The organism is Gardnerella sialicivorans subsp. sialicivorans (assembly GCF_056746795.1).
The window spans coordinates 1-57,671 of record NZ_JBWPXA010000002.1 but is presented as its reverse complement, the minus strand read 5'-3'; the positions used below and the strand labels follow the sequence as shown (position 1 = coordinate 57,671).

The following is a 57,671-nucleotide window of genomic DNA, read 5'->3' as shown; positions in this document are numbered from 1 at the left end:
CAAGAAGCAACAAACACGCTACTTGCGCAAAAATCGCGTCTGCCTCGCGTAGACCTTCCTCGCGTAGAAGAGTGGGGCGCAGAGATGCCAACCACAACGTTCTTAGACCCACAAACTGGCTTGTTGACTACAAAAACCGAGGGAAGCGCTCCGATAGACGAAGGCACAAGCATCTACGACTTGTATGCCGATAGAGCCGCACGCATGGGAGACGATCCGCTTTACACATACAAAGAAAACGATAAATGGGTTACAAAAACCGCAAATCAGTTCCTTAAAGAAGTGCGAGATGCAGCAAAAGGCTTGATTCACTACGGATTGCGCAAGGGCGATGCTGTTGCGTTAATGTGCAAAACCTCGTACGAGTGGGATATTGCAGACGCTGCTGTTATGGCTTGCGGAGGCGTGCTTGCTACGATTTACGACACTGATTCTGCCGAACAAATTCGCAACATTGTAAACAACTCCGATTCGCGCTTTTTGATTGTTGGAACAACCGACATGAAGGAGAAGGCAGATGGCGCAATCGAAGAGTGCCCAAGCCTTGAGCGTATTATTTGCATAGAAACAGGCGGATTGGCGGAACTTCAGGCTTTTGGCTACACTGTTAGCGACGAAGAGCTAGACGAGCGCATTGACTCTGTTAAAAAAACCGACTTGTGCTCAATCGTATACACTTCTGGCTCTACGGCTGCGCCAAAAGGCGTGGAAATGACGCATGAGCATTATTGCACAACCGCGTTAAACTTGCCGATTTATTTGCCAGATTTACTTAGCGAACCTAATGCTTCTGTGCTTTTATTCTTACCTCAAGCTCATTCATTTGCGCGCGCAATCAACTATATTGTTGTTGCTAGCACGCTTAGAATCTACATTGCGCAAGGCATTACAACGCTTATATCCGACCTTCAAGTTGCAAAACCAACAGTTATGATTGTTGTTCCGCGCGTGCTCGAAAAAGTGTATAACGCAGCTTCGCAAAAGGCAGGTCATGGCGCTAAGGGTCTTGCTTTCCAGGGTGCTGTTGTTACGGCTCAGCAATACATGAAGGAAGTACAAGATTATGGAGACGCTAAGGCGCTAACAAAGGCTCGCCGCGCTGCTTACGATCCACTGGTTTACCGCCCGATTCGCCAAGCGCTTGGCGGACGCGCGCGCTGGATTGTTGCTGGCGGGGCTCCACTTGACCCAGAGCTGCTTTCGTTCTTCCGCGGCGCAGGCGTGCCAGTTTACGAAGGCTACGGTCTTACGGAAACCACTGCCCCATGCGCGTTTACCCCTATTGGTGTTCCATTCCGCGAAGGCTCCGTTGGTATTGCTTTCCCAGCTTTCACTTTGCGAATTGCTAAAGATGGCGAAGTGCAAATTAAGGGCACTTGCGTGTTTAAGAAATATCACAAGAATGAAGAGGCCACAGAGACTTCGTTTACAGAAGACGGATGGTATGCTACTGGCGATTTGGGCAGAATTGACGACGATGGCATGATCTACATTACTGGCCGCAAGAAGGACTTAATCATTACTGCTGGCGGCAAGAATGTGGCTCCTGGCCCTATTGAAGAAGTGATTAAGCGTTGCGATCTTGTGTCTCAAGCGCTTGTTCTTGGAGATAAGAGGCCATTTATATCTGCTCTTGTTACTTTAGACGAGGAGATTTTGCGCAACTGGCTTAAGACCAAGGGCTTGGACGAGACTATGAGCATGGAAGATGCCGCAAATAACGCGGTTGTGCGCGCAGAAGTCCAAAAGTTTGTGGATATTGCAAATGAGGGCGTATCGCGCGCGGAATCTGTGCGAAAGTTCATTATTTTGCCAGAAGAATTTACTCAAGAAAACGGCTTGATGACGGCTTCTATGAAGATTATTCGCCCTCGAGTTATTAACCGATACGCTAATTTGCTTAACACGCAAATGTACACGATTCGCAAGAAGTAGCGCTTATGCGCGAATCAACTTGCATGGGCGCTTTGACTGAGCTTGCAATTGCATAACGCATTTCAAGCTCCTTCAAAGCGTGATTTGGCTCAAGCGTAAAGTCCAGTGGACTTTACGTGCCAAATCAGCCGAACGGCTACTAATAGCCGTGAGGAACAGTGAATGTTAGAACCCCAAGCGCTCAAGCTTCTTAGGGTCGCTCTGCCATCCCTTTGCAACCTTTACGTGCAAATCGAGCACAGCTTTAGCGCCCGTAATACGATTCACCGCAGTGCGCAAACGCTTCTTAACGCGCACAAGATGCTCCGCGCCGCGACCAATAATAATCGGCTTTTGCGAATCGCGCTCAACATACACCGACACAATCACATGCGCTTTATTATCGTCATATTGCGCATCGCCCCCATCGCCTGGGCACACAATGTCATCTACAACAACCGCCAGCGAATGTGGCAACTCGTCGTCAAGCTCCTCAAGAAAAGCCCCACGAATCAGCTCCGCAATCATGCTCGAAGGACTCTCCTCGCTAAGCTGATCGTCTGGATACATCTTTGGACCTTCTGGAAGATTGTCAATCAAAACCTTCTTAACTTCGTCAACATTGTCGCGTTCTAGCGCGCTAACTGGCACAATATCTGTAAAATCAGCAAACTGTTGAATCTCAATCAAATGAGACACCAACTCGTCGCGGCTTAGAGTATCAATTTTTGTTACGATTCCAATAAGCGGAACCTTCCACACCCAATTTCCAGACGCGTCTTTTTTGGCAAAATCGGAGCGAAGTCGGCTTAAGATTCTGCGATCTCCTGGCCCAATCTCTTGATCTGCTGGAAGCAAGAAAGCAATCGCATCCACATCTGCAAGCGATTCGTCTACAATATCGTTCAAGCGCTGGCCTAGCAAAGTGCGCGGTCTGTGGATTCCTGGCGTATCAACTAACACCATTTGCGCGTTTGGAGTTGTTAAGATTCCGCGAATCGCCTTGCGCGTTGTTTCTGGGCGAGAAGACGCGATTGCGATTTGCGTTCCAATTAGCGCGTTCATAAGCGTTGATTTTCCAACGTTTGGTCTGCCTACTACCGCAACAAATCCCGATTTATAGCCGTTAAAATCGGGCGCTTCTACGCTCGCTTTTAGGGAAGGATCTAAATTAGCAAACATTTCGTCATTCATATCGTCCATATCCTCATTCATTTCATCATTCATATCATCAACATCTTTCATACTATTCATAATTCAACGCTATTTATCGCCAGCAACTTGCGACGATTCGCTGTCTTTGCCACTATCTTTATCGCCATTCTTGCCATCAGTCTTTCCATCGCTCTTTCCGCTATTCTTGCCCCCACTCTTTTTACTATCGTCTTCTTCTTTAAGGCCTTGAATATCTTTAAGACCCTGAATATCTCGCTCAACTAGAATTGTGGAGACTTTCTTGCGCCGCCCAGCAGAATCAACCGCTGTCAACTTAAGGCCGCGAGTCACAGCACTAGACCCAACAATCGGCACATTTCCAAGCAGCTTAGTGAGCAACCCAAACACAGTGTCTACATCGTCTTCGTCTATATGCACTTCAAAAATATCTTCCAAATCGGCAATCGGCGTGCGCGCAGGCATTTTCCACACGCCCTTACTCACCTCTTGCGGATCCGCGTGCTGAGTGCGGTCGTGCTCGTCTTCTAGCTCGCCAACAATTTGCTCAATCGCGTCTTCAATCGTAACAAGCCCTGCAATTCCGCCATATTCGTCTACAACAACAGCAACATGCTGGCGGATTCGCTGCATTTCGTGGAATAAATCATCCACTGGCTTGGACTCTGGAACAAGCATCGGGCTTCTGCTAATCGTAGAAACCGCACGCTCAGATGCCGCTGGATTAAACACGGTTGCGCGCACAGCATCCTTCAAATACGCGATTCCTTCCAAATCGTCAACCGACTCGCCAATTATAGGCACACGAGAAAATCCAGATCTTGAGCATAACTTTAGGAAATTTTCCAGCGTTTCGTCATTTTTAACGCAAATCATATCGGTTCGCGGAACCATGATTTCGCGCGTTAAAGTGTCGGAAAGTGTAAGCACATTGCGCATCATCTCCGAAACTTCTGGGTCAAAATCGTTTGCTTCCACAAGCCTATCAATACTCGCTTTAGCTTGGTCTAATTGAATATTTTCCAACTCTTCGTCGTCAGAAAGCGCAACATTTTTCTTATGATTTTGACTTTGACTTTGCGAATCTCCACGGCTTGCGATTTTTGCAAAAGGATTCATAAAAACAGCAATCGAAATTATTCTAGACAAGCGCATTAGCTTAAAAACTGGCTGAGCTGCGCCCACTGACCTTGGCCGCACAAGAATTGAAACAATTGCAACAATCATTGCCACTATTAGTCCTATTAATAGCGTTAGCCAAAAAGACGCACCAAGAGCCGCCGCGATTGCTGCAAAAGCCACGCCGTCTAGCACATTACACACGATTCGCACAAACGCACACGCTCCGCTCGTAGCATATCTATCTGATATAAGCTTTTTTGCTCTGCGGATTCTAGCAAGCTTTCTCAAGCGAACGACCTGACTTTCGCTATCATTCGTTTGCTCTTCAATCATAAGATTATTAAGACTAGACCTTGTAACCCTTGGCACAGCTCCTTCCGCCGCCGCCATTGCAAGCGAAAGCCACACAAGCAAAACTGCGACTATTGCAATCGCACCCAAACAAGCCCACATATGCGCAGGCAAATCGGGAATCGGCGGAATTGTAATGTTATTTAGCATGATTTTTCTCGTATTCTTCCAGCTCATTTACAGCGCCCGATGGCAAAGTGGCGTCGTAAAGTTCGCCAGATCTAGCTGCAAAGAACGTTAGCAAAAGCTGTCTTTGCAAGCCAAACATCTGCTTTTCTTCTTGAGGCGTAGTGTGATCGTAGCCAAGCAAATGCAACATTCCGTGAATCGTAAGCAATAGCATCTCTTCCATTGTGCTATGCCCTGCCGCCGCCGCTTGCTGAGATGCTACCCATGGGCAAATCACAAGGTCTCCAAGCATTCCTTCGCTAACTTTGTCATCGCTTCCAGGAGTCAGCTCGTCCATTGGAAAGCTCATAACGTCTGTAGGGCCTTCTAAGTTCATCCACTTTTCGTGAAGACTAGCGATTGGCTCCGGATCCACAAAAGTAATCGACAAATCGGATTGAACGCTTACTCGCATTTGTTGCAAAACCCACATTCCAAGGTCAGAGAATATTTTTGGGTCGATTTGCCAAACGGTTTCGTTCATCACTTCAACACTCATGATTACTTGCTATTCCTCTCAAGATTTTGCGATTCAAGATTTTGCGATTCAAGATTTTGCGATTCGTTGCTTTCTAGCGATTCTTCGGTTGCTTGCGACTTTCCCCGCACATCCCTAGCACCACGCACACTACCCTTCTCGCGCCTAAAATCAGCCTCGCGCTTTTCCCACGCTTCGTACGCTTCTACGATTCGCCCAACAAGCTCCGCTCTAACAACGTCTTGCGCATTTAAGTGAACAAACGCAATACTTTTAACGTCTTTTAGCACGTTCTCAATCGAAGCTAAACCAGATTTTGGAACCGCTAAATCAACTTGCGTTCTATCTCCCGTAATCACCATTGTGGTGTTAAATCCAAGACGCGTCAAAAACATCTTAAGCTGCTGAACAGTAGCATTTTGTGCTTCGTCTAAAATAACAAAAGCGTCATTAAGCGTGCGCCCTCTCATGTATGCAAGAGGAGCCACTTCCACAACGTTCTCGTCCATATACCTCTTAAGTTGCGGCGCGCCCAACATGTCGGAAAGCGCGTCGTAAAGCGGCCTTAAATATGGGTCTACTTTGTCGTTTAGCGTTCCTGGCAAGAATCCAAGATTTTCCCCAGCTTCTACAGCAGGGCGCGTCAACACTATTCTTCTCACGCGGCCATCTTCTAAAGCTCTAACCGCCTTAGCAACCGCTAAATACGTTTTGCCAGTACCAGCAGGCCCAATACCAAACGTTACAGTATTTGATTCCATTGCTTGCACATAAGCCGTTTGACCCGCGGTTTTTGCGCGAACAGGATTCCCTCCTGCAAACGTTATCACACCTTTAGCCATTCGCGCTTTGCGGCTCATTGCGCGCCTTTTAGCATCTTCACTAGATGGCATTAAATCGGCAGAATCTCGCGCAAAATCGCTTTCCATTGAAGCAGAGCCAAAACCAGCACCATCTCCAGCCCCAGCACCAAAAGACTTTAATCCGCCAAAAACTCCGCCATTGTGCCCAATCCTATCGATTCGCACATTATGTTCAGCGCCTTTAAGCACATCTCTTTCTAACATACGTTTTACAGCATAGGAATCAACAGGAGCTTCGTAAGCGCAGTCAACTATTTTGCGCAACGCGTGTTCAGCTTTGCAAGCATCTTCCTCACTTCTTGCGCTTCTAGATACGATTTTCACACAATCCGCGTGAACGGAAATATCTACGCTTGGAAAAGCCTTCTCTAACTCTCTTAAGTTTGAATCTGCTGCTCCCAAAACAGCAACTGGGCTTAATTCGCTTGGAATTTGAACAATACGCGTTGTACTATTTGACACGATTTATAAACTACCTTCTTCAAGTTTTTCGCCTGTTAAAACATGAGCATGAACATGGAACACGGTTTGGCCAGCTTCCAAACCAGTGTTAAAAACAAGGCGATAATCTCCATTATAAAAGTCGTTTGCAATTTTTTGCGCAACGCATGCAATATGAGCCAAAACAGCAGAATCATTTTGCGCAAGCTCTGCAACATTCTTGTAATGATTGCGCGGAACAATCAAAACATGCACCTTGGCTTGCGGATTAATATCGTTAAAAGCCACTACCGCATCGTCTTCATACACTTTGCTGCTTGGAATTTGCCCATCAATTATCTTGCAAAAAATGCAATCGTCGTCAGTTTTGTATGTTTTGCATGCTTTATCCATTATTTTGCCCACTTTTCAATAATTCTTATTGCAATTCTTATTGCCAAATACCATTTACTATTTTACACAGAACACGCACAAAGCTAGCAAAGATTGCTAGCAAAGATTGCTCGCAAAATTGCTTACTATTCATACCTTCCAAGCGCTCTAGAAAGCAATGATAAGCATACTGGCCCTGCTGTAGATGCGCGTAAAATATTGCTTCCTAAAACGCAACTTTTAGCTCCAGCGTCTATAAAACTTTGCACTTCTTCTTCGCTAATTCCGCCTTCTGGCCCCACAATTACGTAAACAGTGCGCGTTTTGCCGTCTTTTAAGCATTTTTCTGTTAAGTCGTTTACGTAGTTTTCGATTTGACTAAAAGAATCCGTTGCGTCTTGATGCAAAACAACTACAAGACTTCCATAAACGCATGCACGCCTACAAATCGCTAGAATCTGCTTGCTTGTAACTGGCTCTAAAAGCTGTGGCATCCACGCTCTGCGCGATTGCTCCGTAGCAGCCTCAAGCACCTGATTCCAACGCTTATCTGTGCGCCCTGGCTTCCATTTTGAGATTGACCTATTTGCACACCAAGGAATCACTTCGTCTACTCCGATTTGCGTAGCCATGTCTATTGCTTGCTCATCATGGCCCGTTTTTGCAAGTGCCTGAATCAGCGCTAATCGGGTTGTTGGCGCTGCCTCTTTTATAAACGAATCTACTCTAACTAATCCGTTTTCACTGTCTGTAATCGTTGCGTGAATTCGCACTCCTTTTCCGTCCGAAAGGTCTAATGAATCGCCCTCAGAAAGTCGCATTGCGCTTATTGCATGCCTTTTAACGTGTTGAGGCAAGCTAAGAGTCCACCCTTCTTCAATACCGTTTGCAAGAACGGGCGCATCGTCCTTATTTGTATCCAGCAAAAACAAAGCATCTGTCATAATTTAAGCCTAACGTTAGGCGCAGCCAACATTTTTGCTACTTATTGCTACTTATTGCTACTTATGTAATTACTCAAGTATTTCTGTGCAAGTATTATGGCAAACTAGAATTGTATGAATTGGAGGTATGCGCAAATGGTTGACGATTTTAGACGCAACTTTGCGCATTCCATTAATCAAGATTGCACTTTACAAGATGAAGCTTTTGTGACTTTTCGCATATCTCGTTTTATACCAAATAATGGCTCTTGCGATTCAGCGGTTGCTGGCGATTCTTGCGATTCTTTCAATTCCGCGGTTGCTGGCGATTCAAGCACCAATTCAAGCACCAATTCAACCGATTCAACCCCAAGCGCTTCCGCCAACTCCCCTGGTTTAGTTAGAAGGCACAGGGAAAGTCCTTTTGCAAAAAAGCGCAAAAGTAGTCCATTCCAGACTCAAAATTCTGGTGATTTACAAGCTAAACCATTAAGCGGAAAACATTGGATTCAAGATTATACGATTCGTGCGCGCAAAAACGACACGATTTTAGACTGTTTGCTTAAAATTAAGCGCACACTAGACCCCACTTTGGCATTTAGATACTCTTGCGGTCACGGCGTTTGCGGATCGGATGCTGCAAATGTAAACGGCATGCCTACTTTGCTTTGCACAGCTACAATCGCCCAAAACGCTAGGCAAAATACGCAAACTCAAGGTGTTAGATCAAGCGGTTTTAGAAAAACTGGTGGCGTAAAATCGCAAGCAACCGCAACAACTACACCCACAACATCAACCACATCCGCAGAAAATCACAATCTGCAAGTGCAATCTAAAGAAATTCTTTCTTTAATCCAAAATGGAAGCTTTGGCATTATTGAGATTGCGCCACTTTCAGGCTTTGCTGTTCAAAGAGATCTTATTTGCGATCTTTCCCCAATGATTGCGCAGCTTAAAAGACTTGAGCCATATTTGCAAGCGCAAAATATTCAAACAAGAAACAGCAGCGGAAAGCTTGCGATTATTGAGTTTTTGCAAAACCCAGAGCAGCTTGCAAAGTTTGAGCTTTTAAGCAATTGCATAATGTGCGGAGTGTGTGAAGGAATTTGCCCAGTTTATGCAGGCGGAGAAGCGTTTATTGGGCCTGCAGCGCTTATAAATGCTGCGCGATTTATTAACGATTCTAGAGATAACGCCACTAATCGAAGATTAGAGTTGGCGGATTCTAGCGACGGCATAAGCGCGTGCCAATCCGTGCGCGCATGCTCTAGGCAATGCCCACGCGGAATCGACGTTGGAGAAGAGATTTGGCAACTTACAACGCTTATAAATGAGCGAAAAATAAGCCAAAATAAGCAAGAATAAGATAAGACTAGCCACAAGTATCTAAGATTAGATAAGACAGCTAAGACTAGCTAATAAACTTATCTCCGCTAGCAATTCGCACAGCTTCTAGAGGATCGTCTGTAATCGCAAGCAAACTAGGGTCAAAAGACGATATAAGTCCTCTTTCTTTAACCGTAGTTTCAATCCAATTCATAAGACCTTTCCAATATTCGCTGCCAAAAAGAACAACAGGAATTTTAGAAACCTTATGTGTTTGAACAAGCGTAAGCGACTCAAAAAGCTCGTCCATTGTGCCAAAACCGCCTGGGCACACAATAATTCCCGAGGAATATTTTAAGAACATTGTTTTGCGAACAAAAAAGTAGCGGAATCGCATTCCAAGATTTACCCATTTGTTTAAGCCCTGCTCGTGAGGCAATTCGATTCCAAGCCCAACGCTTGTTCCACCAGCTTCTGCAGCTCCGCGATTTGCTGCTTCCATAATTCCAGGGCCGCCGCCTGTAATCACCGCAAAACCGCGTTTTACAAGCTCTTTGCCCATTATGCGAGCGCTATTATATTCTGGCTCATCTGACTTTATTCGAGCAGAACCAAACACGCTAACAGCTAATCCAAGTTTTGCTAAAGCGTCGAAGCCATCCACGAATTCGGCTTGTATTCTAAGAACTCGCCAAGGGTCAAGACCTTGCCACGCGTAATTATTATGCGAATCGCCATTAGGCAAATCGTGTTGCAGCAGCGTTTCCGTTGTGCTTTCCTTAGGAATCATTGGCCCGCGCATCATTACGGCGCCGCTGTAATAAGTGTCTTTCCAAGGTGAGTTCTGTTCGCTTTGCGCGCGCAAGTCGCAAGAATTATCTAAATTATCTAAATTATTATTAGAAACCATAAGTCACCTTCTAAAACCTTCTAAAACCTTCTAGTCACTTTCTAGTCGTCTTATAATCGCGATTAAAAAACGCATTAAAGTCAATCTTAATCACTTTTAATTGCTCTTAATCACTCTTCAATATCGTCTAATTCTTCTTCCATATGATTCGATTGCTTTGCAAGCATAAATCCCGAAACAGCAGCCGCAATAATAGACGCCACTAGCACGCCGAATCTCGCTTCTCCCGAAAGATCCGCGTCGCTGTATGCAAGCGAAGCGATTAACAAAGACACAGTAAAGCCAATTCCGCACGCGCATGCTGTAGGCAAAAGATCGCGAACGCGCAAATCATCTGGAACGCGCAAGCCCATAACTTTCTTAGCAATCCAAGCTGTAATCATAATTCCAAGAGGCTTTCCAACAACTAGTGCAATCGTAATCGCAATTAATATTGGAGACAAGAACAGCTGCCAAGTCAAAGTTTCAAAATGAACTCCAGTTGCAAAAAGTGCAAAAACTGGAAGCGCAAACAAAGAAGACAAAGGCTGAATTTTTTGGCGATACCTTTCGGCTCTAAGCGACTTTTCGCCATGAACAAGATGCGCAGGAGTTAGCAAACCAACCATTACGCCTGCAAGAGTAGGGTGAACGCCAGCTTGATACATCATAACCCACGCAAGCAAGCCAACAAGCGCCACAACAGGCCATGGAACGCGCTTTAATCGCACAAGCATAGTCCACACTAATCCGCATAAAACAACTCCTACAAACCAATACCACGCGTTAAGCGAAGAGAAGAATAATGCGATTAATGCAATTCCAAGAAGATCGTCGACTGTAGCCAAAGTCATTAAAAATGCGCGCAATGCTTTAGGAAGCGTTTTAGCAAAAAGCGCAAGAACCGCTAGCGAGAACGCTATATCTGTTGCCGTAGGAATAGCCCAGCCAGCGCGAACCATATCTAAAGACGGAAGCGCTCCAGAAGTAAGTCGCATAATCTCTTGACCAGCGTGCAACTCCGAGAATATTGTAACAGTTCCAGCAAAAAGAATAGGCGGAACAATCATGCCACCAACCGCGCAAATCATTGGCATTGCTGCCGCGCGAGGGTCTCTAAGAGAACCTGCAATAAGCTCGTGCTTTAAATCTAAACCAACTGTAAGGAAGAAAATAGTTAACACGCCATCTTGAACCCAGTGGCTAATCGACATGTGAATATTTGTGTACGGAATTCCGATTTGCGTGTGAGAAACAGCTTCAAAAATCGCAGACGTAAATGGCAAATTTGCAAGCATTAATCCAGCTAAAGCGAATCCGAGCATAATCAACCCAGACGTACGCTCATTATTGGCTATTTTGCATGCCACTTTCCACGCGCGCTTTAACATGCTGAATTATCTCCTATGAGTTTTAAGTTAAGTTTTAAGTTTAGAATGTTTGTGCAAAATATGATTTACATGCACTAGGACTTACAAGTATATAAGATACGTATCGAAATATAACAAAAACGCCACTCCGATTAGAAGTGACGTTTCAAATTGTGGAGCTAGGGGGATTCGAACCCCCGACCCCCTCCATGCCATGGAGATGCGCTACCAGCTGCGCCATAGCCCCGTTTTTAATTGTGCGGCTCAAACGAACCTTTGATAGAATACAACAGATTTTGCTGCCAACCAAACTCGGCGTGTCGCATGCAGCGGTTTTAGCGACTATTACTATTCGCAGCTGCCTATTCTCCACTGCCTATTCTCCGCTGCTAGATTGCTGCGAGCCAGATTCACCTTGTTGTGCAGAAGATCCGCCACTCACTCCGTTAGTCGAAGTCGAAGGCGAAGACGGCGAAGAATCGCCAGAAACCGAGGAATCGCCTTTAGACCCGCGCGCGCCAGGATCCGCTCCAGAAACGCCAGAATCCACAGAGCTTTGCTCGCCAAAATCTGCCTTAGACTCATTTGAATCTAAAGAAGAGGAAGACCCTTCGTGAGTCTTTTTATCTTGCTTTTCGCTAGGATTCTTGCTCGAAGAATTTTCACCGTCTTTACTATCTTTGCTGTCTTTACTATCTTTCTCGTCTTGCGCATCTTGAGAGTCTTTTTGCGCGTCTTGAGAGTTCTTATCTTGATTTTGAACGCCATTATTTTGGCCATTTTGCCGCATTTGATTATTTGGATTCGCTCCATTATTCTGCTCGGTATTTTGGCCAGAAGGCACTAAATTATCTGTACCCTTTCCTTGAGTAAACAGCAACACAATGCCAGCAGTAAGAAGAACAGCAGCGAGCGCACTTAAAATAGCAATAACAATCGTAAGCTTCTTATACTTCGCTTCACTATTTTCGTAATCACTTCTGCCGCCTAATGCGCGTTTAGCGTCGTTAAGAGTAAGAATCGAGTCTTCGTCTCCTTCCGAAAGCGCATTATCTTCTTCTTTTAGTTTTCTTAAGGAAGACAATTCCATAACACTCGTGCTTTCGGCACTAAGTGCTGGCGACTTACCCAATTTTGCGTTTTGTGAGTTTGAAGAATCGCCATCTAGTGAAGAATCGCCAGCAAAATTTGCATTATTTGCATTAGAAGCCATTGCAACAACTCTTCTAGCTTGTTTTTCTTTACTCGAATCGCCCATATTATTGTAAACTTCGTATTCTTTAGGCATATCATCCTCTAGTGCAATAAAACGCGCATTATTTACCACTTTAGTGTCATCTTCTTCATAGCGGCTTGAACCCGACTTTAACGCAGAAGAAGACTGTATCTTTTTTGAAGACGCATGAATAACATTTTGATAAAGTTGCGATGCTACAGCAGACACAATAGAACCCATTGCAACGCCAATAACAGAGCCAGCTATGCCAATTTTTGACGAAAGCAAAAACGCAGTTACAGCTGCAAGAGAGCCAGCTAGAACTTGCGTAAATGATATTCCCTTAAAGAAGTTCTTCACAAGCACACCTTAAAAATCGTTATCTACCACTATTCACTAAGCAATATGCACCAATTAGTAATCGCCAAAAATATTCACTAATTAGTGTTCAAATTGAGTACTACTTAGATTGTAGATGCTGGCACAGATGCCACTTTTGCTTTAGATTTATAAGCGCCTTGCTTTTTTCTTGCGCGCATTAGCTCAATATGCTCTGCCAAACTTGCAAGCAAAATCGCAGCAAAAATCAATGCGAATCCAACAAAAGCCATGTTTGTTACACGCTCATTGTAAAGAATGCTAGAAAATAGCAATGTAAACAAGCATTCTGTGCACATAATCACAGAAGCATTAGCTGTAGAAAGATAAATCAGCGTGTAGTTTTGAATAATTTGCGCAAGAACAGTTACTATCACTATAAGATAGAACATGTTTGTAAACGTAATCCAATTATCTTCTGCACTAAAGTTAGGCAAAGGCTCGCTTATTGCAGCTCCAAACAAAAATAGAACTCCAGAAACACTAAACTGGCCGAATGTTAAAGCAACGGGATTGTATTGTCTAGAATAATACGCTAAGTATGTTAAGTTAAACGCAAAAACCGAAGCGCAAATAAGAGTTAAAACATCTCCGTGAGAAAGCGTAAGAACAAGAGATCCTGGCTTTAATGCAACGAATCCAACGCCAACAACGCATGTTAAAGCCGCAATAATTCCTAAAAGCGTTGGCTTTTTTCTAATAATCATCCACGCGGAAAATGGCGCTATAACGCAGTAGGCTGCTGTAAGAAAAGCGCTTCTGCCTGGATCAATCCACCTTAATCCTTCTGTTTGCGTAACTAAAGATGCGTAGTACGTAACGCCCGTTAAAAGAGAAGGAATTATTAGCTTTTTAGTAAAGTTTTTGCGAATCGTCTTAAAGAAGACTACGCCCATTATTATGCACGCTCCAAGCATGCGAACTCCCATAAGCCATTGCGGTGGGAATACCTCTAGAGCGTATTTAGATGAGACGTAGCTTCCGCCCCAAATCGCGGCGCATAAGAGCAACATGATTCGCGCGATGTTTACGTTAATTCGATTATTCTGCCTTGGTTGAACCGCGCTATTTATTTCACTCATGTCACTCCCCTCATTTTCTTGCAAATAACAAGTCTATAACATTAAATTTTTCTTTAAGTTAACTAAATTGCCTTATAAACTTTATAGAATAGCCACAAAAACAAGAAAAGTACAACACATCGGCGTTCCTTCGGAAAATTTCCTAATTGACAACTGAATTGATTGTACACACTGCGACTTTACCTTAATATTTACAATTCATGATTTACAACCCATGACTTTATAGTCGCTTCGACCTGCTTTTTCGCTACACTCTAAACGAAAAGGCAGGTCATGTCGTTAGCGCGGTCTAAGCGCGCTAACGTCTTCGCCACACAGAAGCAGTGCTTCTGCCTTGAGTGGCTCAGCGCTCCGAATTGCCTTTTCGCGCTACGCTTTAAACGAAAAGGCAGGTCGGAGCGCAAGCAAGGTAGAGATTCGAGATTTTTCGCCGCGAAAGAGGTGAGCCTCAGCGCCGAAGGTGGTGACTCGCCGAGAGAGCAAGAAAAATCGAGAATCTCGGCGATGAAAATCACGTAAAAGTTCTAGATATTCAGAAGGTTTGATGTATTTCTATACGAGCAATAAAAGAGGAGCGTAGCGACGGGACTTGCGAGGAGAGAAATACTCAAACCTCGCGCAATACCAAGTAAGGGAAATCGTTCGCGCAGTCAAAGCGCCCATGCAACTCGATTCGCGTACTTTGGTCAATTAGTGATTTATGTCACAAGCTTAGGTGTTTTTGCAAAAACTTGCCGAATTTTAAGCCTTTATATGCACGATTGCGCGTAATCTTAAAGGTGATTGAAACATAATCGTATGATTGCGCGATTGCACAATAATCAGTTGAAGAAAGGACTCAACATGGCAACTCTTAGTGAAGATATGAAGACTTTTATTGAGAACAATTTGGCTTGGATTGCAACGATTAGCAAAGATGGCGAGCTTGATCTTGGCCCAAAGATGTCGATGTTTGTTCTAGACGATAATCACCTTGCATACCACGAGCGCACTGCAGGTCAGCATTTTAAGAACTTGCAAGACGGCAGCCAGCTTGTTGTTGCCGTTGCAAATTTGGCAGAAAAGAAAGGCTATCGCTTCCGCGGAACAGTTACACTTCACACAGATGACGCGATTTACAACGAGCAGGTTCGCGTTGCAGAAGAAAAGGGCACAAAGAAGCCTGCTGCTGTTCCTGTTATGGAGATTAATGAGATTCAGGATTTGACTTCTGGAGCTAATGCTGGAAAGACGATTGCTAAAGATTAGTCAAAATACTAATTTTTAGCAAAAATCTAGCAAAACGCCGAATAAATTATGACCATTCTATGACGCGTTTTAGAATAGCGAGTGGCGTTCTTCTTCAAAGGCGAAGATGAACACCACTCAATTTTTATTTGATTATTTTATTTACTTAAATTTTTACTTAAATTATTTAATTGTCACTAATTTACTTGCTTTCTTTACGCAATACTTGCAATCTAGCGTTCATTTCTTCCGCTTTCTTCTTCTCGAAGTAATAAATTATTGCAGCAATTGCAATCGGGAAAATAACAGTGAACGCAATCCATCCGCAAATCACAGCTGGCTCATCTTTGAATGAAATCCACCCAACAATAACCGATACAATAAATTGAATAGCAATTGGTGGAACTAGTGCAAAAACGAACTTCGCAAGATTTGACATACGCTCATTCGACCAAAAAATAGCGAACACTCCATAGCCTATGCCAATAACAAACGACGCTACAGCATAAGATGCAATTCTGTTTCCAACTGCGGTATGCGCTAACAGGCTCGACACAAAACTAATTGCAGTAAAAATAGTGCACGCTATGCCAATGCCTTTAACAATGTTTTTTACCATTGTTTTGCCTATTGTTGTAACTTGCTTTTCCATAATAATCGCTTCCTTTTTAAGTATTAAAAAATTAGTATTAAAAATTTGTATTAAAATTTTGATAGTTTTATATTTGACTACGCTTAAAACTACATTCCCAAGCGCTTTTTGAACGAGCTCAAGCATCTGCGACTAATCCACTCAACGCTTCCGTCGTCCATTTTTACGCTCATACTTCCGCCGAATCCTGGATCAACTCGAACAATGCGATTTAAGTTCACGATTGCGGACTTAGATATGCGCACAAACGACGCGAATTGCGGATTGTCAAAATCCATTAGGCGCTTGTAAGACACGCACTCGCCTTTATCACTGTGAATGATTACGCGCGAATTTTCTACGCAAATCATAATCACATCTGGCTCGTGCATAACAATAATCGAATCATTAATATAACCGTATATAAATGAATTATTGTTGCTATTTGCCGCATTCTCAGTATTATTTTCGGCATTGCTTGATTTTGCATCTTTAGAATCAATGCTTTGCAAGCTGGCTATAATGCGTTTAAGATTATCGTCAATATTGTGAACTGACAATTGAGCGCACTGCTCTTCTTCTGGCGGCACAATAGCAATTGTTACTTTCATCAAGCCTCCCTTCCGTATACTACCGTTAGCTTTTGCTAGCTTTGTTAGCTTCTGCTAACTTTTCTTAGCGTTTGCTAGCTTTTTGTTTTGTAATTTTGACTATACGGCACTGTAAATAGTCTGTCTTTACAAAATCGCTAAACGGTAGTTTTCGAAATATAAGCGGTAAAAAGGAGAGATTACGAAGATTAAGCTGCTCCCCAAATGCGAATAAGACGCTGGCTTGTAGGATCTGCTGCAGGACCTTGATCGTAAGCATCCAAACGCCAATGAATCGAGCCATCTGAGTTTTGGCTTGGAATTAAGCGCGCCCAACGACCGTTTCCCATTCCGCCAATCGTCTTATAAGAAGGATCTACCTTGTCTAATCCAAGAAGCTTATGAACAGTTTGAGAAAGGCAAGATCCGTGCGAGAACACTAGTAAATCGCGGTCCGATCCAGTTTTGCGCGCCCAATCTTCTACAGCTTTCGCCGCGCGCTCGCCAACTTCTTGCTTAGTTTCTGCACCGTGATTAAGCTCGCCACCTTCGCCTTTTACCCAAGCATTAAAATCTTCAGGCCATTTTTCGCTAATTTGCTGGCGATTAAGGCCTTCCCACTCGCCAAAAAATCGCTCGCGCACGCCATCTTCAACATGCACATTAAGACCAATCTTATCTGCAAAAGCGTGAGCCGTTTGTTGTGCGCGAATAAGCGGCGAAACAATGGCAACAAAACTAGCGTCGGCTTCTTCTGGAGTAATGCGCACGTGCTCCTGGCTATTTGGATTCTTTGGGTCTTCTAAGTCGGAAGCTCCAAAAAGCACTCGCAAAGCCTTGCCAGAGCGAGTCACCTGGTCTATTCCAGACTCATCTAAAGCAATATCAATCATGCCTTGAAGTCTAAATTGTGCATTATAAGGCGTCTGACCATGGCGAACAAGCATCACAGAACGCGCAATGCCCTCGTGAGCGCTGTTTTTATTGGCATTATGTGCAATCTGCGTTGCGCTTTCAACAAAATCCACCATTATCTTGAGCTACCTTTCAGACTCTTGATCATCGCCATTTTGCGCATCATCGCCATCGCCACGCGCATCATCATCATGCCCTGGAAGTTGCAAATCAATTGCAGGGCAATCATTCCACAAGCGCTCAAGGCGATAAAACTCGCGCGCTTCCTCGTGCATAATATGAACCACAAAGTCGCCAAAATCAAGCAAAATCCACTGTGCTAGTTCTAAGCCTTCTCTAGATATTGGCTTGCGTTTGCTGTCTTTTAAGTACAAGTCTTTTTCGATTTCTTCGCTAACAGCTAAGACTTGACGCTCGTTAGATGCAGAAACAACCAGCATAGCGTCTGTAATTCCAAGCAGATTGCTAACGTCAAAAGCTTGGATATTAGTGGCTTTTAACCTATCGGCTGCAGCCGCAGCAATCCTAATCGCGTTAACAGAGCTTTCTAAAGCCGCCATATGTTTCTCCTAACTTACCGTGCTTACCGTGCCCGTACCTACCGTCAACCAACGAATCGTCTAATTTCGCTCCCAAGCTGGCTTCCAGCCTTCTACAACGTGCTGAGTATTTTCCGAATACACCATGGAATCCGCTGGAACATCGTGACGAACAACAGAGCCTGCACCCGTTGTAACTCCATCTCCAACAGTAACGGGAGCTACAAACAGGTTTCCTGCACCAACATGCGCGTTAGAGCCAATAGTCGTATGGTTTTTATGCACGCCATCGTAGTTTGCTGTAATCGTTCCACCGCCGATGTTCGTGTGCTCTCCCAAATCAGCGTCGCCCATGTAGCTCAAATGCGGAACCTTAGTGCCGTTTCCAATATGCGCTTTCTTCATCTCCACAAACGCGCCCGCTTTGCTCTCCTCGCCAAGCACATTTCCTGGTCGCAAGTACGTCCACGGACCAATGTTTGCAGCGCGGCAAATATGCGATTCTTGCACACGCGAGCGCTCTACAACCGCATCTTCATCTACCTGAGCATCAATAAGCGTAGTGTACGGCCCTACAACAGCACCGCTTTTAACAGTTGTATGCCCTTGCAAGAAGCACCCTGGAAGAACCGTAACATCTTCTTGCAAAACAACATCATCTTCAATCCACGTGTTTTCTGGGTCTAGAATCGCTACGCCTTCAAGCATCCACTTTTCGCAAACACGCTTGTTATATGCTTTTGCAAGCGCAGATAACTGAACGCGCGTATTTACGCCTTCCACGCTCAACGAGTCTGCTGCTGCCATTGCTCCAACTCGCCCCATTGTGCGAGCATGCTCCAGCGCATCCGTTAAGTAGAATTCACCTTGAGCGTTCTTGGAATCAAGGTTTTCTATAGCATCGCTAAGCACTTCAGCGTCGAACACGTATACAGACGTATTAACTTCCTTAATCGCAAGCTCTCCTGCATTGGCATCTTTGTGCTCAACAATGCGCAAAACATCGCCATTTTCGCCGCGCACAATTCGCCCATAGCCAGTGGCGTCGTCTAAAACAGCGGTTAAAACAGTTGCCGCGTTTCCTTGATTATTGTGAAAATCGATTAATGATTGCAATGTTTGCGTATCTAAAAGTGGCATATCACTTGCTGCAATTAACACAGAGCCACTAAGCGCACTGCCGCATTCTTGCTTTGAAGCCTCGTTAAGATCATGCATTGCGCATTGCACAGCCCTACCCGTTCCAGGCTTATCGTCTTGATTTACAATACGCACAGCACTGTCGTAGCTTTGCGCAGCTGCCGACACTCGTTGCGCTTGAGCGTGCACTACAACAGCAAGCTCCTTAGGATTTACGCCTGACATTGCGCTCATTACGCGATTTAGGAATGTTTTTCCAGCAAACTTATGCAATACCTTCGGCGTTGTTGAACGCATGCGCGTACCATCACCTGCTGCTAGAATTATTGATGCTGCTACATTATGGTTTTCCACTACACTATGATTTTCCACAAGTGCTCCTTATTTTTCACAATACGTGACAAACATTTTTCACATAACACAAGAGCAAAGCAAAGTGCCCCCGACGCGATTCGAACGCGCAACCAACGGATTAGAAGGCCGTTGCTCTATCCATTGAGCTACAGAGGCGCAAGTTGTAATTATACCAAAATTCTTACATCAACACACCCAGTCTTAAATAATTTGCAAATTAATATTTCTGTTTTGATTCTGTTTTGATTCTGTTTTGATTTATATTTATTTATTTTTATTTTACTTTGGGTTTTTAGCGCGCGTTTGCTGGCGATTTTTCCGCGCGTTTACAACTCGCTTTCTTACGCGCAACACGCGGTATATTTGATTACTCTACAAAATGTGGTATAGTCATCAAGTCGCGTTAAAACGCGGATAATTTAAGATGCCCCTGTATCCCAATTGGTAGAGGAAACAGCCTCAAAATCTGTGCAGTGTGAGTTCGAGTCTCACCGGGGGCACGTGCACAACGCCGCTTACATTCTAAGCGGCGTTTTTGTTATCTTCATTCCTGCGTTTGTTCCCTTTTTGGCTCAAATGATATTTGTTATCTTCTCCTCCCACACCCACGCGAGATTTTGCACAACATACAAACAACACACCAAACGACACACCTAATTCTCGTAGCGCTTTTCATTCCTGCATTTGCTCCCTTTTTGGCTCAAATGGTAAACAAACGCGGGAATCGACGACTTCAAACTTAAATCGTAACGTAAGAAATCACAAGATTCGCACTAAACAAAAACGCGCACCCAAAAGGATGCGCGTTTAAGAAACTAACGATTAACTAGCAATCAACTATCGATTAGCTAGCAATTAATCGCAAGCACCAACGGTATGAACGTAAATAGAGTCGGTACGACCAGCCTGACGCTCGCCCTGAGCAGTGCTCAAAACAACAATCTTGTCGCCGTCTTCAACCTTGCCAGCTTCACGAAGAACCTTGTCGGTAAAGATCATAAGATCGTGACGGTTCATATCGTGGTAGTCCTCGTTAATCAAGAAGCCTTCAGTGCCCCAGCTCAAAGCCAACCAGTGATAAGTGTGCTCATTGTTGGTCAAGCCATAGATTGGAGCAGCTGGGCGCTCGCGAGAAATGCGATGAACGGTACGACCAGTTTGCGTGTAAGCAACAATCGCCTTAGCGTTGAGCTTGTCTGCCAAGTCAACAGCTGCAGAAGAAACTGCACCCGTGCTAGACATGTCAAGCTCCACAGCTGGAATGCGATCATAACCGTTATCAGTCGCGTATTGAGAAATACGAGACATGGTCTGAACGGTAACTGCTGGATACTTGCCGACTGCGGTCTCGTTAGAGGTCATAGTTGCATCGGCGCCGTCAAGAACAGCGTTAGCGCAATCAGAAGCCTCTGCACGAGTTGGAACTGGAGAGTTAACCATTGATCCAAGAACTTCGGTAGCAACGATTACTGGCTTTGCGTATTGGCGAGAAAGCTCAATGCAGCGCTTGGTAACGAGTGGAACCTGCTCAAGTGGCATCTCCACTGCCATATCTCCACGAGCAACCATAATGCCGTCGAAGGTCTTAACAATCTCTTCCAAGTTTGCAACAGCCTGTGGCTTCTCAATCTTTGCAACGATTGGAATGCGGCGGCCTTCTTCGTCCATGATTTCGTGAGCGCGATCAATATCGGTAGCAAAACGCACGAACGACATTGCAATAATGTCTGCACCCGTGCGAATAGCCCAACGAAGATCAGCCTCATCCTTTTCAGTCAATGCTGGAAGAGAAACGGCAACGCCTGGAAGGTTAATGCCCTTGTGGCTAGAAACTGGGCCAGCAACAACAACCTTAGTGTGTACGTCGTTGCCTTCTACCTTTGTAACCTCAAGACGAACCTTGCCATCATCAATCAAAATTGGATCGCCTGCGTGGCAATCTCCTGGCAAACCCTTGAAGGTTGTGGAAGTGCGATGCTCATCACCCTCAATATCGTCTGTGGTGATAACGAACTCTTGACCCTCTTCCAAATAAACCTTGTCTTCGCCGTCAGCGTTCTTCTTGAACCAACCGCAACGAATCTTTGGGCCTTGCAAATCAACAAGAGCAGCAACATTACGACCAGTAGTCTTTGAAGCTTCGCGCACATTGTTGTAAACGCGCAAATGATCTTCAGGAGTGCCATGCGAACGGTTTAAGCGAGCAACATCCATGCCAGCTTCAACAAGCTTGGTAATGCCCTCTAACGATTCGGTAGCTGGTCCAATAGTATCAACGATTTTGGCTTTTCTCATAATGCCTGCCTGTTTCCTTTGTTTATTTTTAAATGGGAAAATACCCACTTTCCGAGTAATAGTGTACCAGCAAATTGTGACCTATGCGCAAAACTCGCGCTTATTTATTTACTACGATTAAACATGACTAACTTGCGACAGACTTACGACTAACTCACAATCAACTTGCGACTAGTCACGCTAACTTATCAATCATTTTCTTTCAGCGCAATCTTTCAGCGCAAGTTCTATAAGTTTATCCGTGTAATCAGCCTTTGTTATATTTTTTGGCTTTTTGCGTTACATCTTATCGTATATCACATTATATTTTGGTGCATTTTTAATCACATTAGTGTACATATTTTGGCGTTTTTATCACGCGATTATAGGCATTAACTAACACTCAGCATAAAACATGGATTTAGAAAACTTACGAGCATACCTACACTTTTTGAGTGCACAACATGGATATTATGTGCACTCTTTAACGATAGGAAAAGCTAGGCTTAAAGTCTCAAGATTTCTTATTTACCAACATTTTGGTTGCTGCAATAACCTTGTCTTTATGCTTAACTACATCTTCAATAGTCAATTTTTCAATGTCTCGAATGTAGCGCTCCATATAGTCAAAATCAGGCTCACCCTCGGGTGTTACTGGAAGGCAAAACGCATCTTTTTTGAACTTTATTATTGGTCTTAATGGTTTTACGATTTGCACTGGAATGACAATGACGACTTGAATAACGAGAAAATCGTGACCATTCCGCTGGATTGCGAAGAGACCATGCTTGTTGGGTGGATTAAGAACGAGCGCACGAATCTTTCCCCTGCAGCGCTTGCGTATATTTCTCAACTCGAATCTGTGCTAATTAAACACGGGTACCAGGTTATAAGTAGAGCTAAGTAGACGGCTTGCGTAGAAGTTTGTTGGTGTAACTGCGCAACAGAGCTACATAATAAGAGCTGTGTAATGAAAACTGCGTGTAGTGCTTTGTAATAAAACTACGCGATTCTGCTAATCAACACACATGCGTGAAAAGTGAGCATATGTGGGCTTGATGGGATTCGAACTATTGAGGGATTTACCATCCATCACGCGAAGATGTAAAAACCCATATGATAAAATCGAGTTGAGAGCTGGGGCTCCCCCTTACCCTTGACCCTTCACGGGGTAGGTTGGGGGGGGGGGAATGACCAGCTCTTTTGTAATAGTTAATTTTCCTGTTTTCTATTATGCAAACGCAATTTAGTTTCGTATCTTCTCTAGATAAACGTTTTTGAAGAATAGTATTTATTGAATCCCCTGTTACATTGTATATTCTAAAAAATAACGATATAATGAACGTAACGCGAGGGCCTCGCAGCTGCCGTTTACGTCAGATTGTTAGTCGAGGGGGTCCCTCGCAATTTTCATTTAAGTATATTTTTTAATATACAATTTATTCATCTTCATCGTAATCTGCAGAATGTTTGCGACGTGGAATCCCTAGTTTATCTGCCATTTCGTTATATGAATCAAGATAATCATCGTCAATAAGATTGTATGCTTCAATAATAAGTTCGCGAGGAGTATTTTGATGTTCCCATGCAAAGCTTAAGTAATCTGCTAATGCTTCATAAGGTTCTCCTGCGCCAATAGCATCATTAGCAAATTCTTTGGAAAATTCACTCATATATGGCTCAGCATAAGGTCTAAGTTTCTCAGCCATGTCATAATAAATTTTCTGCATGTTCATCAACTTTTCACTCCTTTCTTATTTTCTACAATTGGTAACGCGGTATTAACGCGCATACTTTTAATTGTTTACCACCTTTTGCAAGGTAGCTAAAATCTGATAATTGTTGATTTAATATAAAATTTATTTTTTATTCGTCTAATGGATCAACTTTACGCGGCAACCCTAAATCGTCTGCTATATCGTCATGTATATCGCCGCACTCATAAGGCTCTAGCAGGTTATATGCTTCGATTAACAACTCTTTAGGCGCACTCTTGTGCAACCATGCTTCTGCCAAATAGTCACCAATTGCAATTGATGGCTCTCCTGCTCTAATAGCACTATTGACTGCTTCTTTAGAGAGCCTATCCATGTATGGCTCAGCATAGGGACGGAGTCTTTCAACCATGTCATAATAAATTTTCATCATATTCATTAGCTTCTGATTCCTCTTTTATCTTCTACGTCATTACATGCAGTAACGATACTCTAACCTTTTTCTTTTTTGATAAACGCACTTCTAGGATAGCATCAGCTTATGTGTGAAGCCTGAAAAAGGGTTATAAGCAAAAACGCGTGGTACTCCTCAGACTAATGTTCCAGTCTTGAAAGCTGGTTGCCGAGGGCCACGCGTTGCAATTAAGATCATTACCTCATATGTGAAGAACAATTCCAACTACACATACTAGCTAGAATTTCTATGAATCAACACATATTCGGAAAGAATCTAAAAGCACCATGGCGCGTCATTGTAAGCAAGGACGAAAAGGATAACTCGCCCTTTGCGCCATGTCTCTACTAGAGTATCACGATACACATCGAACGTAAACACATTCGCATAAATCTTTGTACGGAAAAACTAATTTCGTTGATTTAACGAAGTCACCCCTCGCTTGCGTTGAACGCACAGTGCGCTTTCAACTTTGAGCAAGCTCGGCATTCCAAGTTGCTTTCGCGCGCACTGTGTTGCACTCAAGCAGGTTACCTCACCCCACGATGCGGGAAAACTTCCGTCTTTTCGCCGCTGATCGTGACTTAGTGGGATCACCCCCTCGTATGCGGGAAAGACCAGACCCATTGAGTACTGAAGTAGATGAGATAGGGATCACCCCCGCGCATGCGGGAAAGACTCTCGACGATTACGACGATGGCAACACACCGTAGGATCACCCCCGCGCATGCGGGAAAGACTCCTTGTAAAAAACAGAGTCGTAAATATATTGGGGATCACCCCCGCGCATGCGGGAAAGACAAAATGCGAATCAATGCAGCATATAAGAAAGGGGGATCACCCCCGCGCATGCGGGAAAGACCACGGTTTGCGCGTTGTGACACCTGATGAAAAGGGATCACCCCCGCGCATGCGGGAAAGACAGCCGCGTGCCTGTATGTTTAATTTCGGCATAGGGATCACCCCCGCGCATGCGGGAAAGACTGGTTTGTGACGCCTTGTTTTGTTGCCGTTTGAGGATCACCCCCGCGCATGCGGGAAAGACTTAAGTCTCTTACAGCGTCTGCGAGTTCGCTGAGGATCACCCCCGCACATGCGGGAAAGACATGAAAAATGAAAATTTGAGCTTATGTATAAGGGGATCACCCCCGCACATGCGGGAAAGACTCGTTTGAGTTCGTCTTCTAAGTGGATTTTTTGGGATCACCCCCGCACATGCGGGAAAGACTCAAAACCATCTCGCCAGTAGTACCTAAGCCAGGGATCACCCCCGCACATGCGGGAAAGACTGTAAAAATCTTATTTTATAAAAATGATGATGGGGATCACCCCCGCACATGCGGGAAAGACGATGATGCTTAGTTCTGATAATTGGCATGTTGAGGATCACCCCCGCACATGCGGGAAAGACCGAGTATTAATACTGGATATTTGAGAATTATTGGGATCACCCCCGCACATGCGGGAAAGACACTTAAAGATCCCAACAAAATGGCCATTTCTATAACAGAAACAGTCAAATCTCATTTACTTTTCCAATTCAAACTATCACAGAGAGTAGTACAATAATACTTTATTTTTATGAAATAAATTTTAACAATCCTTTCAAACGAAAAACAAGATGTGCTGTTAGTCTAGCATCTAGAAGAGCTCTATGTGGAACGGATTCAGCAATGTTGTATTCTTCTAGCACCGTTTTTAATTGGTAGTTTTTTAAAAATTTCTTTTCTTTCTTTACAAAACGAGAGATATCAAAAATTTTATTAATTGAAAGAGAATCATCAAGTTTTTCATCTAATGAAGATAAAGCAGAATTCAAAAATGACATATCAAATTGTACGTTGTATCCAAGTACTGGTAATTTTCCGACAAAATCAATAAATTCTTTTAATGCTAAATCTAATCCGACGCCATAAGACTCAAGCATTTTTGAGGTAATACCAGTTAGCTCAATAATTTCATTAGGAATAAAATTATTTTTATTAGAATTACTAACATTATCGCAATTAATATTTATTAGTTTTTGGAATTCTTCAATTTTCCCACCAATGAACTTAACAGCTCCAATTTCAATAATTTTATCAACTTTGCTATTTAAACCTGTGGTTTCGCAATCTATTACAACAAAATTCTTACTTATTTTACCAATAAAATCCTTCCAGTAATCGGTACAAGTTATTTTTTCATTATTTGTAGTAAATTTTGTAGTTTGAGAAACATTATCATGAATGAGATAACTAATATTTTCATTTACTAAATCATTCTCAATTAAATTAGAAGAAATATTAATATTTTTTCTACTTCTAACATTTGAAAATTTCCTTGCATTATGAAACTTAGCAGCATCACTAAATCCATATTTAATATCACCTTCCGCCATATCATTTGAAGGAATACTGACCAAAGGCAAACCGTCTAAGTAGACAACTTCACGATGAGAATGAATAGTCTTAAAATCGTAGCCAATTTCATTTCTGGAAGAAAAGCTCATTGTTACAGCACCATTCCCAACACTATCTTCTATGCGCTTCCACAATTCTTCTCTGATTCTACTGTTGAAGTTGCCAACGTAAACGCCTGTAGCAATTTCTTGCATCCACTTGGTTAAATCACCTCTTAAAGATAGTGGGCAGTTAGTCATCGTAATCACAGTTAACGGCATATCAATTCACCTCACTGTAATTTACGCCAGAAGCTACTAGAATTTCCTTATCGTCCCAAAGATGTATTACATCAACAGTAATTTGATCGTCAATCGGTATTTCAAGAAGATTTTGTATGTCATTAACAATACGAGACATTATGTTGCAATTTGCGAAGCAATCACGCATTTTCAAACGCATTAACCGTTCAATATCATCGTCGGATTCACACTGAGAAGCAATTTCAAAAGATGCAGGAATAGTTAATTCAGCTTTATATAAGTCTGCAATATCGTATACTAGAGAAAGATCATGGCCAGTATGCACGAAACCTAATCCAGGCGCTAAACCTAAAGCAGATATTATGCTATGCACTAAACCGTATAGGCATACGTTACCTACAGACAATGCTTGATTAACAACAGTACCACTTTCAAAATCATCGACTTTATAATCGCGGCCATTCCATTGAACATTGTATTTATTAGACATATCCCTATATATGCTTCTTACACGAGCTCCTTCTCGACCTCTTAATTGTTGCATAGTATATGACGATATATTTTCATTAGGGAAACGCATTTGATACATTTTTCTCGCAACACTCAATCTAGACCTATTATTCGTAACAAGTTTTGCCTGTTTTTCCAACAATCTTGAGCTTCTTGACAATGCTCTACCATGAGCATAATTGCGAACCCCATGCTCACCAACCCAAACTATGCTTGCTCCAACATCTCCAAGTAATTCCATTGCTCTATGAGTAATCTCCGTGCCAGGACCTAAAAGTAAAACTCCAATCATTGCAGCAGGAACTCTTATAGTTCCATTTGCATCAAAGACTGTAACAGCACTATCAAGACGATTAATTTTCGCATGCTCTACGTATATAAAACTCACTCTGTCGCTTATACGTGGAAGCTCTGATATTTCAGCTTTTTGAGCACCGAATTTCTTTTTCATACTGTTACAGCCTTTAATAAAATAGCGTCATTTATTTGAGTTGCATAAAGGAATTACTGTCATCATTCCAAATCCATATGCTTTCTTTTTCCCAAATCCTTCTATCAGTGTTTTACGCATAATATCTGCGTTACTAATTGTTAAAATACCTTGATAAACAGCTTTACTTAATCGAATAGGTTTTTCTGACTTTGTAAATAAGCTATATCCGCGTTCAACAATAGCGAATTCATTTTCGTTCAACGAAAAACCTAATTTTTGTGCACGATTAAGCAAAAAATTCATCTGCTGATCATAAGTAACATGTGGTACTACCCTACCTCTAGTAGTGCGAGTTTCACAAGTATCAGAAATAGCAACAACAGGATTAAGAGTTACTCTAAATTGCATTTTCATGCCATTTGTTAATGAACTCAAAAACTTATCATAATTCTTACTTGACGCCGTTCCTATAACACCATACATCTCTAGACGTTGCAAATCTGGTTCAGAATCACTAACTATAAGCAAGTAATGTTTCCCATGCAAAACATCAACTCTCCATAACTTTCGGCTTCTTTCATGATTCTCCCATTCTTCAGGAAAACTTTGCTCAACCCAGTTATGGAAAGCTCCTACAGATTTAAGATCTCTCAAAGATGAGGGTTTTTTATAATCAATTTCAACTCTACTCAAATAAGACATTTAAGACTCCAATCCAGAAAAAGCATCATGCTCAGCAATAAAATCTCCAGTAGATTTCACATGCTTACTATCTGATGAAATACCTTCCGAATCCAAATTATTGTGAAGAATTCTCTTAATAGGTATCTCCATTTTTGACTCGTAACGGAATCCGAATTTTCTTTCTTTGTTAGAGAAAGAATTAACGAAATCCTTGCGCAATCTACGAACTGATTCCTGAATTTTATAAGTATTAATATCGTCTTTAACTAATTCTGATGCAGCTTTATCTACTAAATCAGAATCAGCATATAAGGATATAGATACTTCATTGCATGATTCATTAGAAGACTCTGATGCTTCAGATAGTCTAGAAGTATTAAATCTTTTTTCAGACCACTTGTTTGCAAGCCACTCATACTTTAATAATGCTTGAATTACTCCGCAATCTTCCACGCCTAGAATAAAATCAGCCGTAGGAGGCAGCGATCTTCTGCCTAAACTAGATTGAAAATATGGCGAGCGCAAAGCATCGTTAATGCTATCGAGGAGTTTCTCATTGTCAGATCCTATTGCAACAAGAAATATAGCATCTTCTAGATAGTAACGATTTGTAACGTAATTTTTTTCAAAATCACCGTTAGGCTTATGTTTTGCAGCAATATGATAATCTTTAAGTAGATTTCCTTGCTGATCGATTCGTACTGCAAAATCTAAATCATTAAGTTTCGCAATATTTTCATCACAATCTGTACTTCTTCTATACCCAAAAGCTGCAGCAATCATACCTATTACCGCACTTTTAGATGGATAGTAATCTGTGTGACGAGTTTCAAAATGAGAATCTGTGCCCCACGATTGCAAAGGTCCAGCAAACTTCAGTAATAAACTTTTCATAAGCTTCCTAACTGTTAAACACTAAATATCAACTAATAAGTGTTATTTATTAAGAAATTTACTGAAGCAATTCGGAGACTTTAGAAGAAAAATCATCCAATAATTGTTGCATACTTTGCTCTTCTACGCCTAATTTAATCTCCTCATTTGAAGAATCCATTGTCACATAGAATGATGCAAGTGGCTTATGAACAAATTTTTGAACTTTCTCGTATTCTTGAGATAGTTTCTCAATAGATTTTGAAACATATCCATCTTTTGCTTTTACTGGATCTTCAAATGCGCTAACTAAGTTTACTGGCCTGTCATCTCTTAAAGTTACCACAAGCATTTGCGGCAAAGTTTGATTAGCAAAAGTATTTACTTTTCCAGTAGGCATTGCATTAGCGAAAGCTTCAATAAAAAGCTTAAGAGCATTAATTGTAGATTCTTTGTTATCACTCAACTGATGACTAAATTCATGTACTGCAACATTTGCATAACGATACAGCGTTGAAGAACTATATTCTATTGTTCCAAGCATTCCAGCTCCAGCATTATCATCCGCAGATAAGTCATCAACAGCAGTATAGTAATCAAATTCAGCACGAACAGCGTGAGTGGAAATTGCGTGAGCAACTTGCGAAGAAGCGTCCTCATTAAGTGATGGGTCGTCTGCAAGCATGCGGCCGAATAACGCAATATCAATAGGTGGATTATCTTTCAAGATTTCTTGCAGTTGCTTCTTGTCAGTAACATTATTGATTGCTGCTTGAGCTAGAGAATTTGCTTGAGTCTCTCCTAAGAAGAATAAAGCTTTTGCTGTAGGAACTGTTTCTCCCTTATCTGTTTTAGTTTTAACGCCAGCAGTATTTAACGTTTTATCTGCTAAATCTAATGCTTCTTGTTCAGATAATTCTGGTTTTAATGCAACAATTTTATCGGCAACGTATTTAACAATGTTTTTGCTTCGTATTCCAACATTAGATTCTCCGCTGTGTTCTTTGAAGTATTCACGCATTGAGTGCTTCCAGCATTGAGAACTTACTCTGGTTCTAGTTACACCGCCATATTGAGCAGTCTTTGGACTGCCCGCATCATCGCGATTAATATTGCATGGTGGAACAGTTTGGATTGCTTGAATATCTAAGAATAAGTGAGCGTTCATGATTTTACCTTTCTAAGTTTTAGTTAATTGTTTGATAACGCTGTTTTTGAAATATGTAATTTTTAAAATATGTGATGTTGTTAAAAAGTTATTGCTACTAGCTGAAGCGATAGTATTCTTGTGCCCAAGAAAGTCTTACTTTTTCTGAATTTTCAAACTGAAGCAAATATAAATCGCGAGCTAGTTTAGAATAATCAATCGCTTGTTGATTTTCTTTTGTTCTGCTTTTTAGTAGTCGAACTAGTTGACGAAGGTAGTAATAAAAACTTTCATAATCGCTTGCAGTAATCATAACACTAAAGCGCCTATCCATAGCTCCACGTACGCCTTCGTCACTTCTTAGTGCTCTTAAAGCTGTTCCCATATTGTTATAAGATTTTTCATTTTCTAAATCTTCAGATTTGTTCAAATCTTTATAACTTGATTTTTCTACAACACCTTGCTCGTACAATGCGTATATTTGCAAAGTGTTTATAACAGCTCGCAATTGGTAGGTAACTTCACCATATTTATCTATGAAGCTTTCTGGCACATTGTTTAATATCCATGGCCATATTTCTACTGACTGACTTAATGGCTTACCAATTGTGTGGCGTAGTTGAGCAAGCATAGCTCGTCTCGATGCAATATCTGAGCTGTTCAAAAATTGATTTATGATTTTGCTAATAGCGCTTGATACTTCAACAGATTTGCTTTTATTTTCAGCCATAATAGCCTCCTTTCTATGTCTTTTATTTTCCTGATAATTTTTTTAAGCGACTAGTAAAAATGTTGTAAGCTGTAACTATATTTTTTGTAGATTCTTTCTCGCTTTGATCAGATGGTCTACCTGTAAAATCGCGCAATGTCGCATTTTCTAGCATTCCTTTTGCTTCATTTATGAGTATGTTATGCAAAGTATTTCTCCATTGAGTACAACGTTCATTCATTGAATCTTTTGGTTTAATATTTGCTAACCATTCTCTAAACGGTTGATCAACTAAGAAATAAGCCTGACTAATGTACTTAGCAGAATATTTAGTTGCATCATCTTTATTTCTATTACGTATTTCACATATGTCTAGAAGAAATTGCTTGTAAATGAATCCTATGGCAGATCTTGTATACTCAACTTCATTGTTAATTCTGTATACCCATCCATCGTCAGCATTATCAGTTACTACGACTTCATCAATATATAAAGTATCGCATATTTCATCTGTAGGAACCCAAGATGTAGCATTACCATCATCTTTCATACTTATAGCTTGCAGTGAAATAGAAGAGCCAGCAATATCATGTTTAATTTCGTTCAGCCATTCCATAATTCCCGGTTTATGATTTTTTACACTACCATCGTATAATTCTTGCGATGTAAGGAGTCCAAATGATCTCCACATAGCTTCTTCTGTTCTATGCTTCCTTGGAGTGTATTTATCCTTGTTTTCACCTTCTTTGTTATACTGCCATACTGTCATTGGTTCAATAAAAGCATTTTTATGATTAATATCAGGAAGTTTCACTATAGAAACCGATATTGGTTTGTCAATACTAATATCAGGATTTATATATATTGCTCTACTCCATCGAGTGTAAAGCTGGGAAACATTGTCAATAAATGTTTCATAAAACGAATTTTCAATATTTTCTGTTCCTGAATATTCCCAACATGGCTTTTGTTTTTTCTCAGGAGATTGCACATCGCCAACAAGTACACAATTAAGCATAAGAGTTTCAAATAAATTTGCTCCTATTATCTCAATACCGCCGAGATCAAAAAGCCAACCTTTAGAAGCTTTATATTTTTCCGTACCAAACATGGTCTTATCTGCTAATCCAGCGTATGACTGTAAGGTAATAATCCACCTTGCTAATTGTGGTTCAGTAAGTGACGATTTGTTATTATCAACATTATCTTTTGGAGAAAATACAGCTATTTTATTGTTACTTTCAGAAATCAATCGATTTATATTTTTACCTGATATCTCACTAGGAGATTTACCGCCAAGCTTTTTACTATCGATATCCTGTTTAAGTACTTGTAAAAATGGATATTTGTCATCAAAAAGGTAGAAATGATCATGCCATTGTTCTAAATATTTGAAAACTACGTCTGGAAACTTTTTTGAATTCCAAACTTCGCGCCAAATATCCATTGTTTCTTCATTGAAATCATCTTCACTATCTTCACCTGAATCAAATTCACGAGAATTTCCCTGAATATCGTACCTAGAAAAAACAGTATGAAGCGCAGTAAGCAAAACGCGAAGCAATGCAAAGTCCTGAGTTTTCATATCGCCAGCAAGAGCTTTATATTCAGATGCATGCTTAAATACATCTGTCATTGATACGAGCTTATTGTGGCCTTTTTCGTCTACAATGACGGAAATCCAAGGCTCATCTAGTAGATTAAACCTGCTCACCTTTTAATTCCTTTCTGTCTTCTTCCGAACTCTTAATACATACAATACCACTTTTTTCAGAATACACAACTCTATATTTCGATATTTCGCAAATATTATTTTCATCGAATAGTAAAACCAAAGAACCTCGCAACCAAGGCTGATTATCCCAGTTTTGGAACTGTTCTTGCTTGCGTATTTTTTCTAACTCTTTAATTGTTTCTTCAACGCGATTACTGTTCGACACAAACATCCAAGGCAGTCTTACTGTTTCTTGAGCAAGATTCATTGCAACTTCTGAATCATCAATATTTTGTGAAATATCTTCACAATCATGGAAAGTTCCATAGCCGTATCCAACTTTTTTCACAGCAATAACTTCTATAGATTCGCCGCTATTGCGAACTTGGGCACATGCAAATTCATCAGATTCATTTGTAATTGAATTTTTCAATAAACCGACGATAGATTTTTTGCCGATTTCTGATTTTGGATTTTCAATTCTATATGTTTTTGCAACACTTTCATTACTATTTCTTACTGAATCATGTTCCCTTTTTGCAGAAACATACGCATATCTCAAATCTTCTTGTAACTCTAAAGGATTATCTCCATAAACTATTTGCACTAATCGAGAAATATCTTGAGGCATATTTATAACATCTGGCAAATAATATTGAGTTCTCATAAGTAAATATTTACCGTAAATAGACTCTGAACCTTTATCAAATTCATAACACTCACTGGTTCCCAACACATATAAAATTGGCTCTTTAAAATAATCTGGGCGTTCTAACGTATGTCTTTGTAATCTGCCAGCACGTTGAAGTAATAAATCTATAGGAGCAAGATCAGTAAACAAAACATCAAAATCAACATCAAGAGACTGTTCCAATACCTGTGTACCGATAATTATTGCACGAGCAGGTCTATGAGCATTCTTGCCAATCATATTGCAAATCTGTTGTTCTTTTCTAACTCTATCTGTAGCAATAAATTGCGAATGAATAACTATAACTTCTTCGTCAGTAAACTCATCAACGCACGCACTATAAATTTCTTGAGCTCTTTTAACTGTGTTTACTATAATTCCAGCAATACCACCATTATTCAACAAAGATTTAAGCTCATTAACAAGTGATTCATGTAAGTTATCATCTGTTATTTTTCTTACAGAAACAGATTTATTATCACTAGCATCATTTTCAATAAATTTTTGTTTTACACAGTTTTTATCACTGTACGTAATTAAAGGATAATTATTTGTTTCAAAATCAACATTAGATTTATCACATTCTCTCCAATTAAACCCAAACAATCCACACATATAAGCTTTTATAAGTTCTTTTCTACGCTTAGCAGGTAAAGTAGCAGAAAGTAACACAACAGGAACTCCGTATGCTGCCATCCAAATAAGAGATTCTTCAAGATACTTATTCATATAAGCGTCATAAGCATGCACTTCGTCAATAATTACAACTTTTTTACTTAAGCCCAAATGACGAAGCATAAGATGTTTTTGCTTTAACGAAGCTAACAAAAATTGATCTACTGTACCAACAACAAAGTCATCCAACATTGCGGTTTTTCGTCCAGTAAACCAATCATTAAGTATTACTCCATTATTATTTACATCATTATTACTAGAACTACTATCACAACCATCATTCATATTTTGCATTCCATGCGGCAAATGCGCATAATCTGCATTCAGTTCAGCTTTACCATGAACTAAACGCAAACCAATCTCACCCTGAAAATCACTATTCACACTTTTAAGCCAATCCTCAACTCGCCTAAACATTCCATTAGAAGTTGCTTGAGTAGGAAGACCGAAGAATACTCCGCTTCTTCCGGTTAGATTTGCTAATTGCTCAGCAGCAATTAAAGAAGCTTCTGTTTTTCCTGAACCCATTGCAGATTCAAGAATAAAAATTCCAGGCTCTTTGCAATGAGAAATGACATCGTGCAACGCTGTCTGAATACTATTCGGCAAGAAACCAAAACGATGTTTGTATATTTGCGAAACATTACTACAATAATTTAATGATTCCCATACGTCTTTAGAACCATGTTGTAACCACCTTTCCCAGCCTTTTCTATATCTTTCTTCCTGGTTTTCTATTAAATCTTTCTCTATTGGAATAAGCGGAAAATAGTGTTCATTACTAGCAATCCAATCAGCCATAATTACCAATCCACACAACAAAACTTGTGCTGGCTCACTTATTTCAGGAAGATCATCTACATTAGAAAAATCATTTCTTTCTAAAGCCCAATTCAAAATATCATTCTGCAATTTTTTCCATAATTTACTATTATCACTTTCAGTTTCACTTTGATAGTAATGGTCAGCATACGCAAATTCATTACTTTTATAAACCAAATCATCATCTAAAGGCTTACCGTGATGAGCACCAACGATTGCACAAATTCCTTCAGGAACTCCAGCATTAGAAAGAATAGCTTGACCAGTTATAGTGTGATGACTACTCGAGCAATCTTCTGCCTTAATAATAAAATCATCGATATTTGTAAAACCAACAATAGCTAACTTATTTTTTAACGCAATATCTAAATCTTCTGATTTTGAATACGATTTTCGAAACTGAAAAACGGGAGTAGCTTTACCAATATCATGTATGCATCCTAAAAATTGAGATAACTTTTTTGCATCAACGTGTTTACTTAATGAAGATTCAATCAATCTTCGCTGACCATCGCTAAGCCAATGATCCCATAATTGACCAATAACATTTCCAGTATCTTCAAGGTGTTGAGCAAGAGGAAGCCATTGCATTACTCCATTAACTTCTCTCTTTTTACCCCATAATTCAGGATTAACAACATGATTACAATTCATGATTACCGTCTTCCCATTTTTCTTAATCCACAATGATTATTAAATAATGGCAAATATACTCTCAATAAGAGCTTTAAGAAAGATTGTGTTGCATATTTATTACTAAACTAGTTGAGCTTCAAACGTATTGCATGCATTTGAAGCTCAAGTAATTGCCTCGCCAATGCGAGAAAGACGATAGAACACGAAACATAGAAGGATCACACCCGCGTATGCGGGAAACTCTATCAAAAGCGATTATACATCAACAACATTGTTATTGTGATTCCTTAATCTAGATCTTCTGCGTATCCAGTTAAGCCAGATTGTATAACAAATACTAGCTTTCTGAGAGCAATATATAACTCTTGCGCAAGTAAAGAAGATGTAGGTGTTTAACATATAAGAATAGTATCATTAACAAAAATAGACATAATGCAAGTGTATCAAAATTGTTGCGTTAAGGAAACAGTTTTGATACATGCAGCCGCGATGCTTTCAAAATAAATTATTTATTGTTGCATTGGTATTTACTAAAGCACAAACAATAAATTGCGACTATTTATATTTGTGTACTAAAATATTCTCATTAAAAGCAACAAGTTAGTTGGAGATTAAGAGATTAAGAGATTATGGAAGATAAAAGTCTTGATTTAACTAAACCCATTCTTGGTTTTTTGAAGACAGAGAATAATGATTCTTCTGAAACTGTAGTTATGTTACACGATAACGGACTGAAATTTGAACTGTCTGTGTTATTTAAAGAACTTAGTGGTCAAATTTTTAGGTGGTTTTTAAGGAGAAGAGTTACACATATAAGAACTGATGCAGGATATGAAACAATAAATAGATTGCCTGTACCTAATATTTTGCGGGTTTTATCTCTAGGCAATGTATATACGCTAGTCGGATCGATTCGCTAAGCTTGCTCAAAGTTGAAAGCACAGTGTGCTTTCAACACAAGCGAAGTACGTTAACATCCTGTGCCCTCGACCCCAGAGCGTCGACATGTTTCCTCAAACAGCCAAATCACGCTCAAAAACCGCGAGACCCCAGCTTACAGTGATTTTTCGCATCACCTACGACACTAACATATTCAAAATTATCAAATTTTACGTAAAGCAGTAAAGCATATATAGTCCTCCTTCATTTTGGTATATCTATATACGCTCTAACACTAGATAATATCAAGTTTTATTATTAGCCACTCTACCTGTATTTATTATCTACCAGTATTTATGCCAAACATATTTTTGGCACACGCATAAAACGTCCAAAAAACGCCCCCCACCCATAGACTTTTTCCCATGTTAAAGAGAGCATCATCATACGTAACTATTCTCATAACATGGCTACTACTATTCTTAATCTTTACACCATTCGCTATTAGAGAATACGTTTTTTCTGGAACAAGAAATACTACGCTAGATATTCTCATAGCATTAAACGCAATCTTCATAATCTACTTTTGGCTAAACGGTACAAAAGATATAATCTATGTACTATGGTTCTACCTGCATAAGAAATCCATTACACAATACGTTCAAAAAGTCTCTCGCATGCCAATACCAGCAAACAAGCGTATAGTAATGCTCTACTGTACTTGCAACGATTTTGAAGACGACTCACTCACGCAATGCTTAAAACAAAAGTACGCCGAATCAGTCAAAACAGTAATCCTCGATGATTCTAGTGACCCTAATTACAAAAATAAGGTAGACGAATATTCTAAAGAACATAATGTAGAAGTAGTACGCCGCGAAAATAGAAAAGGATTCAAAGCGGGAAATCTCAACAACTATTTACACGGACGAACTGACTACAATTACTTTGTTATTCTCGACAGTGATGAAATCATCCCTTCAGATTTTATTATTCGATGCTTACAATACTTCCAATACTTTAAAAACGCTGGAATCGTGCAATGCAATCATGTAGCAACACGTAACATTAACCGCTTTATGCACTTACTACACATTGGAGTGAACAGCCACTGGCCTGTGTACCAAACAATGAAACATCACTATGGTTTCATGTCTCTACTAGGACACGGTGCAATGGTAAACAGAGAATGCTACGAAGCAGTAGATGGATTACCAAAAGTTGTTGCTGAAGACTTATGCTTATCAATCGAAGCACGCAGTAAAGGATACTATGTTACTTTCGCACCAAACATAACATGCGAGGAACAATATCCGATTGACTATCTAGCTTTTAAGAAACGACATAGTAAATGGGCTCAAGGTAATTTCAAGTTCATGAAATGCTACACTAAACGCATTTTCACATCTAAAATGCGATGGTTTGAAAAACTAGATATTTTCTTATTCACCTACAACCTACCATTAACATCACTTTTCACATGCTATGTAGCGATGAATATCATATTCTTCCCAGCGCTACACTACGATTTACACTATCCAGCATGGCTACTTTTACCAACCTTAATATTCTTCATGGCACCTATGCTAAACGACGTATTCTTCTGGCTTGGTAAAGTATCTATCAAACATTTACTACTCTACATGCTTTTTACTTTCTGCTTGTACGGTTCAATGCTTTACGTGTCAATGAAATCATCATTCCTAGCACTTACAGGAAGAAAAGCCGTATTTGTTGTAACACCAAAAACAACGCAACATATTACGTTAGTTGAATCATTACGAATGAACATTCAAGAAATAATATTCTCAATAGTTCTTATCACTCTCTCATGCGCATTCAAAGGCGGAATACTACCAGTCATTCTCATAGTAGTACCAACGCTAGTAGTACCAACGCTAGTAGTACCAACGCTTTTCAGCATATATTTAACAATGTACTCGAACTCTAAAAAACCTATCGATACGCCACACCATGTTAGAAACAATTACAAAACAAGAAGACCACTCGCACACGCATACAGGTGATATAAGCCCACAAAAAATAACAGTTTTTAAAGAAACTTGTAAAAAGTAGAAATTAGGGCGAGCACGTTAATTTCTGCAAAATGCCCGCCTTAATTTATGGGATTTATGTGCTGCAATTAACGCGTGATTAATCACCATTAATCACGCTCACTTAATAGCTTACTTATTAGCCGCATCCATTTGACGCAACTCTTTCTTTAGATCGCGTATCTCGTCGCGCAAACGCGCTGCAAGCTCGAATTGCAACTGTTCTGCAGCAACATGCATTTGCTCGCTCAAATTCTTAATCAAAGACATAATATCGCTTTGTGGCAAGGCCGAAATATTCGCCATGCGCTTTTCTTTGCTTTGCTGCCCAAGATTTGGCTCTTTTGGCACTCCATAATGCGAGTTTCCAGCCTTATTAGCATTCCTGTAACCGCCTGCTAGCAAAGTTTGAGTATCAACATCCTCCTTAGCGAGCATGTCGTTCACATCGCTAATCTTCTTTCGCAAAGGCTTAGGGTCAATTCCATGCGCCTTGTTATACGCGATTTGCTTTTCGCGACGTCTCTCCGTCTCACTAATCGCCTTGCTCATAGCATCCGTAACGCTATCCGCATACATAAGCACAGTTCCCGAAACATTACGAGCAGCGCGGCCAATCGTCTGAATAAGCGAACGGTAAGATCTTAAGAAGCCTTCCTTATCTGCATCCAAAATCGCAACAAGCGAAACTTCTGGCAAATCCAAACCCTCACGAAGCAAATTAATTCCAACAATCACATCAATTTTGCCTTCGCGAAGCTCGCGCAAAAGCTCCACTCTGCGCAAAGTATCAACATCCGAATGCAAGTACTCAACTTTAATACCAAGCTCCAAAAAGTAATCAGTTAAGTCTTCCGCCATTTTCTTTGTAAGCGTAGTAACAAGCACGCGCTCATCTTTTGCCACACGCGCCTTGATTTCCGCAAGCAAATCGTCAACCTGCCCTTCCACGGGCCTAACCTCAATCTTAGGGTCCAGCAAACCTGTAGGCCTAATAATCTGCTCAACTACGCCATCCGAAAGCCCAAGCTCATAGTCTCCAGGGGTTGCAGAAAGATACACAGTTTGACCAACATGCTCCAAAAATTCGTTCCACTTTAACGGGCGATTATCCATTGCGGATGGCAGCCTAAAGCCATGCTCTACAAGCGTTCTTTTGCGCGAAGCATCTCCCTCGTACATAGCTCCGATTTGCGGCACTGTTACATGCGATTCGTCTAAAACAAGCAAAAAGTCATCTGGGAAAAAGTCAAGAAGCGTATGCGGAGGCGTGCCAGCCGCGCGGCCGTCAAAATGCCTCGAATAATTCTCCACTCCTGGGCACACACCCACTTGGCGAAGCATCTCCAAATCGTACGTAGTCCTCATTTCCAAACGCTGAGCTTCCAGCAATTTATTTTGCTTTTTAAGCTGCGCTACTCTCTCACTAAGCTCCGACTCAATCGCCTCTAACGCGCGCTCCATGCGCTCAGGTCCTGCAATATAGTGAGACGCTGGGAAAATATGAACGCTACTCTCCTGGCGAATCATTTCCCCCGTAAGCGGATGCAACATTGTAATTCTGTCGATTTCGTCGCCAAAAAACTCAATTCGCACAGCCAATTCCTCGTACACAGGAATAATCTCAACCGTGTCGCCTCGCACCCTAAAAGTTCCGCGCGTAAACGCAATGTCGTTACGCTTGTATTGCATGCTCACAAATTGGCGAAGAAGCGTGTCTCGCTCAAGTTGCTGGCCAACGCTTAACATAAGCATTCGCTCGGCATACTCCTCTGGAGTACCGAGTCCATAAATGCACGAAACAGTAGCTACAACAACGCAATCCCTACGCGTAAGCAAATTCGCTGTAGCCGCGTGACGAAGACGCTCAACATCATCGTTAATATTCGAGTCTTTTTCAATATACGTGTCTGTTTGCGGAATATACGCTTCCGGCTGATAGTAATCGTAGTAAGACACAAAATAGCTCACAGCATTATCTGGCATAAGCTCGCGAAATTCCGCGCAAAGCTGAGCCGCCAAAGTTTTATTCGGCTCAATAATAAGAGTCGGTCGTTGCAAACGCTCAATAAGCCAAGCGGTTGTAGCGGTTTTGCCAGTTCCCGTAGCACCCATTAAAACAACGTCGTTTTCACCGTTTTCAATGCGATTTGCCAGCTCGTCTATTGCTTGCGGCTGGTCGCCAGAAGGCTTGTATGGCGCTTTTACTACAAAAGGCTTGTTTGTACGCTGAATTTTATTCGACATTATTTTTCTCCAAGAGCATTTTATTTATTTTACTAAAACCCAACAATCGCGCGGTTGCTTGCGACTTTTCCTTGGGTCTCTAATGCTCCTTACTAATCCTTACTAATCCACGTTTTAATTTTTGAATCAACGCTTTTAAGCATAACTTCCATAGGCTTTGTAGAATCAACTACAAAATCCGCGATTTTCTTGCGCGCATTCTCTTCAACTTGATTATTTATGCGCTGTTCAGCCTGATTCTGACTCATTTTGCGCTCACTTATCATTCGCTCAATGCGAACATCCTTAGGTGCTTCAACTGTAATAATATAGTCAAAACTAAATGGAATGCTGTCAATTACTTGCGCAAGCAGCGGAATATCGTGCACAATAATAGAGCTCAAAGCGCCTAATGCACTGCAATTCTCTTTAGAAATTTTATTAACATATTCGTTTCTATATTCGTTTCTATATTCGCTTTCTAAAGTCTTTGCGCAATCATAAATAGCAGGATGAATAATAGATTCAAGCTTCTTACGATTTTCACAACTCTCGTCGGAGTTACCAAAAACATGCTTTGCAATAAACTCGCGATTTAAAGACCCATCATTCTTAACAGCATCTTCCCCAAAAATGCTCACGATTTTCCGCAAGACTACGCTTCCTGGCTCCACCACTTTACGCGCTAAAACGTCGTAATCTATAACAAACGCGCCAAGCGAACGCAAATGATTTACTACTGTAGATTTTCCAGCCGCGATTCCGCCCGTTACAGCAATCCGCATCATTGTCATATTTTGATTATAAACGATACATTTCTCACAATAGCGTAAGTTTTAATTGACCCAACTAAAACTTCTTATATAGCACGCAGTAAATAGACCCGTAATAAGATTTCCAATTATCGGTTAATAAACTGTATCCAAGCTTATTATAAAAATCTAAAGCAACAGCATTGTTATCTTTTTCTGTAGATAAAATTATTGTTTTATACAATTTAAGATTTTCGACTTTCTTCATAAGCGCACTGCCAACGCCTATATGCTGAAACTCAGGATCTACAAACAACTCATTTAACTCTAAGCTTTGATTGAACCAATCATAATTTTCGGATAAAAATGGCTTAATTTGATTCGCATACCAATTATCTTTCAATAATTCTATGCCATATAAAACACCGATAATACGATTATTCATCATAGCAACAAGTAAAAGCGCACTATTGTTATATTTCAAACTATCTAATATGCGTTCACGAACATTATCTATACGATCTAGTTCTTTAGGGAATGCTTTTAGATATAAATCTAAAATTATATTCATATTGTTTTTGGCTTCTAAATAATCTAATTTTTTAATTTCAATGTTCTTCATAAAATTATTCTTCTAAATACTTCCGCTTATATTTACTCAATCACTATAATTTATTATTTTTTAAAAGATGCGTTTTGGAAATTGAATTCTAAAACGCATCTTTTATTTGTAAAATTACTTATAAATCTTAATACTAAATATTTATTTTTAGTCTTTTAACTCAGCACCATCAGCATCTTGATGCCACTTAGTTCCAGGCTTTGAGCAAAGAATCAAAATACCCTCAACCAATGCCCATATTCCCGTAATAATCAACAGGAAACCAAAAGAAAGAACAGAAATAAGCAGCTGTGCAATCGCCTTTCCTTTAAAACCAAGGTAAAAATTGTGAATACCTAATGTGCCTAAGAAAATCGCTAGCAAACCTGCAACAATTTTATTGCGCGAGCTTTCTAAAGTCGCTTTAGCGTTCTCCTCACTATTCCCATCATACGAAGGGAACTGAGCATTTTGCTGATTGTTATCAAACGTGCTCATATTTTAACCATCCTTTTAGTAAATACGATTAGTAAATATGATTGACGTTTTACATCATATAATCACGATTCTTAAAAGAAAATTGATTGTACCTATATTTAATTACAAAACTTGAGTTATAAAATACTTGTCAAATGTACTCAAAATAGACGTTAAGCATACTCAAAATAGACGTCAAATATACTCAAGATACTCGTAAAACATTATGAACAACAATACGCAAGATGCCCCCGATGATTACTCACCGAGGGCATCTTAGTTTTTATTTACAAGCTTCTAGTAGAAAGTAGAAACTACTTCTTTTCGCTCAAAAGCTGTTCGCGCAAAGCTGCGAGCTGATCGGAATCAGCTAAAGCACCTTCGTTAGCTGCCTCAGAAGAATAGTTGGAAGCAACTTCTTCCTTCTTCTCTTCCTTAGCTGGCTTCTTTTCTTCAGCTTCTTCACTCTGACCATCAGCGGCTGCGGATTCTGCTGCAGCTGCGAGTTCCTTAGCGGCGAACACCTTGTGCTGCTCCCACAATTCGTGAGCTGCTGCATACTGTGCTTCCCACTCTTCGCGCTGCTGCTCGTAACCAGCAATCCACTCGTTAGTGTTTGGATCGAAGCCTTCTGGGTACTTGTAGTTTCCTTCTTCGTCATACTCAGCTGGCATGCCGTAGAGAGCTGGATCGAAATCTTCAGAATTTGGATCAACAGCCTCGTTAGCCTGCTTCAAGGAGAGCGAGATACGACGACGATCGAGATCTACGTCAATAACCTTAACGAATACTTCTTCGCCACCCTTAACAACAGTTTCTGGGTTCTCTACATGACGGTTAGCAAGCTCGGAAATGTGAACCAAGCCTTCGATGCCGTCTTCAACGGAGATGAACACACCAAACTGAACAATCTTAGTGACCTTGCCCTTAACAACCTGTCCAGGAACATGGGTGCGAGCGAAGCGCTGCCATGGATCTTCCTGAGTTGCCTTAAGGGAGAGGGAGATGCGTTCGCGATCGAGATCAACGTCGAGAACCTCAACGGTAACCTTATCACCAACCTTAACAACCTCGGATGGGTGATCGATATGCTTCCAAGAAAGCTCGGAAACGTGAATGAGACCGTCAACACCGCCGAGGTCAACAAACGCGCCGAAGTTTACGATAGAAGACACAACGCCTTCGCGAATCTGACCCTTCTTAAGCTGCGAGAGGAAGGTCTCGCGAACTTCGGACTGGGTTTCCTCGAGGAACTGACGACGAGAAAGCACAACATTGTTGCGGTTCTTATCGAGCTCAAGAATCTTAGCCTTAATCTTCTGGCCAATGTATGGGGAAAGATCGCGAACGCGACGCATTTCAACGAGGGAAGCTGGCAAGAAGCCGCGCAAACCGATGTCTACAATCAAGCCGCCCTTAACAGCCTCAATAACGGTACCTTCAACAATGCCGTCTGCATCCTTGATCTTCTCAATGTCACCCCAAGCGCGCTCATACTGTGCACGCTTCTTGGAGAGAATAAGACGTCCTTCCTTGTCTTCCTTAGTTACAACAAGGGCTTCGATGGTGTCGCCAACTTCAACAACATCATCTGGATCAACGTCTTTCTTGATGGAAAGTTCACGGGAAGGGATTACACCTTCAGTTTTGTAGCCGATGTCCAACAATACTTCGTCGTGATCAATCTTTACGACTGTACCTTCAACTAAATCACCATCGTCAAAATTCTTGATGGTTGAATCGACTGCCTTGATGAAGTCTTCTTCGGTGCCAATATCATTAATCGCAACCTTGGCGACTTCGTTATTATTCTCTGCCATTACTTATTAGTGGTTTCTTCTTGGGGTGGATATTACTCGATATTAAATTATGATTTATGCACGCGCACATGCACGCACTCTGTCAATGTTATATATAGGCATAGCCAAAATCGCCGTTTTACTTCGGGCGTGTCGCAGTATTTGATATTTACTACTTGCCACTTACTTGCCACTCGCTGCTCGCTCAGCCATATCAACAACATTAGCCAATAGCATTGCGCGAGTCATTGGTCCCACTCCACCAGGATTTGGCGAATACGCTCCCGCGACTTCTCTACAAGCAACATCAACATCGCCTTTTACGCGATACCTTCCCACTTCTTCATCAAAAACGCGAGATACACCAACATCAACCAACACACATCCAGGCTTAACATCGCAAGGCTTTACAAATCCAGCGCTGCCCATTGCCGCAATAATAACGTCGGATCGCATCATAATATCATGCAAATCGCGAGTGCGAGTGTGGCACAATGTTACAGTTGCGTCTACTCCCCTGCGCGTAAGAAGCAGCCCGATTGTTCGACCAACCGTGATTCCTCGTCCAAGCACGCACACATTTTTGCCTTCAAGATCAATGTTATAAGCGTCTAAAAGCGCCAAAATTCCTCGCGGAGTGCATGGCAAAGGCGTAACAATATCTCCCGAAATATGCATAACCAGCTCGCCCAAATTGTATGGATGCATTCCATCGCAATCTTTTGCAGGGTCTACTGCCTCAATAATCTTTTGGGAATCAACTCCCTTTGGCAAAGGCAATTGCACAATAAATCCCGTGCAAGAAGGGTCATTATTAAGCTGATTTACGGCTTTAAGAATTTCGTCTTCGCTAGCGTCTTCTGGCAAATCGCAGCGGATTGAGCGAATACCTACTTCTTCGCAATCCTTGTGTTTTCCAGCAACATACTTCAGCGAGCCAGGATCACTTCCAACTAAAAGCGTTCCAAGCCCTGGACTAATGCCTTTTTCTTTAAGCTTTTCTACTCTATTTTTTAAGTCGCTTTTAATACTTGCAGCTAGCGCTTTTCCATCTAACACAACAACCATGATTCACTCCCAACTATCATCACAATTTAACACATAGCAATTTTAACTTATCTAACAAATCGCACATATAATTCATGGATAGGCTATCGTGAGGTATCGAAGTGCGCGACACAACTGTTAATAAATGAATATTATAATAGAATGGTATTTATATTGCATAAGCAAGCTACAACAAGTTTTAACGAGTGCTAATGCTAATAACAACTTATGGAAGGGGCGCAAAGATGTGCGAAAATATTTTTCATTTAACTCGCGCAAAGAAAATATGCAAAGCTGTTTTAGCGTGCATAATTGTTCCATCAATGTTGATTGGTATAGCTGGGTGTGGCGCAAGCTCGCAATCTTCCAAAACTCCAACACAACCCAAAAAAGAAGTTAAGCAAATTAAGGTTGTTTCCACTCTTGAATCTTGGGCAAGTTTGGCTAGAGAAATCGGCGGAAACGATGTTGAAGTGCAATCTATAATCAGCAATCCAGATACCGACATCTCTGCATTTAAGCCATCTAGCAAAGATTTGCAAAAGCTGTATTCTGCGCAAGTCGTTGTGTCAAATGGCGCTGGCTACGATAGTTGGGTTGCAAAGCATACGTCTAAAAGCAGCGAGATTGTAAACGCAGCCTCCACAGTCGGCGCACTAAATGGCGATAACCCTTATCTTTGGTTCTCAAAAGATGCTAGAAACGAGATGGCTTCTAGCATTTGCAACGCTTTTTCTAAAGTCCTTCCTTCAAAAAAGAAGGTTTTTGCTAAAAGACTTGACGCAGTTAAATCGCAAGAAAATAAGCTTGATGAATATCTTGCAAACTTTGCTAAAAGTCACAAAAAGTTTAAGTACGCTTCAATAAATCCTGTTCTTTTCTGGCTTATGTCTGATATGGGCATTAGCGATTCTGCGCCTAAGGCATACGCTCAGCAAGTAGCGCAAGGCGAAGAAGTAGACAAAGCTAATATAGATGAATTCCAAAAGCTTATTGAAGAGCGAAAATTCGACGTACTTATAAGCAATAGTCAGCGTAAAGGCGACGATATTAGCATTTTGACTGGGACTGCTGGCAGAAGCTACACATCTGTAATGTGGGTTAATGAGCTTATGCCAACGTATGCAACAGATTTAAGAAAATGGGTTATGAAGATTTGCGAAGACATTGATAACGCAAGCAAAACTACGACCGATATGCGCAAAGATTTAGCAAAGCAAGAAGCTGATCAAAAGAAGCCTATTACCGAGAAGCCGACTGTTTCTCAGCCAGATCCAAGCAGGTCTAACGAGGGCCAGCAAGATCCTGGAAAGTAGGCGCACGCTTGAGAATGCGTAGATAATAAATACTTCATACTATTTATTAGCAATTACTTACGATTATTAGCAATTAGTTACGAATTAAAGATTTGCTGGCGATTTATCTGCAATCACTCGCAACGCAACTTCAATACCTCGAAGCATATCAGCTAAACTCATAGAACTCGTACTAGGCTTATTGAGAATCTGCTCAGGCAAATACGGAACGTGAATAAAACCGCTCTTAATTGGCAATTTTTTAGTCTGGCAATAATTACAAACACTGTAAAGCACGTCATTACACACGTACGCGCCAGCAGAAAAAGACACAGCCGCAGGCAATTTTGCTTTATTTAAAGCATCAACTATGTTCACAACTGGCAAAGTCGCTTTATAAGCCACATCACCATCCTGCACAACAGGCTCATACCAAGGCTTATATCCACTATTATCTGGTATGCGCGCAGCTCTACAGTTAATGCCAACATACTCAACGTTAAAACAAGCAGAACCGCCAAATTGCCCTAACGAAAGCACAGCATTAGGGCGGACTTCCTCTATTTTCTCAATAACTTTTTGCGCGCCCTTGCTAAATTCCGTAGGAATCTGCAAACGAATAAGTTCCACACCCTCAGGCGCATGCACTGATTGTGCAATCTCCCACGAAGGATTTATAGACTCATTATCAAACGGCGTAAAACCAGTAATCAAAATACGCATTAAAATACCCCCTCATACAACTCTTACTTATCAAGCTTTATCAAACTTTATCAAACTTTATCAAACTTTATCAAAATGCATTGCAAAAACTGTATATACGTATATACACTAATGCACTTGTATAGAACATTCATGATTCTATTACTTACTTCATGTTCATAGCAAAGTTTAAATGGTAATTACAACTTATACAATAATCAAAAACAACACACCTAGACTCACGATTAGCAAGACTCGTCTTAGTGTAATATGATTGTCTACTGGCGCGTGCTTAACGAACAATGTTGTTAACAGCGCGCATATAAAACAATATAAATAAACCATATAAATACAGATAAATCAAAAATCAATGACGAAAAGAGATTACCGATGACCAAGATTATTCAAATTGGCGCAAATCATGCTGGCACTGCCTGCGCTAACACCATTTTGAGCTACCCAGGAAACGATCTTACAATCTACGATCAAAATAGCAACATTTCCTTCCTTGGCTGCGGTATGGCTTTGTGGATTGGCAAGCAGATTCAAAGCAGCGATGGCCTGTTCTACCAGAAGCCAGAAGATTTCGTTAAAAAAGGCGCAAAAGTAAATCTGGAAAGCAAAGTTCTAGACATTGATTATGCAAAGAAAGAAGTTACTGTAGAGCTTAAAGACGGCACTGTTATTCACGATTCTTACGATAAACTCGTTCTAGCTACTGGCAGCCTTCCAAACAAGCCGCGCATTAAGGGCATTGACTTGGAAAACGTGCAAATGGTAAAGCTTTTCCAGAATGCGCAAACTGTTATTGCAAAGCTTCAAGAGCGCGATTTCCATAATGTTGTGGTTCTTGGCGGCGGCTACATTGGCGTTGAACTTGCGGAAGCTTTTAAGCGTTTGAACAAAAACGTGACTCTTATTGATATGGAAGACCATATTCTTAACGGCTACTTTGACCCAGAGTTTTCCGATAATTTGAAGAAAATTATGGAAGATAAAGGCATTAAGTTTGAGCTTGGTCAAACTGTTGAAGAGATTGTTGGAGATACTGAAGTCAAGGCTGTTAAAACAAGCAAGGGCACTTACGAAGCCGACATGGTGATTTGCGCTATTGGATTCCACCCGAATGTTGCTCTTGGAAAAGATCATTTGAAGCAATATGAAAATGGAGCTTTCCTAGTTGACAAGAAGCAGCAGACTTCCGACCCAGATGTGTACGCTATCGGCGACTGCGCTACAATCTATGACAACGCTCGAGACCGCGTAAACTACATTGCGCTCGCCACTAATGCCGTTCGCAGCGGCTTGATTGCAGGCCACAACGTTTGTGGCACTCCTGTAGAAACTGAGGGCGTGCAAGGTTCTAGCGCAATGATGATTTACGATTACAAGCTTGTTTGCACTGGTTTGAGCTTGACCGCCGCTCAAAAAGAGGGCATGGATGTTGATTACGTTGATTTTGAGGATACTCAAAAGCCTGCATTCATGGAAGTTGAGAATCCAAAGGTGAAGATTCGCATTGTTTACAAGAAAGACACTAAGGTGATTGTTGGCTGCCAGCTGGCTTCTAACTACGATATGTCTGCAGCAATCCACCTGTTCTCACTTGCTATTCAAAAGAAGGTCACGATTAAGGAGCTTGCTTTGTGCGATATCTTCTTTATGCCTCACTTCAACCAGCCATACAACTACATTACGATGGCAGCTTACACGGCTTTGTTGAAGGGCTGATTAGTTTCTGATTGGTTTAGGCTGAATCGCTTTTTATTGATTAGCTTAGGCTGAATCACTTTTTGCTGATTAGCTTATGATTAGCTTATGATTAGCTTAAATCGCGTTTATTAAACCAAGCAATTTGTTCTATAATGGAGCAGTTGCTTGGTTTTTTAATCATCCGCGCACAAATCGCGAACCAAAACGCGCATATTAGCGTAAGACGTACAAATTAAAACAAAGGAGTCTAGGATGAAACAGCTCTCTATTAAGCCAACTATTCATAAATTTGAAAATACGAGCGATTTTGCGCAAGAATTTAAGCTTGGCGAAGACGATTTGGTTATTACAAACAAGTACATTTGGGAGCCTTATTTTGGCAGCTTGAACCTTGATTGCAATGTGATTTTCCAGGAAAACTACGGCAAGGGCGAGCCAAGCGACGAAATGGTTGATGCGATTGTTCGCGATATTCACACTACCCCAAAGCGCGTGATTGGCATTGGCGGCGGAACCGTTTTGGACATTTCCAAGGTTTGCGCTTTGAAGCAAACAAGCCCACTCGAAGACTTGATTGATGGCAAGATTCCTGCGCAAAAAGGCGCGGATCTTATTCTTGTTCCAACTACTTGCGGAACTGGCTCCGAAGTTACCAACGTTGCCGTGTTCTCTCTTACAAAGCGCAACACTAAAAAGGGCTTAGCAAACGATGCTTGCTACGCTACAGACGCAGTTCTTATTCCAGAATTATTAAAGAGCCTTCCAGATTACGTTTTCGCAACCAGCTCTATTGACGCTCTTACTCATTCGATTGAGTCTGCGCTCTCCCCTATTGCAACCGAGCTTACAAAAATGTTTAGTTACAAGGCTTGCGGGCTTATTTTGCAAAGCTATATGCGAGTTGTTAAAGAAGGCAGCAGCGCAAAAAGCCAAGTTGTAAGCGACTTGGTTTCTGCAAGCCTTTACGCTGGCATTGCTTTTGGTAACGCTGGATGCGGTTGCGTGCACGCTATGGCTTATCCGCTTGGCGGCACTTTCCACGTTGCTCATGGCGAAACAAATGCTGCTCTTCTTACAAGCGTTTTGCGCTACTATGCTAAGCATGATGCAGAAAACAGTACTAGCGCCGAAAACACTGAGCTTTCTAAGCTTTTTGACTTTATGGCAAATATTCTTGAATGCCAAAAGGCAGATGTATTAGATAAGCTTGACGAAGTTCTTAACACAATTTTGACTAAGCACAAGCTTCACGAGTATGGCATGAGCGAAGATATGATTCAAAGCTGGGCTGCAAGCGTTGTTAAAGAGCAGCAACGACTTTTGAAGAATTCGTACATGCATATGAGCGAAGATGCTATTGCCGAAGTTTACGCATCTACTTTCTAAAATATAGTTAACAGTGAGATTTTCAATTATTAACGAAAATTTCTCATCTTCTCAAAGGTAGACCCTACAAATCTTGTAGGGTCTATTTTTATTCTCACAGCTTGCTTACTTCGTTAGATTTCCATCCGTTAGATTTCCGTCCATTCGTTAGAATGCTGTTCGTTAGATTGCCGCAGGAGTCTCATACGAATTATCGAAGAACATGCGCTCCAGCTTTACTGAACGCGCAAAATATTCTCGAGCAATATCAGCATCCTTAGGACCAATACGATCCAACTCATCACGCAAGAACCCTACAAACTTGTGGAATCCTTCATAATCATGCAGGTCGATCCACTGGTAATGAACCTTGCGTTCAGGACGCTTACCTTCAGCGTTTGATGCCCACGTAAGATATATCCATTCCGTAACGTTTAACACGGCTAGCACGGCAGCATAATGTCCACTGTGAGCCGCGTCTAAAAACATCTTTTTAAATTCGCGAGTTGCTTCAGTGTCTGGAATTTTATTGCGGAAAGATTCAGGAGTATTAAATTCGTTAAACGCATCCACAAAATACGTATTCTCATCTCCCGCTACCTCACCAATATATTTCGAAAACACGAGACGAGAATCAAGTGTGTCTGCTGTCGTAACTGCAGCACCAAGCAAAGCCAAGAAACTATCTAAAAATCGGTAGTCTTGAATTAAATATCCAGCTAATACAGCATCAGGAATAGTGCCCTCAACTAACTCGTTAACAAAACGATGATGAATAGCAGCATCCCATGTTTCGATATTCTCATTTTTTAATTCGTCGGTAAATCGTGCAGTCATTGACACGTCCTTTCCCTCTGTAACTCATATAAGCACTTAGGTAGCTTAATATAATTGCGCATAGTTGCGTTAGCCATACCAGTTACGTCATATACGGTTCACATATAGTCGTATAGTTATGCACAACCGAGCACTGCTCGTACACCTAGCTGAACAACTACGCTAGTATGAACAATATCATAAGTAGTCATACTTAACTTGGGTACAATTTGAGCAGCACTCGGTTGCAATTTTTATATTATGGCAACTTCAGTAACTTCAGCAATCACAGTAATTACTCCCTACTCATTGTCGTATTCTCACGGCTCAAGCGTTATTACTGGATGCAAATCAAACATTGTTACAGTACGCTTCATACGCGCAACAATGCTTGTTATTGCAATTGCAATCACACCGAAAAGTACAAGAATTCCAATGCTGGATGTTATTGCGCCACTGTTCCTTCCAGCCATTGCTTGACGAAGCCCAAGAATCGAGTACGTCATAGGCAAATATGGATGAACTGCTCTAAAGAACGATGGCGTCATTTGCACTGGGAAAGTTCCTGCAGAGCTAGTGATTTGCAGCATAAGCAGAACAATCGCAACTATTCTTCCTGGAATCTTAAACACTGCCATAATCATTTGCATTATAGCCATAAAGACTATTGATGCTATAATCCCCAGCGCGTAGAATGCACCAACATTATCGATTTGCAACTTCAACGCTCCTTGAACAACGCCCATAAGAATAATCGCTTGCACTACGCCCATAATCACAAACGGAGTCAAGCTAATAAGCGCGCTTTTAAGCGGATTCATGCCATTAAGTATTGCTCGCCTATCCATAACCCTTAAAACAAAGGTTGCCATAAGCGCGCCAACCCAAAGTCCTATAGAAATAAAGTAAGGCGCAAAGCCAGTTCCGTAGTTTTCAACATGCGAATACTCGTGCTCTTTAAGCGCAACTGGCGAACTCATCATCTTGCTTTTTTGCTTAATATTGTTGATTTTGCTAGAGTTTTGTGCGCTTTTAAGACCTTCATGCAACTTTTTAGCTCCATCAACAAGCTTTGGAGTATTTTCAGAAAGCTTTTGAACTCCAGAATTCAATTGACTTGATCCATCAACTATTTTTGCAGACCCAAGCGCAGCAGAATTAATACCATTATTGAGCTTTTCACTGCCGTTGCTTACAGCGCTAAGGCCTTCCGCCAGCTTATTTGCTCCAGCGGAAAGCTGCGACGAGCCACCTCGAACGCTTGATATTCCTTTAGAAACGGCGTCAACTCCAGCTTTTATCTTCAAGCTCCCAGAAGAAAGTGCTCCAGCACCTTGGCTCAATGCCGAAAGATTCGTCTCTAAGAGCTTAGAATTTTCGCTTAATCCTCCTGCAAGACCTTGCAATTTTTCTAACACAAGCTCTTTTGTTACAAGCGGATTTTGCGCTTCAACAAGCAATTGAGCAAGCTGATTTTTTGTAGCCTCGTTTCCAGCCTTAACATGCTGTTCAAGCTGCGCACTAGAATCCGAAAGCTTTTGCGCACCATTATATAGTTCGTCTGTAGCGTTATATAACGTTTGCGCTCCACTATTTAGCTGATTTGCACCATTTGCCAAATCGTTAGTTTTTTGAGCTAAGAATTGCGCTCCATCTTTGCTTTGCGCATTTGCATTTTTAAGCGATTGCGCTCCTTTTTGAAGCTCACTTAATCCGTTTTGTAGTTTTTGCAAAGATTGAGTAAGCTTGATCGATCCATCAGCAAGCTTATCTACTCCGCCATTAAGCGATTGCATTCCAGCGCTTAAATCTCCAGAACCACTCACTGCTGAATTAAGAGAATCAGAAGCAGAATTTACTTTTTCAAACATATGCTCCCAATATTCTTGAACAATCGCCTCACTAATTTCGCTTCGCATAGTGCGGAAAGCAGTTTTACCGATTTGTGAAGCCAGCATATTGCTTGCTTGATCATACTTTACGTGAAGCTTTGCTTTAGTTGGCGTATCGTATTGCGCGGAAGTAATGCACTTACTAAAAGACGATGGAATAGTTGCTACCATAAAATAATCGCCATTTTTAAGGCCTTTATTTGCTTTAGCACTATCTACAAAGTTCCACTGGAATCCTTCACTTCCATCTTTTTGATTCTTTAAACGATTCTTGATTTCATGGCCAATATTGCGCATTTTGCCGTTTATCATCGCACCGTTATCTTCTACAACAACAGCCACAGGCACAGTATCCAAAGTCTTATAAGGATTTGTAAACGCCCATAAATACAGCGACCCATATAAAAGTGGGATTAAGGCTACTGTTCCAATAACAAGCTTTCGAGCTTTACCTTTTATAGCATTATTTAATTCACGAAACGCAAGAACAATAGTATTAACGCGCATTCTTACCATCTCCATTTTTATTAAGCTCAGAATCTTCGCTGTAACTTGCGCGACTTAGCCTTAAAACTTGATCCGCTTGCTTTTCTAACTCGCTTTGCAAAACTCCCACGCAGCACGAGCAAAAGTGTTTGCTAACGTATGCGCGAATATCTGCGAGCAAGCATTCACTTTGCTCACTTGTAAGCTCAGTTTCTACATCGTCTACAAAAAGAATCCACGGCTTTTTTAGCAAAGCAAGTGCGATTCCCAATCTCATTCGCTCGCATGGTGTTAGATCACCAATAGCAGTTTCTCTAGGAGATAATACTTTCCAATATGCTAATAGGTTATACGCGTATTGATGCAGTGCTTCGCGATTTTTAACATTATTCTTGTATTGTTCACGGAAAAGCGGTGATGCGCTCGCGAGTTTTAGCTCGCTCATAAGCGCTTCTTCTATTGTTTGAGTGTTGTAGAATTCGTTGATTCCGCTAAATAATCCGAGTCCAACGTATTGACGTGATTCTTTTGTGTCTGCTGGAAGATTCAAGTTTGCGATTTTTAACATTCCATTCGTAAACTTCATGTAGCCCGACAATGCTAGTAGTAGAGCAGACTTTCCAGAGCCGTGTTCGCCCGATATTGCAACAATTTGATGAGGCTCAACTTTTAATGACACATCCCAAAATGGAGTTCTTGTAAATCTTTTTAATCCTAATTCTTTCGCTTCTATAAGCGTTTGTTCTTCTTGCATAATTTGTTTGCTGCAAAATACCGATGGTATACATTTCTAAATGGTATACATTTTTAATGTTGCTATCGAAATTGCTGTGCATTCCTCCTTTGTGTTTAACTAATATTTTTCAATTTTCAATTTTCAATTTTGTTTCAATTTTGTTTCAATTTTCAATTTTTAATTTTTATTGATTTTTTATTTTTGATTGTTGATTTTCGACTCAATCTTCACTTTGATGCTGTTTAAATTCGATTTTTGCAGCCACTTATATTGCATTATTGCAACAAAATTGCGTAAAACAAAGAACTAATTATTTTGTTAATTCCTTGCGAACACCTTCATGGTACTCTTCAAGGTGAACAAATACTAACTTATTTTTGAACATTTTGTTCATTTGTCTATATTTTAGCTATAAAAACACGCTATATATAACAAAATCTCACATTTTTGATTTAATCATGTTACTTCTAATATTATTTCTAGATATTATTTATGGCGAGCATTACGTATAAGTGTGTTTAAGTATTTATATGTGTTGTCATGTGTTGTCAAGTAGATAATTGTGACCAATCAGGGTAAGTATGATAATGTAGCTTTTAATGTTTTGTAGTAAGCGAATCGGCAAAACAGAAGCGAAAATGCTAGCTACAAAAATACCATTAGAGAAAAATAGCAGAAATATCAAAATATCAAAATAGATATAAAGGAAGTGAGAGGTAGCGAGAATGAGCAAAACTGACAATACGGCAAATCAGCAATCATCCAAACTACATCCCGACGTAAAAAATTACGTAAAACTATTTTTCAAAGAAAACAAGCTTGTAGCTTTTCTTTCGATGATAGTTTTTATTGCCTTGTCTGTGATTTCCACTGCTATTTCTTGGATTTTGCAAATTATTTTCGACTACATGGCAGGTAAAGGACCCCACTCTTTAACTACTATTTTGCTGCTTTGTGTTTCCCTTATGCTGGCAATCTCCCTGATTTTTGCGTTGAAGCGCAGCGCATACCCTCGCTTTCTTGAAAAAGCAATGAATCAGTATAAAGAGTCTGTTATCAAGAAGCTTTTGAAAAAGAGTTATAGTGATTTTTCGCTTGCAAATTCTGGCACGTATCTTTCTGTTCTTACTAATGATTGCGAGCGCATTCAAGAAAAGTATTTGAAGAAGATTTTTGACTTTGTTCAAGACGTTCTTATGCTTGTAAGCTCGCTAGCTCTTATGATTTACTACAGTCCGCTGCTCACTGTTATTGCTCTTATTGTTTCTGTGCTTCCAATGGCGTGCTCGATTCTTACAGCTAACGGAATTGCCACTCGCGAGGAGCAGGTTTCTAAGTCGAACGAGTCTTATACGGCCCTAACGAAGGATGTTTTGAACGGCGTTTCGGTTATTAAGAGTTTTAAGGCGGAGCAGGAGGTTATTGATCGCTACAAAAATCAGTCGATGGAGCTTGAGCATACAAAGAATCTTCGCGAAAAAACGATGACTACTGTTTCTGCTCTTGGCACGATTTCAAGTCTTGGGACTCAGCTTGGCGTAATGCTTGTTGGCGCTTGGATGGTTAACGCTCATATTGGTGTTATTACTGCTGGAATGGTTTTAGCTTTCACTAATTTGATGAATGGCGTACTTCAGCCTATTGCAAGTCTTCCACAAATGCTTGGCGAGATGAAGGGTGCTAAGAAGCTTATTAGTAAGATGGCTGATTATATGAGTAACGCTAAAGAAGATTCTGGCGAGATCATTGACGATTCTATTAAAAGCGTTGTTTTGCGCGATGTTTCGTACGCTTATGACGCGGATCATAAAGTCTTGAAAAACGTAAATCTAACTTTGCAAGCTGGAAAATCTTACGCAATAGTAGGGCCTTCTGGTGCTGGTAAGAGTAGTTTGATTAATCTGCTTATGGGCTACTACAAGGATTATAAGGGTAGCGTGCAGCTGAATAATCACGAACTTAGCAATGTGAGCAAGAGTTCGCTTTACGATAAGACGACTCTTATGCAGCAGTCTGTGTTTATGTTTGATGCTTCGATTTTAGACAATATTACGCTTTTTAAGCCGTTCCCAGATGCGGAAGTGGATCGCGTGATTCACCTGGCTGGCTTGGATGATTTGATTGCTGCTAAAGGCAAAGACTATCAGTGCGGCGAGAACGGTAGTCATCTTTCTGGCGGCGAAAAGCAGCGTATTGCTATTGCGCGAAGCTTGCTTAAAAAGTCCGAGATTCTGCTGGTTGACGAGGCAACTAGCGCATTGGATAACGAGACAAGCGCGAACGTAATGCAGTCTATTTTGGATTTGCAAGGAATTCTTCGACTCGTGGTAACTCACCGCTTAGATGCTAATTCTCTTAAGCAATATGATGAGATTCTTGTGATGAAAAGCGGCGAGCTTATTGAGTGCGGAAGCTTTGAGGAGCTTATGAATCAGAAGGCTTACTTCTACTCGCTTTACACTGTGTCTATGTGAGTCTGTTGAGCTGGTTTGGATTGGATTGGGCTTAGCTTACGCATTTGATAAGTTTATGCTGATATAACATATGAAATCAGCGTAAACGTGTCATTAAGTAGGTGGGCGGTAATCACAGAATCTTATTAACGTAAAGCGTGATAGTAATCTTGATAGTAAAATTTAATATAATTCATCCAATCGTGCTAATATAAGTTACAATATATGCACGAAAGGACGGTGACTATTATCACTACATTATTAAACGCTAATTGCAGCAATATGGTTACTTTGAAAGAAGCAAAATCTTGCGGACTGTCAAAATATAAGTTTTATAAATTTGTTAAAGATAATGAACTAGAACAGTTAAGCGGTGGAATATACGCGTCTAAAGACTCGTGGGTAGATGAGTTGCTTCTTATTCATAAGCGTTCACCATCCGCTGTTTTCTCTCACGACGAAGCTTTCTTTTGTCATGGATTGGTTGATATGGAGCCAATTACTCACACTATTACTGTTTATAGTGGTTTTAATGCTCACAGGCTTAAAGCATCGTGCAATGTGAAAGTTTATAGCGTAAAAAAAGAATTGCTTGAAGTTGGAAAGATTTTAGTCACGGATAATCTCGGTAATAAAGTACCAATGTATAATCTTGAAAGAACTGTCTGTGACGCGTTTAGAAGCAGAAATTTAATTGAGATTCAGGAATTTAATACAATCTTAAAATCTTATATTGCTAGACCAGACAAAGATCTTAATTTGTTGATGGAATATGCGAAACTTTTTAGAGTAAACAATGTTGTTCGCAAGTATTTTGAGGTGTTACTTTAAGTGGGTTTAACTTCCAATAACTTTAACTTACAATATGTCAACCCAGTTTTGTCTAGCATGAAGTATTCTATGCACCATAACCGTTTTGTTCTCTTCGCAAATTT

The 57,671-nt window shown here is 40.9% G+C and carries 48 protein-coding genes, 3 tRNA genes, 1 pseudogene and 1 CRISPR repeat array (1 of these 53 running past the window's edge); of the genes and pseudogenes, 12 read left to right on the top strand and 40 right to left on the bottom strand.

The annotated features are described in order from the left end of the window. Positions 1 to 1,935, top strand: partial view of an AMP-dependent synthetase/ligase gene (locus AC1EKB_RS01435; protein WP_415694396.1) — the 3' portion only. Its footprint begins 135 nt before the window's first position; the window shows 1,935 of its 2,070 coding nt (coding positions 136-2,070); its start codon lies beyond the left edge, outside the window; its stop codon occupies positions 1,933 to 1,935. Positions 1,936 to 2,100: 165 nt separating this feature from the next. Here the strand turns inward: AC1EKB_RS01435 and era are convergent, their stop codons facing one another. The 6 genes from era to AC1EKB_RS01405 all read right to left on the bottom strand — a co-directional run bounded on the left by era (position 2,101) and on the right by AC1EKB_RS01405 (position 7,826). Then, positions 2,101 to 3,168 carry a GTPase Era gene (gene era, locus AC1EKB_RS01430; RefSeq protein WP_481248643.1) on the bottom strand — a complete coding sequence of 356 codons (1,068 nt, stop codon included), beginning with the start codon at positions 3,166 to 3,168 and terminating at the stop codon, positions 2,101 to 2,103. Between the two features lie 9 nt (positions 3,169 to 3,177). After that, positions 3,178 to 4,710: a hemolysin family protein gene (locus tag AC1EKB_RS01425; RefSeq protein WP_481248728.1), complete on the bottom strand. Its 1,533-nt coding sequence runs from the start codon at positions 4,708 to 4,710 to the stop codon at positions 3,178 to 3,180. After that, positions 4,700 to 5,227: an rRNA maturation RNase YbeY gene (gene ybeY, locus AC1EKB_RS01420; RefSeq protein ID WP_415694394.1), complete on the bottom strand. Its 528-nt coding sequence runs from the start codon at positions 5,225 to 5,227 to the stop codon at positions 4,700 to 4,702. The genes AC1EKB_RS01425 and ybeY overlap by 11 nt, the downstream gene beginning before the upstream one ends. A gap of 2 nt (positions 5,228 to 5,229) precedes the next feature. After that, positions 5,230 to 6,531, bottom strand: a complete 1,302-nt coding sequence (locus tag AC1EKB_RS01415) for a PhoH family protein (RefSeq protein WP_481248642.1) — start codon at positions 6,529 to 6,531, stop codon at positions 5,230 to 5,232. Between the two features lie 3 nt (positions 6,532 to 6,534). Beyond that, positions 6,535 to 6,903, bottom strand: a complete 369-nt coding sequence (locus tag AC1EKB_RS01410; protein WP_481248641.1) for a histidine triad nucleotide-binding protein — start codon at positions 6,901 to 6,903, stop codon at positions 6,535 to 6,537. Positions 6,904 to 7,028: 125 nt separating this feature from the next. Then, a complete protein-coding gene (locus AC1EKB_RS01405) occupies positions 7,029 to 7,826 on the bottom strand; it encodes a 16S rRNA (uracil(1498)-N(3))-methyltransferase (protein WP_415694391.1) in 798 nt (265 codons plus the stop codon). A gap of 135 nt (positions 7,827 to 7,961) precedes the next feature. On the opposite strand from AC1EKB_RS01405, the gene AC1EKB_RS01400 reads away from it, so the two are divergent. After that, the gene (locus tag AC1EKB_RS01400) at positions 7,962 to 9,170 is read left to right on the top strand and encodes a succinate dehydrogenase/fumarate reductase iron-sulfur subunit (protein WP_415694414.1); all 1,209 of its coding nucleotides are present in this window, start codon (positions 7,962 to 7,964) and stop codon (positions 9,168 to 9,170) included. 46 nt (positions 9,171 to 9,216) lie between these two features. On the opposite strand, the gene AC1EKB_RS01395 is transcribed toward AC1EKB_RS01400, so the two are convergent. From AC1EKB_RS01395 to AC1EKB_RS01375, 5 genes are all read right to left on the bottom strand, one after another. After that, a complete protein-coding gene (locus AC1EKB_RS01395; protein WP_481248640.1) occupies positions 9,217 to 10,041 on the bottom strand; it encodes an LOG family protein in 825 nt (274 codons plus the stop codon). 110 nt (positions 10,042 to 10,151) lie between these two features. Next, positions 10,152 to 11,411: a Na+/H+ antiporter NhaA gene (locus AC1EKB_RS01390; protein WP_481248639.1), complete on the bottom strand. Its 1,260-nt coding sequence runs from the start codon at positions 11,409 to 11,411 to the stop codon at positions 10,152 to 10,154. Between the two features lie 153 nt (positions 11,412 to 11,564). Continuing rightward, positions 11,565 to 11,637, bottom strand: a tRNA-Ala gene (locus AC1EKB_RS01385). Between the two features lie 129 nt (positions 11,638 to 11,766). After that, positions 11,767 to 12,966 carry a hypothetical protein gene (locus tag AC1EKB_RS01380; RefSeq protein WP_481248638.1) on the bottom strand — a complete coding sequence of 400 codons (1,200 nt, stop codon included), beginning with the start codon at positions 12,964 to 12,966 and terminating at the stop codon, positions 11,767 to 11,769. Positions 12,967 to 13,070: 104 nt separating this feature from the next. Then, positions 13,071 to 14,066 carry a DMT family transporter gene (locus tag AC1EKB_RS01375; RefSeq protein WP_415694386.1) on the bottom strand — a complete coding sequence of 332 codons (996 nt, stop codon included), beginning with the start codon at positions 14,064 to 14,066 and terminating at the stop codon, positions 13,071 to 13,073. An 843-nt stretch (positions 14,067 to 14,909) separates the two neighbouring features. Here AC1EKB_RS01375 and AC1EKB_RS01370 point away from each other — a divergent pair. Next, entirely contained in the window at positions 14,910 to 15,314 is a 405-nt protein-coding gene (locus AC1EKB_RS01370) for a pyridoxamine 5'-phosphate oxidase family protein (protein ID WP_004132948.1), read from the top strand. Positions 15,315 to 15,495: 181 nt separating this feature from the next. On the opposite strand, the gene AC1EKB_RS01365 is transcribed toward AC1EKB_RS01370, so the two are convergent. The 6 genes from AC1EKB_RS01365 to AC1EKB_RS01340 form a co-directional block, all read right to left on the bottom strand. Beyond that, on the bottom strand, positions 15,496 to 15,945 hold the full coding sequence (locus AC1EKB_RS01365) for a DUF3021 family protein (RefSeq protein WP_481248637.1): 450 nt from the start codon (positions 15,943 to 15,945) through the stop codon (positions 15,496 to 15,498). 89 nt (positions 15,946 to 16,034) lie between these two features. After that, positions 16,035 to 16,535 (bottom strand): LytTR family DNA-binding domain-containing protein, encoded by a 501-nt coding sequence (locus AC1EKB_RS01360; protein WP_481248636.1) that lies wholly within the window; start codon positions 16,533 to 16,535, stop codon positions 16,035 to 16,037. Between the two features lie 188 nt (positions 16,536 to 16,723). After that, complete coding sequence (locus tag AC1EKB_RS01355; protein ID WP_004130559.1) at positions 16,724 to 17,545, bottom strand: histidine phosphatase family protein; 822 nt, start codon at positions 17,543 to 17,545, stop codon at positions 16,724 to 16,726. 9 nt (positions 17,546 to 17,554) lie between these two features. Continuing rightward, positions 17,555 to 17,989, bottom strand: a complete 435-nt coding sequence (gene rsfS, locus AC1EKB_RS01350) for a ribosome silencing factor (RefSeq protein ID WP_481248635.1) — start codon at positions 17,987 to 17,989, stop codon at positions 17,555 to 17,557. A 60-nt stretch (positions 17,990 to 18,049) separates the two neighbouring features. After that, positions 18,050 to 19,462 (bottom strand): bifunctional UDP-N-acetylglucosamine diphosphorylase/glucosamine-1-phosphate N-acetyltransferase GlmU, encoded by a 1,413-nt coding sequence (gene glmU, locus AC1EKB_RS01345; protein ID WP_481248727.1) that lies wholly within the window; start codon positions 19,460 to 19,462, stop codon positions 18,050 to 18,052. Positions 19,463 to 19,545: 83 nt separating this feature from the next. Beyond that, positions 19,546 to 19,618 (bottom strand) — tRNA-Arg (locus tag AC1EKB_RS01340). 270 nt (positions 19,619 to 19,888) lie between these two features. Here AC1EKB_RS01340 and AC1EKB_RS01335 point away from each other — a divergent pair. Next, positions 19,889 to 19,962, top strand: a tRNA-Leu gene (locus AC1EKB_RS01335). 355 nt (positions 19,963 to 20,317) lie between these two features. Here the strand turns inward: AC1EKB_RS01335 and pyk are convergent. Both pyk and AC1EKB_RS01325 read right to left on the bottom strand, forming a co-directional pair. Beyond that, positions 20,318 to 21,757, bottom strand: a complete 1,440-nt coding sequence (gene pyk, locus AC1EKB_RS01330; RefSeq protein ID WP_415694381.1) for a pyruvate kinase — start codon at positions 21,755 to 21,757, stop codon at positions 20,318 to 20,320. A gap of 493 nt (positions 21,758 to 22,250) precedes the next feature. Beyond that, on the bottom strand, positions 22,251 to 22,454 hold the full coding sequence (locus AC1EKB_RS01325; RefSeq protein ID WP_415694417.1) for a hypothetical protein: 204 nt from the start codon (positions 22,452 to 22,454) through the stop codon (positions 22,251 to 22,253). Here AC1EKB_RS01325 and AC1EKB_RS01320 point away from each other — a divergent pair. After that, positions 22,405 to 22,643 (top strand): annotated as a pseudogene (locus AC1EKB_RS01320) (LysR family transcriptional regulator); the annotation flags it as partial. The gene AC1EKB_RS01325 and the pseudogene AC1EKB_RS01320 overlap by 50 nt on opposite strands. 532 nt (positions 22,644 to 23,175) lie before the next feature. Here the strand turns inward: AC1EKB_RS01320 and AC1EKB_RS01315 are convergent. The 10 genes from AC1EKB_RS01315 to cas3 all read right to left on the bottom strand — a co-directional run bounded on the left by AC1EKB_RS01315 (position 23,176) and on the right by cas3 (position 35,461). Beyond that, entirely contained in the window at positions 23,176 to 23,472 is a 297-nt protein-coding gene (locus tag AC1EKB_RS01315; protein WP_415694380.1) for a hypothetical protein, read from the bottom strand. Between the two features lie 130 nt (positions 23,473 to 23,602). Continuing rightward, positions 23,603 to 23,890 carry a hypothetical protein gene (locus tag AC1EKB_RS01310; RefSeq protein ID WP_415694379.1) on the bottom strand — a complete coding sequence of 96 codons (288 nt, stop codon included), beginning with the start codon at positions 23,888 to 23,890 and terminating at the stop codon, positions 23,603 to 23,605. Between the two features lie 605 nt (positions 23,891 to 24,495). After that, positions 24,496 to 25,377: a CRISPR direct-repeat array (repeat unit 28 nt; unit sequence GGATCACCCCCGCACATGCGGGAAAGAC). A gap of 107 nt (positions 25,378 to 25,484) precedes the next feature. Beyond that, complete coding sequence (gene cas2e / locus AC1EKB_RS01305) at positions 25,485 to 26,567, bottom strand: type I-E CRISPR-associated endoribonuclease Cas2e (protein WP_481248634.1); 1,083 nt, start codon at positions 26,565 to 26,567, stop codon at positions 25,485 to 25,487. A gap of 1 nt (position 26,568) precedes the next feature. Then, positions 26,569 to 27,510, bottom strand: coding sequence for a type I-E CRISPR-associated endonuclease Cas1e (gene cas1e, locus AC1EKB_RS01300; RefSeq protein ID WP_415694286.1), 942 nt, complete (start codon positions 27,508 to 27,510; stop codon positions 26,569 to 26,571). A 27-nt stretch (positions 27,511 to 27,537) separates the two neighbouring features. After that, positions 27,538 to 28,194, bottom strand: a complete 657-nt coding sequence (gene cas6e, locus AC1EKB_RS01295) for a type I-E CRISPR-associated protein Cas6/Cse3/CasE (RefSeq protein WP_481248633.1) — start codon at positions 28,192 to 28,194, stop codon at positions 27,538 to 27,540. Next, positions 28,195 to 29,070, bottom strand: a complete 876-nt coding sequence (cas5e, locus tag AC1EKB_RS01290) for a type I-E CRISPR-associated protein Cas5/CasD (protein WP_415694284.1) — start codon at positions 29,068 to 29,070, stop codon at positions 28,195 to 28,197. A 58-nt stretch (positions 29,071 to 29,128) separates the two neighbouring features. Then, on the bottom strand, positions 29,129 to 30,217 hold the full coding sequence (cas7e, locus tag AC1EKB_RS01285) for a type I-E CRISPR-associated protein Cas7/Cse4/CasC (RefSeq protein WP_415694283.1): 1,089 nt from the start codon (positions 30,215 to 30,217) through the stop codon (positions 29,129 to 29,131). 97 nt (positions 30,218 to 30,314) lie between these two features. Continuing rightward, on the bottom strand, positions 30,315 to 30,926 hold the full coding sequence (casB, locus tag AC1EKB_RS01280) for a type I-E CRISPR-associated protein Cse2/CasB (RefSeq protein ID WP_481248632.1): 612 nt from the start codon (positions 30,924 to 30,926) through the stop codon (positions 30,315 to 30,317). A gap of 22 nt (positions 30,927 to 30,948) precedes the next feature. Continuing rightward, on the bottom strand, positions 30,949 to 32,619 hold the full coding sequence (locus tag AC1EKB_RS01275) for a type I-E CRISPR-associated protein Cse1/CasA (RefSeq protein WP_481248631.1): 1,671 nt from the start codon (positions 32,617 to 32,619) through the stop codon (positions 30,949 to 30,951). Continuing rightward, positions 32,606 to 35,461, bottom strand: coding sequence for a CRISPR-associated helicase Cas3' (gene cas3 / locus AC1EKB_RS01270; RefSeq protein WP_481248630.1), 2,856 nt, complete (start codon positions 35,459 to 35,461; stop codon positions 32,606 to 32,608). Before cas3 ends, AC1EKB_RS01275 begins: the two co-directional genes overlap by 14 nt. A gap of 611 nt (positions 35,462 to 36,072) precedes the next feature. Here cas3 and AC1EKB_RS01265 point away from each other — a divergent pair. Then, the gene (locus AC1EKB_RS01265) at positions 36,073 to 36,363 is read left to right on the top strand and encodes a hypothetical protein (RefSeq protein ID WP_415694279.1); all 291 of its coding nucleotides are present in this window, start codon (positions 36,073 to 36,075) and stop codon (positions 36,361 to 36,363) included. A gap of 299 nt (positions 36,364 to 36,662) precedes the next feature. On the opposite strand, the gene AC1EKB_RS01260 is transcribed toward AC1EKB_RS01265, so the two are convergent. Beyond that, positions 36,663 to 36,899, bottom strand: a complete 237-nt coding sequence (locus AC1EKB_RS01260) for a hypothetical protein (protein ID WP_481248629.1) — start codon at positions 36,897 to 36,899, stop codon at positions 36,663 to 36,665. A gap of 100 nt (positions 36,900 to 36,999) precedes the next feature. Here AC1EKB_RS01260 and AC1EKB_RS01255 point away from each other — a divergent pair, with 100 nt between their 5' ends. Continuing rightward, a complete protein-coding gene (locus AC1EKB_RS01255) occupies positions 37,000 to 38,349 on the top strand; it encodes a glycosyltransferase family 2 protein (protein WP_481248628.1) in 1,350 nt (449 codons plus the stop codon). Positions 38,350 to 38,508: 159 nt separating this feature from the next. On the opposite strand, the gene uvrB is transcribed toward AC1EKB_RS01255, so the two are convergent. The 6 genes from uvrB to AC1EKB_RS01225 form a co-directional block, all read right to left on the bottom strand. Continuing rightward, entirely contained in the window at positions 38,509 to 40,623 is a 2,115-nt protein-coding gene (gene uvrB, locus AC1EKB_RS01250) for an excinuclease ABC subunit UvrB (protein WP_481248627.1), read from the bottom strand. A 92-nt stretch (positions 40,624 to 40,715) separates the two neighbouring features. Next, the gene (gene coaE / locus AC1EKB_RS01245; protein WP_481248626.1) at positions 40,716 to 41,396 is read right to left on the bottom strand and encodes a dephospho-CoA kinase; all 681 of its coding nucleotides are present in this window, start codon (positions 41,394 to 41,396) and stop codon (positions 40,716 to 40,718) included. A gap of 55 nt (positions 41,397 to 41,451) precedes the next feature. After that, the gene (locus AC1EKB_RS01240; protein WP_481248625.1) at positions 41,452 to 41,976 is read right to left on the bottom strand and encodes a GNAT family N-acetyltransferase; all 525 of its coding nucleotides are present in this window, start codon (positions 41,974 to 41,976) and stop codon (positions 41,452 to 41,454) included. Between the two features lie 147 nt (positions 41,977 to 42,123). Beyond that, positions 42,124 to 42,453 carry a TM2 domain-containing protein gene (locus AC1EKB_RS01235; protein ID WP_481248624.1) on the bottom strand — a complete coding sequence of 110 codons (330 nt, stop codon included), beginning with the start codon at positions 42,451 to 42,453 and terminating at the stop codon, positions 42,124 to 42,126. Between the two features lie 293 nt (positions 42,454 to 42,746). Next, on the bottom strand, positions 42,747 to 44,252 hold the full coding sequence (gene rpsA / locus AC1EKB_RS01230) for a 30S ribosomal protein S1 (protein ID WP_004130522.1): 1,506 nt from the start codon (positions 44,250 to 44,252) through the stop codon (positions 42,747 to 42,749). Positions 44,253 to 44,414: 162 nt separating this feature from the next. Further along, positions 44,415 to 45,299, bottom strand: a complete 885-nt coding sequence (locus AC1EKB_RS01225) for a bifunctional methylenetetrahydrofolate dehydrogenase/methenyltetrahydrofolate cyclohydrolase (RefSeq protein ID WP_481248623.1) — start codon at positions 45,297 to 45,299, stop codon at positions 44,415 to 44,417. 224 nt (positions 45,300 to 45,523) lie between these two features. Between AC1EKB_RS01225 and AC1EKB_RS01220 the strand changes: the two genes are divergently transcribed. Then, a complete protein-coding gene (locus AC1EKB_RS01220) occupies positions 45,524 to 46,594 on the top strand; it encodes a metal ABC transporter solute-binding protein, Zn/Mn family (RefSeq protein WP_481248622.1) in 1,071 nt (356 codons plus the stop codon). Between the two features lie 84 nt (positions 46,595 to 46,678). On the opposite strand, the gene AC1EKB_RS01215 is transcribed toward AC1EKB_RS01220, so the two are convergent. Beyond that, a complete protein-coding gene (locus AC1EKB_RS01215; RefSeq protein WP_481248621.1) occupies positions 46,679 to 47,296 on the bottom strand; it encodes a pyroglutamyl-peptidase I in 618 nt (205 codons plus the stop codon). A gap of 369 nt (positions 47,297 to 47,665) precedes the next feature. Between AC1EKB_RS01215 and nox the strand changes: the two genes are divergently transcribed. Continuing rightward, positions 47,666 to 49,006: a H2O-forming NADH oxidase gene (gene nox, locus AC1EKB_RS01210; RefSeq protein ID WP_481248620.1), complete on the top strand. Its 1,341-nt coding sequence runs from the start codon at positions 47,666 to 47,668 to the stop codon at positions 49,004 to 49,006. Positions 49,007 to 49,240: 234 nt separating this feature from the next. Then, positions 49,241 to 50,374: a 4-hydroxybutyrate dehydrogenase gene (locus AC1EKB_RS01205; RefSeq protein WP_481248619.1), complete on the top strand. Its 1,134-nt coding sequence runs from the start codon at positions 49,241 to 49,243 to the stop codon at positions 50,372 to 50,374. A gap of 162 nt (positions 50,375 to 50,536) precedes the next feature. Here the strand turns inward: AC1EKB_RS01205 and AC1EKB_RS01200 are convergent, their stop codons facing one another. From AC1EKB_RS01200 to AC1EKB_RS01190, 3 genes are all read right to left on the bottom strand, one after another. After that, complete coding sequence (locus AC1EKB_RS01200; protein ID WP_481248618.1) at positions 50,537 to 51,190, bottom strand: TenA family protein; 654 nt, start codon at positions 51,188 to 51,190, stop codon at positions 50,537 to 50,539. A gap of 299 nt (positions 51,191 to 51,489) precedes the next feature. Beyond that, complete coding sequence (locus AC1EKB_RS01195) at positions 51,490 to 53,568, bottom strand: YhgE/Pip domain-containing protein (protein ID WP_481248617.1); 2,079 nt, start codon at positions 53,566 to 53,568, stop codon at positions 51,490 to 51,492. Next, positions 53,558 to 54,301: an ATP-binding cassette domain-containing protein gene (locus tag AC1EKB_RS01190; RefSeq protein WP_415694269.1), complete on the bottom strand. Its 744-nt coding sequence runs from the start codon at positions 54,299 to 54,301 to the stop codon at positions 53,558 to 53,560. Before AC1EKB_RS01190 ends, AC1EKB_RS01195 begins: the two co-directional genes overlap by 11 nt. A gap of 707 nt (positions 54,302 to 55,008) precedes the next feature. Here AC1EKB_RS01190 and AC1EKB_RS01185 point away from each other — a divergent pair. Then, positions 55,009 to 56,757: an ABC transporter ATP-binding protein gene (locus AC1EKB_RS01185; protein ID WP_481248616.1), complete on the top strand. Its 1,749-nt coding sequence runs from the start codon at positions 55,009 to 55,011 to the stop codon at positions 56,755 to 56,757. 261 nt (positions 56,758 to 57,018) lie between these two features. Beyond that, a complete protein-coding gene (locus AC1EKB_RS01180; RefSeq protein WP_481248615.1) occupies positions 57,019 to 57,567 on the top strand; it encodes a type IV toxin-antitoxin system AbiEi family antitoxin domain-containing protein in 549 nt (182 codons plus the stop codon). The last annotated feature ends 104 nt before the right edge of the window (positions 57,568 to 57,671 follow it).

Bases quoted from the DNA above. Each gene is read 5' to 3' on its own strand.
- cas7e (WP_415694283.1), bottom strand. From the start codon at position 30,217: ATGAACGCTCACTTATTCTTAGATATTCAAGCAATCCAAACTGTTCCA.
- AC1EKB_RS01310 (WP_415694379.1), bottom strand. From the start codon at position 23,890: ATGAATATGATGAAAATTTATTATGACATGGTTGAAAGACTCCGTCCC.
- AC1EKB_RS01200 (WP_481248618.1), bottom strand. From the start codon at position 51,190: ATGACTGCACGATTTACCGACGAATTAAAAAATGAGAATATCGAAACA.
- AC1EKB_RS01220 (WP_481248622.1), top strand. From the start codon at position 45,524: ATGTGCGAAAATATTTTTCATTTAACTCGCGCAAAGAAAATATGCAAA.
- rsfS (WP_481248635.1), bottom strand. From the start codon at position 17,989: ATGGCGGCTTTAGAAAGCTCTGTTAACGCGATTAGGATTGCTGCGGCT.
- AC1EKB_RS01195 (WP_481248617.1), bottom strand. From the start codon at position 53,568: ATGCGCGTTAATACTATTGTTCTTGCGTTTCGTGAATTAAATAATGCT.
- coaE (WP_481248626.1), bottom strand. From the start codon at position 41,396: ATGACAATGATGCGGATTGCTGTAACGGGCGGAATCGCGGCTGGAAAA.
- AC1EKB_RS01265 (WP_415694279.1), top strand. From the start codon at position 36,073: ATGGAAGATAAAAGTCTTGATTTAACTAAACCCATTCTTGGTTTTTTG.
- uvrB (WP_481248627.1), bottom strand. From the start codon at position 40,623: ATGTCGAATAAAATTCAGCGTACAAACAAGCCTTTTGTAGTAAAAGCG.
- AC1EKB_RS01235 (WP_481248624.1), bottom strand. From the start codon at position 42,453: ATGAGCACGTTTGATAACAATCAGCAAAATGCTCAGTTCCCTTCGTAT.
- cas2e (WP_481248634.1), bottom strand. From the start codon at position 26,567: ATGCCGTTAACTGTGATTACGATGACTAACTGCCCACTATCTTTAAGA.
- casB (WP_481248632.1), bottom strand. From the start codon at position 30,926: ATGGCTGAAAATAAAAGCAAATCTGTTGAAGTATCAAGCGCTATTAGC.
- AC1EKB_RS01240 (WP_481248625.1), bottom strand. From the start codon at position 41,976: ATGAAGAACATTGAAATTAAAAAATTAGATTATTTAGAAGCCAAAAAC.
- AC1EKB_RS01365 (WP_481248637.1), bottom strand. From the start codon at position 15,945: ATGGAAAAGCAAGTTACAACAATAGGCAAAACAATGGTAAAAAACATT.
- AC1EKB_RS01205 (WP_481248619.1), top strand. From the start codon at position 49,241: ATGAAACAGCTCTCTATTAAGCCAACTATTCATAAATTTGAAAATACG.
- nox (WP_481248620.1), top strand. From the start codon at position 47,666: ATGACCAAGATTATTCAAATTGGCGCAAATCATGCTGGCACTGCCTGC.
- AC1EKB_RS01355 (WP_004130559.1), bottom strand. From the start codon at position 17,545: ATGGTGGATTTTGTTGAAAGCGCAACGCAGATTGCACATAATGCCAAT.
- AC1EKB_RS01190 (WP_415694269.1), bottom strand. From the start codon at position 54,301: ATGCAAGAAGAACAAACGCTTATAGAAGCGAAAGAATTAGGATTAAAA.
- AC1EKB_RS01405 (WP_415694391.1), bottom strand. From the start codon at position 7,826: ATGACAGATGCTTTGTTTTTGCTGGATACAAATAAGGACGATGCGCCC.
- AC1EKB_RS01370 (WP_004132948.1), top strand. From the start codon at position 14,910: ATGGCAACTCTTAGTGAAGATATGAAGACTTTTATTGAGAACAATTTG.
- AC1EKB_RS01425 (WP_481248728.1), bottom strand. From the start codon at position 4,710: ATGCTAAATAACATTACAATTCCGCCGATTCCCGATTTGCCTGCGCAT.
- cas1e (WP_415694286.1), bottom strand. From the start codon at position 27,510: ATGAAAAAGAAATTCGGTGCTCAAAAAGCTGAAATATCAGAGCTTCCA.
- AC1EKB_RS01395 (WP_481248640.1), bottom strand. From the start codon at position 10,041: ATGGTTTCTAATAATAATTTAGATAATTTAGATAATTCTTGCGACTTG.
- AC1EKB_RS01215 (WP_481248621.1), bottom strand. From the start codon at position 47,296: ATGCGTATTTTGATTACTGGTTTTACGCCGTTTGATAATGAGTCTATA.
- cas6e (WP_481248633.1), bottom strand. From the start codon at position 28,194: ATGTCTTATTTGAGTAGAGTTGAAATTGATTATAAAAAACCCTCATCT.
- era (WP_481248643.1), bottom strand. From the start codon at position 3,168: ATGAATAGTATGAAAGATGTTGATGATATGAATGATGAAATGAATGAG.
- AC1EKB_RS01390 (WP_481248639.1), bottom strand. From the start codon at position 11,411: ATGTTAAAGCGCGCGTGGAAAGTGGCATGCAAAATAGCCAATAATGAG.
- AC1EKB_RS01375 (WP_415694386.1), bottom strand. From the start codon at position 14,066: ATGAGTGAAATAAATAGCGCGGTTCAACCAAGGCAGAATAATCGAATT.
- AC1EKB_RS01360 (WP_481248636.1), bottom strand. From the start codon at position 16,535: ATGAAAGTAACAATTGCTATTGTGCCGCCAGAAGAAGAGCAGTGCGCT.
- ybeY (WP_415694394.1), bottom strand. From the start codon at position 5,227: ATGAGTGTTGAAGTGATGAACGAAACCGTTTGGCAAATCGACCCAAAA.
- AC1EKB_RS01260 (WP_481248629.1), bottom strand. From the start codon at position 36,899: ATGAAGATTGCGTTTAATGCTATGAGAATATCTAGCGTAGTATTTCTT.
- rpsA (WP_004130522.1), bottom strand. From the start codon at position 44,252: ATGGCAGAGAATAATAACGAAGTCGCCAAGGTTGCGATTAATGATATT.
- AC1EKB_RS01315 (WP_415694380.1), bottom strand. From the start codon at position 23,472: ATGAACATGCAGAAAATTTATTATGACATGGCTGAGAAACTTAGACCT.
- AC1EKB_RS01180 (WP_481248615.1), top strand. From the start codon at position 57,019: ATGGTTACTTTGAAAGAAGCAAAATCTTGCGGACTGTCAAAATATAAG.
- AC1EKB_RS01410 (WP_481248641.1), bottom strand. From the start codon at position 6,903: ATGGATAAAGCATGCAAAACATACAAAACTGACGACGATTGCATTTTT.
- cas3 (WP_481248630.1), bottom strand. From the start codon at position 35,461: ATGAATTGTAATCATGTTGTTAATCCTGAATTATGGGGTAAAAAGAGA.
- AC1EKB_RS01225 (WP_481248623.1), bottom strand. From the start codon at position 45,299: ATGGTTGTTGTGTTAGATGGAAAAGCGCTAGCTGCAAGTATTAAAAGC.
- pyk (WP_415694381.1), bottom strand. From the start codon at position 21,757: ATGAGAAAAGCCAAAATCGTTGATACTATTGGACCAGCTACCGAATCG.
- AC1EKB_RS01400 (WP_415694414.1), top strand. From the start codon at position 7,962: ATGGTTGACGATTTTAGACGCAACTTTGCGCATTCCATTAATCAAGAT.
- AC1EKB_RS01255 (WP_481248628.1), top strand. From the start codon at position 37,000: ATGCCAATACCAGCAAACAAGCGTATAGTAATGCTCTACTGTACTTGC.
- cas5e (WP_415694284.1), bottom strand. From the start codon at position 29,070: ATGAAAAGTTTATTACTGAAGTTTGCTGGACCTTTGCAATCGTGGGGC.
- AC1EKB_RS01185 (WP_481248616.1), top strand. From the start codon at position 55,009: ATGAGCAAAACTGACAATACGGCAAATCAGCAATCATCCAAACTACAT.